The 55177-nt window shown below is 55.5% G+C and carries 61 protein-coding genes, 2 tRNA genes and 1 other RNA gene (2 of these 64 running past the window's edge); 13 read left to right on the top strand and 51 right to left on the bottom strand.

Features of this window, described 5'->3' with window-relative positions; genetic code table 11:
* The 4 genes from CE491_RS27180 to CE491_RS27165 all read left to right on the top strand — a co-directional run.
* Nucleotides 1-1721: the 3' portion of an FAD-binding and (Fe-S)-binding domain-containing protein gene (locus tag CE491_RS27180; RefSeq protein WP_110951484.1), read on the top strand. Its footprint begins 1090 nt before the window's first position; the window shows 1721 of its 2811 coding nt (coding positions 1091-2811); its start codon lies off the left edge, out of view; the stop codon is at nucleotides 1719-1721.
* Nucleotides 1722-1931: 210 nt separating this feature from the next.
* Complete coding sequence (locus CE491_RS27175) at nucleotides 1932-2222, top strand: hypothetical protein (RefSeq protein ID WP_110951399.1); 291 nt, start codon at nucleotides 1932-1934, stop codon at nucleotides 2220-2222.
* A 113-nt stretch (nucleotides 2223-2335) separates the two neighbouring features.
* Nucleotides 2336-2727: a transfer-messenger RNA gene (ssrA, locus tag CE491_RS27170) on the top strand.
* Nucleotides 2728-2839: 112 nt separating this feature from the next.
* Entirely contained in the window at nucleotides 2840-4666 is a 1827-nt protein-coding gene (locus CE491_RS27165; protein WP_110951398.1) for a site-specific integrase, read from the top strand.
* A 76-nt stretch (nucleotides 4667-4742) separates the two neighbouring features.
* On the opposite strand, the gene CE491_RS27160 is transcribed toward CE491_RS27165, so the two are convergent.
* Together CE491_RS27160 and CE491_RS27155 are read right to left on the bottom strand one after the other, a co-directional pair.
* The gene (locus CE491_RS27160) at nucleotides 4743-6221 is read right to left on the bottom strand and encodes a restriction endonuclease subunit S domain-containing protein (RefSeq protein ID WP_110951397.1); all 1479 of its coding nucleotides are present in this window, start codon (nucleotides 6219-6221) and stop codon (nucleotides 4743-4745) included.
* Nucleotides 6200-8161, bottom strand: a complete 1962-nt coding sequence (locus CE491_RS27155) for an N-6 DNA methylase (protein WP_110951396.1) — start codon at nucleotides 8159-8161, stop codon at nucleotides 6200-6202. Before CE491_RS27155 ends, CE491_RS27160 begins: the two co-directional genes overlap by 22 nt.
* A 450-nt stretch (nucleotides 8162-8611) precedes the next feature.
* Here CE491_RS27155 and CE491_RS27150 point away from each other — a divergent pair, with 450 nt between their 5' ends.
* The 4 genes from CE491_RS27150 (at nucleotide 8612) to CE491_RS30920 (ending at nucleotide 11612) form a co-directional block, all read left to right on the top strand.
* Nucleotides 8612-9235: a recombinase family protein gene (locus CE491_RS27150; RefSeq protein ID WP_110951395.1), complete on the top strand. Its 624-nt coding sequence runs from the start codon at nucleotides 8612-8614 to the stop codon at nucleotides 9233-9235.
* A gap of 331 nt (nucleotides 9236-9566) precedes the next feature.
* Nucleotides 9567-10001, top strand: coding sequence for a hypothetical protein (locus CE491_RS27145; RefSeq protein WP_110951394.1), 435 nt, complete (start codon nucleotides 9567-9569; stop codon nucleotides 9999-10001).
* 1 nt (nucleotide 10002) lies between these two features.
* Complete coding sequence (locus CE491_RS27140) at nucleotides 10003-10662, top strand: helix-turn-helix domain-containing protein (protein WP_110951393.1); 660 nt, start codon at nucleotides 10003-10005, stop codon at nucleotides 10660-10662.
* On the top strand, nucleotides 10659-11612 hold the full coding sequence (locus CE491_RS30920) for a hypothetical protein (RefSeq protein WP_234407691.1): 954 nt from the start codon (nucleotides 10659-10661) through the stop codon (nucleotides 11610-11612). Before CE491_RS27140 ends, CE491_RS30920 begins: the two co-directional genes overlap by 4 nt.
* Before the next feature lie 116 nt (nucleotides 11613-11728).
* Here the strand turns inward: CE491_RS30920 and CE491_RS27130 are convergent, their stop codons facing one another.
* The 3 genes from CE491_RS27130 to CE491_RS27120 form a co-directional block, all read right to left on the bottom strand.
* Nucleotides 11729-12466: a type II toxin-antitoxin system death-on-curing family toxin gene (locus tag CE491_RS27130; protein WP_110951392.1), complete on the bottom strand. Its 738-nt coding sequence runs from the start codon at nucleotides 12464-12466 to the stop codon at nucleotides 11729-11731.
* Nucleotides 12467-12666: 200 nt separating this feature from the next.
* Nucleotides 12667-13152 (bottom strand): hypothetical protein, encoded by a 486-nt coding sequence (locus CE491_RS27125; RefSeq protein WP_110951391.1) that lies wholly within the window; start codon nucleotides 13150-13152, stop codon nucleotides 12667-12669.
* On the bottom strand, nucleotides 13149-13517 hold the full coding sequence (locus CE491_RS27120) for a hypothetical protein (RefSeq protein ID WP_234407690.1): 369 nt from the start codon (nucleotides 13515-13517) through the stop codon (nucleotides 13149-13151). The genes CE491_RS27125 and CE491_RS27120 overlap by 4 nt, the downstream gene beginning before the upstream one ends.
* 240 nt (nucleotides 13518-13757) lie before the next feature.
* Between CE491_RS27120 and CE491_RS27115 the strand changes: the two genes are divergently transcribed.
* The gene (locus tag CE491_RS27115) at nucleotides 13758-13985 is read left to right on the top strand and encodes a helix-turn-helix domain-containing protein (RefSeq protein ID WP_110951389.1); all 228 of its coding nucleotides are present in this window, start codon (nucleotides 13758-13760) and stop codon (nucleotides 13983-13985) included.
* 471 nt (nucleotides 13986-14456) lie between these two features.
* Nucleotides 14457-15395, top strand: a complete 939-nt coding sequence (locus tag CE491_RS27110; protein ID WP_199885267.1) for a DNA-processing protein DprA — start codon at nucleotides 14457-14459, stop codon at nucleotides 15393-15395.
* 715 nt (nucleotides 15396-16110) lie between these two features.
* Here CE491_RS27110 and CE491_RS27100 read toward each other — a convergent pair.
* The 43 genes from CE491_RS27100 to frmR form a co-directional block, all read right to left on the bottom strand.
* On the bottom strand, nucleotides 16111-16557 hold the full coding sequence (locus tag CE491_RS27100; RefSeq protein WP_110951387.1) for a structural protein P5: 447 nt from the start codon (nucleotides 16555-16557) through the stop codon (nucleotides 16111-16113).
* Nucleotides 16558-16618: 61 nt separating this feature from the next.
* Nucleotides 16619-16843 carry a hypothetical protein gene (locus CE491_RS27095; protein WP_110951386.1) on the bottom strand — a complete coding sequence of 75 codons (225 nt, stop codon included), beginning with the start codon at nucleotides 16841-16843 and terminating at the stop codon, nucleotides 16619-16621.
* 92 nt (nucleotides 16844-16935) lie between these two features.
* Nucleotides 16936-17598 carry a hypothetical protein gene (locus CE491_RS27090; RefSeq protein ID WP_110951385.1) on the bottom strand — a complete coding sequence of 221 codons (663 nt, stop codon included), beginning with the start codon at nucleotides 17596-17598 and terminating at the stop codon, nucleotides 16936-16938.
* Nucleotides 17599-17890: 292 nt separating this feature from the next.
* Nucleotides 17891-23995 (bottom strand): phage tail protein, encoded by a 6105-nt coding sequence (locus tag CE491_RS27080; RefSeq protein ID WP_110951383.1) that lies wholly within the window; start codon nucleotides 23993-23995, stop codon nucleotides 17891-17893.
* 56 nt (nucleotides 23996-24051) lie between these two features.
* Nucleotides 24052-24405, bottom strand: a complete 354-nt coding sequence (locus CE491_RS27075) for a hypothetical protein (protein WP_110951382.1) — start codon at nucleotides 24403-24405, stop codon at nucleotides 24052-24054.
* 31 nt (nucleotides 24406-24436) lie between these two features.
* A complete protein-coding gene (locus CE491_RS27070) occupies nucleotides 24437-25078 on the bottom strand; it encodes a tail assembly protein (RefSeq protein WP_110951381.1) in 642 nt (213 codons plus the stop codon).
* The gene (locus CE491_RS27065; RefSeq protein ID WP_110951380.1) at nucleotides 25075-25851 is read right to left on the bottom strand and encodes a C40 family peptidase; all 777 of its coding nucleotides are present in this window, start codon (nucleotides 25849-25851) and stop codon (nucleotides 25075-25077) included. The genes CE491_RS27070 and CE491_RS27065 overlap by 4 nt, the downstream gene beginning before the upstream one ends.
* Nucleotides 25848-26546, bottom strand: coding sequence for a phage minor tail protein L (locus CE491_RS27060; protein WP_110951379.1), 699 nt, complete (start codon nucleotides 26544-26546; stop codon nucleotides 25848-25850). Before CE491_RS27060 ends, CE491_RS27065 begins: the two co-directional genes overlap by 4 nt.
* Nucleotides 26547-26554: 8 nt before the next feature.
* Nucleotides 26555-26890, bottom strand: a complete 336-nt coding sequence (locus tag CE491_RS27055) for a phage tail protein (protein ID WP_199885266.1) — start codon at nucleotides 26888-26890, stop codon at nucleotides 26555-26557.
* Nucleotides 26890-29949 (bottom strand): phage tail tape measure protein, encoded by a 3060-nt coding sequence (locus tag CE491_RS27050; protein WP_110951377.1) that lies wholly within the window; start codon nucleotides 29947-29949, stop codon nucleotides 26890-26892. The genes CE491_RS27055 and CE491_RS27050 overlap by 1 nt, the downstream gene beginning before the upstream one ends.
* Nucleotides 29950-29952: 3 nt before the next feature.
* Nucleotides 29953-30183, bottom strand: a complete 231-nt coding sequence (locus CE491_RS27045; protein WP_110951376.1) for a phage tail assembly protein T — start codon at nucleotides 30181-30183, stop codon at nucleotides 29953-29955.
* Nucleotides 30180-30614 (bottom strand): phage tail assembly chaperone family protein, TAC, encoded by a 435-nt coding sequence (locus CE491_RS27040; RefSeq protein WP_110951375.1) that lies wholly within the window; start codon nucleotides 30612-30614, stop codon nucleotides 30180-30182. The genes CE491_RS27045 and CE491_RS27040 overlap by 4 nt, the downstream gene beginning before the upstream one ends.
* A 9-nt stretch (nucleotides 30615-30623) precedes the next feature.
* Nucleotides 30624-31349, bottom strand: a complete 726-nt coding sequence (locus CE491_RS30485) for a phage tail tube protein (protein WP_234407689.1) — start codon at nucleotides 31347-31349, stop codon at nucleotides 30624-30626.
* 86 nt (nucleotides 31350-31435) lie between these two features.
* Nucleotides 31436-31801, bottom strand: a complete 366-nt coding sequence (locus tag CE491_RS27030) for a DUF3168 domain-containing protein (RefSeq protein ID WP_110951373.1) — start codon at nucleotides 31799-31801, stop codon at nucleotides 31436-31438.
* Nucleotides 31801-32244 (bottom strand): HK97-gp10 family putative phage morphogenesis protein, encoded by a 444-nt coding sequence (locus tag CE491_RS27025; protein ID WP_110951372.1) that lies wholly within the window; start codon nucleotides 32242-32244, stop codon nucleotides 31801-31803. The genes CE491_RS27030 and CE491_RS27025 overlap by 1 nt, the downstream gene beginning before the upstream one ends.
* On the bottom strand, nucleotides 32237-32569 hold the full coding sequence (locus tag CE491_RS27020) for a phage head closure protein (RefSeq protein ID WP_110951371.1): 333 nt from the start codon (nucleotides 32567-32569) through the stop codon (nucleotides 32237-32239). Before CE491_RS27020 ends, CE491_RS27025 begins: the two co-directional genes overlap by 8 nt.
* Nucleotides 32539-32898: a head-tail connector protein gene (locus tag CE491_RS27015; RefSeq protein WP_110951370.1), complete on the bottom strand. Its 360-nt coding sequence runs from the start codon at nucleotides 32896-32898 to the stop codon at nucleotides 32539-32541. The genes CE491_RS27020 and CE491_RS27015 overlap by 31 nt, the downstream gene beginning before the upstream one ends.
* The gene (locus tag CE491_RS27010) at nucleotides 32895-33086 is read right to left on the bottom strand and encodes a hypothetical protein (RefSeq protein WP_110951369.1); all 192 of its coding nucleotides are present in this window, start codon (nucleotides 33084-33086) and stop codon (nucleotides 32895-32897) included. The genes CE491_RS27015 and CE491_RS27010 overlap by 4 nt, the downstream gene beginning before the upstream one ends.
* A gap of 37 nt (nucleotides 33087-33123) precedes the next feature.
* Nucleotides 33124-34287 carry a phage major capsid protein gene (locus CE491_RS27005; protein ID WP_110951368.1) on the bottom strand — a complete coding sequence of 388 codons (1164 nt, stop codon included), beginning with the start codon at nucleotides 34285-34287 and terminating at the stop codon, nucleotides 33124-33126.
* 2 nt (nucleotides 34288-34289) lie between these two features.
* The gene (locus CE491_RS27000) at nucleotides 34290-34952 is read right to left on the bottom strand and encodes an HK97 family phage prohead protease (RefSeq protein ID WP_110951367.1); all 663 of its coding nucleotides are present in this window, start codon (nucleotides 34950-34952) and stop codon (nucleotides 34290-34292) included.
* Nucleotides 34953-34970: 18 nt separating this feature from the next.
* Nucleotides 34971-36239, bottom strand: coding sequence for a phage portal protein (locus CE491_RS26995; protein WP_110951366.1), 1269 nt, complete (start codon nucleotides 36237-36239; stop codon nucleotides 34971-34973).
* Nucleotides 36239-37993, bottom strand: coding sequence for a terminase large subunit (locus CE491_RS26990; RefSeq protein ID WP_110951365.1), 1755 nt, complete (start codon nucleotides 37991-37993; stop codon nucleotides 36239-36241). The genes CE491_RS26995 and CE491_RS26990 overlap by 1 nt, the downstream gene beginning before the upstream one ends.
* A gap of 27 nt (nucleotides 37994-38020) precedes the next feature.
* Nucleotides 38021-38443: a terminase gene (locus CE491_RS26985; RefSeq protein WP_110951364.1), complete on the bottom strand. Its 423-nt coding sequence runs from the start codon at nucleotides 38441-38443 to the stop codon at nucleotides 38021-38023.
* A gap of 203 nt (nucleotides 38444-38646) precedes the next feature.
* The gene (locus CE491_RS26980; RefSeq protein ID WP_110951363.1) at nucleotides 38647-38979 is read right to left on the bottom strand and encodes an HNH endonuclease; all 333 of its coding nucleotides are present in this window, start codon (nucleotides 38977-38979) and stop codon (nucleotides 38647-38649) included.
* Nucleotides 38915-39082 (bottom strand): hypothetical protein, encoded by a 168-nt coding sequence (locus CE491_RS30480; RefSeq protein WP_199885277.1) that lies wholly within the window; start codon nucleotides 39080-39082, stop codon nucleotides 38915-38917. The genes CE491_RS26980 and CE491_RS30480 overlap by 65 nt, the downstream gene beginning before the upstream one ends.
* Nucleotides 39082-39240 carry a hypothetical protein gene (locus CE491_RS30475; RefSeq protein ID WP_199885265.1) on the bottom strand — a complete coding sequence of 53 codons (159 nt, stop codon included), beginning with the start codon at nucleotides 39238-39240 and terminating at the stop codon, nucleotides 39082-39084. The genes CE491_RS30480 and CE491_RS30475 overlap by 1 nt, the downstream gene beginning before the upstream one ends.
* Nucleotides 39241-39444, bottom strand: a complete 204-nt coding sequence (locus CE491_RS26975) for a hypothetical protein (protein WP_110951362.1) — start codon at nucleotides 39442-39444, stop codon at nucleotides 39241-39243.
* Nucleotides 39445-39448: 4 nt separating this feature from the next.
* Nucleotides 39449-39661: a hypothetical protein gene (locus tag CE491_RS26970; RefSeq protein WP_110951361.1), complete on the bottom strand. Its 213-nt coding sequence runs from the start codon at nucleotides 39659-39661 to the stop codon at nucleotides 39449-39451.
* Nucleotides 39662-39693: 32 nt separating this feature from the next.
* The gene (locus CE491_RS26965; RefSeq protein ID WP_110951360.1) at nucleotides 39694-39972 is read right to left on the bottom strand and encodes a hypothetical protein; all 279 of its coding nucleotides are present in this window, start codon (nucleotides 39970-39972) and stop codon (nucleotides 39694-39696) included.
* Between the two features lie 54 nt (nucleotides 39973-40026).
* Entirely contained in the window at nucleotides 40027-40275 is a 249-nt protein-coding gene (locus CE491_RS26960; protein ID WP_110951359.1) for a hypothetical protein, read from the bottom strand.
* Nucleotides 40276-40329: 54 nt separating this feature from the next.
* A complete protein-coding gene (locus CE491_RS26955; protein WP_110951358.1) occupies nucleotides 40330-40539 on the bottom strand; it encodes a hypothetical protein in 210 nt (69 codons plus the stop codon).
* Nucleotides 40536-40751 (bottom strand): hypothetical protein, encoded by a 216-nt coding sequence (locus CE491_RS30915; RefSeq protein WP_234407695.1) that lies wholly within the window; start codon nucleotides 40749-40751, stop codon nucleotides 40536-40538. The genes CE491_RS26955 and CE491_RS30915 overlap by 4 nt, the downstream gene beginning before the upstream one ends.
* The gene (locus CE491_RS26950) at nucleotides 40684-41070 is read right to left on the bottom strand and encodes a hypothetical protein (protein WP_110951481.1); all 387 of its coding nucleotides are present in this window, start codon (nucleotides 41068-41070) and stop codon (nucleotides 40684-40686) included. The genes CE491_RS30915 and CE491_RS26950 overlap by 68 nt, the downstream gene beginning before the upstream one ends.
* A 5-nt stretch (nucleotides 41071-41075) precedes the next feature.
* Nucleotides 41076-41402: a phage holin, lambda family gene (locus tag CE491_RS26945; RefSeq protein WP_110951480.1), complete on the bottom strand. Its 327-nt coding sequence runs from the start codon at nucleotides 41400-41402 to the stop codon at nucleotides 41076-41078.
* 233 nt (nucleotides 41403-41635) lie between these two features.
* Nucleotides 41636-41711, bottom strand: a tRNA-Gly gene (locus tag CE491_RS26940).
* Between the two features lie 4 nt (nucleotides 41712-41715).
* Nucleotides 41716-41792 (bottom strand) — tRNA-Met (locus CE491_RS26935).
* A gap of 46 nt (nucleotides 41793-41838) precedes the next feature.
* The gene (locus CE491_RS26930; RefSeq protein ID WP_110951357.1) at nucleotides 41839-42078 is read right to left on the bottom strand and encodes a hypothetical protein; all 240 of its coding nucleotides are present in this window, start codon (nucleotides 42076-42078) and stop codon (nucleotides 41839-41841) included.
* Nucleotides 42079-42179: 101 nt separating this feature from the next.
* Entirely contained in the window at nucleotides 42180-42359 is a 180-nt protein-coding gene (locus CE491_RS31395) for a DUF3606 domain-containing protein (protein WP_199885264.1), read from the bottom strand.
* Between the two features lie 273 nt (nucleotides 42360-42632).
* Entirely contained in the window at nucleotides 42633-43436 is an 804-nt protein-coding gene (gene istB / locus CE491_RS26920) for an IS21-like element helper ATPase IstB (RefSeq protein ID WP_110951355.1), read from the bottom strand.
* Nucleotides 43429-44928: an IS21 family transposase gene (gene istA / locus CE491_RS26915; protein WP_199885263.1), complete on the bottom strand. Its 1500-nt coding sequence runs from the start codon at nucleotides 44926-44928 to the stop codon at nucleotides 43429-43431. The genes istB and istA overlap by 8 nt, the downstream gene beginning before the upstream one ends.
* 293 nt (nucleotides 44929-45221) lie before the next feature.
* Complete coding sequence (gene gfa, locus CE491_RS26910) at nucleotides 45222-45797, bottom strand: S-(hydroxymethyl)glutathione synthase (protein WP_110951354.1); 576 nt, start codon at nucleotides 45795-45797, stop codon at nucleotides 45222-45224.
* 64 nt (nucleotides 45798-45861) lie between these two features.
* A complete protein-coding gene (locus CE491_RS26905) occupies nucleotides 45862-46971 on the bottom strand; it encodes an S-(hydroxymethyl)glutathione dehydrogenase/class III alcohol dehydrogenase (RefSeq protein WP_110951353.1) in 1110 nt (369 codons plus the stop codon).
* 69 nt (nucleotides 46972-47040) lie between these two features.
* Nucleotides 47041-47316 carry a formaldehyde-responsive transcriptional repressor FrmR gene (gene frmR, locus CE491_RS26900; protein WP_110951352.1) on the bottom strand — a complete coding sequence of 92 codons (276 nt, stop codon included), beginning with the start codon at nucleotides 47314-47316 and terminating at the stop codon, nucleotides 47041-47043.
* A gap of 782 nt (nucleotides 47317-48098) precedes the next feature.
* Here frmR and CE491_RS26890 point away from each other — a divergent pair.
* A complete protein-coding gene (locus CE491_RS26890; protein ID WP_110951351.1) occupies nucleotides 48099-49022 on the top strand; it encodes a GGDEF domain-containing protein in 924 nt (307 codons plus the stop codon).
* Between the two features lie 200 nt (nucleotides 49023-49222).
* On the opposite strand, the gene CE491_RS26885 is transcribed toward CE491_RS26890, so the two are convergent.
* On the bottom strand, nucleotides 49223-49453 hold the full coding sequence (locus CE491_RS26885) for a hypothetical protein (protein WP_110951350.1): 231 nt from the start codon (nucleotides 49451-49453) through the stop codon (nucleotides 49223-49225).
* A gap of 113 nt (nucleotides 49454-49566) precedes the next feature.
* Between CE491_RS26885 and CE491_RS26880 the strand changes: the two genes are divergently transcribed.
* Nucleotides 49567-49695, top strand: coding sequence for a hypothetical protein (locus CE491_RS26880; RefSeq protein ID WP_407681376.1), 129 nt, complete (start codon nucleotides 49567-49569; stop codon nucleotides 49693-49695).
* A gap of 30 nt (nucleotides 49696-49725) precedes the next feature.
* Here CE491_RS26880 and CE491_RS26875 read toward each other — a convergent pair whose 3' ends face one another.
* Nucleotides 49726-51447, bottom strand: coding sequence for a GGDEF domain-containing protein (locus tag CE491_RS26875; RefSeq protein ID WP_199885262.1), 1722 nt, complete (start codon nucleotides 51445-51447; stop codon nucleotides 49726-49728).
* A gap of 1556 nt (nucleotides 51448-53003) precedes the next feature.
* Here CE491_RS26875 and CE491_RS26870 point away from each other — a divergent pair.
* Complete coding sequence (locus tag CE491_RS26870) at nucleotides 53004-54650, top strand: Na+/H+ antiporter (protein WP_110951348.1); 1647 nt, start codon at nucleotides 53004-53006, stop codon at nucleotides 54648-54650.
* Between the two features lie 324 nt (nucleotides 54651-54974).
* On the opposite strand, the gene dapC is transcribed toward CE491_RS26870, so the two are convergent.
* Nucleotides 54975-55177: the 3' portion of a succinyldiaminopimelate transaminase gene (gene dapC / locus CE491_RS26865; protein ID WP_110951347.1), read on the bottom strand. The gene runs 994 nt beyond the window's last position; the window shows 203 of its 1197 coding nt (coding positions 995-1197); its start codon lies off the right edge, out of view; its stop codon occupies nucleotides 54975-54977.

Raw genomic sequence — 55177 nt, 5'->3', positions numbered from 1 at the left:
AAGACCCCATTGAAAACGCACGCCTCTGGGCCATTCGCAAGGACACATTCCCTGCCGTTGGAGCCGTACGTGAGACCGGCACGACGGTGATCATCGAGGACGTGACCTTCCCCGTCGAACAACTGGCAATCGGCGTCCGCCGCCTGATCGAACTGTTCGACAAGCATCATTACGACGAAGCGATCCTGTTCGGCCACGCGCTGGAAGGCAATCTGCACTTCGTCTTCACCCAGGGCTTCAACGACCCGGAAGAAGTCGCCCGCTATTCGGCGTTCATGGATGACGTCACGCAACTGGTGGCGGTCGAGTTCAACGGATCGCTCAAGGCCGAGCACGGCACCGGCCGCAATATGGCACCCTTCGTCGAGCTCGAGTGGGGCAGCGACGCCTATCAATTGATGTGGCAACTCAAGCGCCTGCTCGATCCCAACGGCATCCTCAACCCCGACGTGGTGCTTAGCGAAGACCCGCAGATCCACCTCAAGCATCTCAAGCCGATGCCAGCTGCCGACGAGATCGTCGACAAGTGCATCGAGTGCGGGTTCTGTGAGCCGGTCTGTCCCTCGAAAGGCCTGACCCTGAGCCCCCGCCAGCGCATCGTCATGTGGCGCGATATTCAGGCGAAAAAACGTGCAGGCACCGACACCACCGAGCTAGAGCGCAATTACCAGTACCAGGGCATCGACACCTGCGCCGCCACCGGGCTTTGCGCGCAACGCTGCCCGGTAGGCATCAATACCGGCGAGCTGGTGAAGAAACTGCGCGCGCAGCGAGCCACTCATGGCAAGACCGCAGGTTGGCTGGCCGAGCATTTCTCCAGTGCGCTGAAAGGTGCCCGATTTACCCTGCATGCTGCCAACGGCGCGCGCATGTTATTGGGGGCGCCAAGACTGGCGAAGCTTTCTGCCGTGCTGACCAAGGCTTCATCCGGTCGCGTCCCGCAGTGGACACCGGCGATGCCGCAAGCGGAAAACGCCATTCGCTTCACCCCACCGATCGAAGATCAGCGGCCGCGTGTGGTGTACCTCGCTGCGTGTGTGTCGCGAGTGATGGGCCCTGCAGCGGCCGATCTCGAGCAGATGTCACTGATGGACAAGACCCGCGGGCTGCTGGAAAAAGCGGGCTATCAAGTGGTCTTTCCCGAAGATCAGGACAGCCTGTGCTGCGGCCAACCCTTCGCGTCAAAAGGCTACAACGGGCAGGCCGAGGAAAAGCGTCAGCAACTGCTCGCCGCATTGACCAAGGCCAGCCGCGGAGGCCTCGACCCGATCTACTGCGACACCAGCCCCTGCACCCTGCGCCTCGTTGAAGATCTCAAGGAAAGCCGCCTTGATCTCTACGATCCGGTGCGCTTCATTCGCACTCATCTGCTCGACAAACTGGTGTTCACCCCGCAACAAGAAGCCATCGCAGTCCACGTCACATGCAGCACTCAACATCTGGGCGAAAGCCAGGCGCTGATCGAATTGGCGCGGCTGTGCAGCGTCAACGTCGTCATTCCCGAAGGCATCCACTGTTGCGGTTTCGCCGGCGACAAGGGTTTCACCACACCGGAGCTGAACGCCCATTCGCTGCGCACATTGAACGATGCCGTGCAGCATTGCAGCGAGGGGATTTCAACCAGTCGCACCTGCGAGATCGGCCTCACCCAGCATGGCGGCATCGACTATCACGGGCTGGTCTATCTAGTGGATCGCGTCACCCGACCAAGATCCGCTTGATGCACACAAATGGGGCGACGTTCGCCCCATTTTTGCCGACACATGCTGCAACATGGCTTTTTCACACCATTTGCAAAATAAATAGAACCCCTGTGATAGCGCACAGTCCATCTCTTTAAGCGCCACGACCCAGTCGGCGCTTATACCTCTATCTCGGAAACCGGCCCCGTAGAGCGGCCATACCGAGTCCACAGGCTTAAGGAGATACACATGAAGCGCACCGCACTGACTGGCTTGTTTCTTACCGCTGCACTGTTGGGTTCCCCGGTATTCGCTGCCGACGACCTTTGCGGCGCCAACCTGCAGACCCTGAAAGATGCGCAGACTTCCTCTGCCTCCAACCTGAGCGCAGACACCAAGAGTGAGACCGACACCGCCCAGGAACAAGCGCTCGCGGCTCAGAAAGCGGGCGATGACAAAAAATGTATCGAGATCACCACCAAAGCTATCCAAAATCTGAAAAACATTGGTTCGGGTAGCGAAGGCGGCACCGCCAAGTAATGATTGGTCGGGGTCGGCCTTGAGCCGACCCATCAATCTGCAGCGACGCGTGAGGTGACGTATCCCATTGATTCGGGTACACTCCGCGGCCTGACTGCTAGAGCAGCAGAATTGGGGCCGATTAGGATTCGACGCCGGTGATGAAACTTTAGGGGCATGCCGACTTGGTAACAGAAGTCGTAAATCCACTGTTGCAACTTTCTATAGTTGCCAATGACGAAACCTACGGGGAACAAGCTCTCGCTGCGTAAGCGGCGCTAGCCTTCCTTCTGGTAGCTTCGGCTCCAGCAATCATCAGGGGATGCCTGTAAACCCGAAATGATTGTCATACAGAACAGGATCGCCGTGCAGTACGCTGTGGACGAATCGGCTAAAACTTACACAGCTCGCCCAAAGCACCCTGCCCGTCGGGTCGCTGAGGGTTAACTTAATAGACACGGCTAAGCATGTAGGCCCGAAAGCGGAGTACTGGCGGACGGGGGTTCAAATCCCCCCGGCTCCACCATATCCTTACACAGCGCCCCGTTTTCGGGGCGTTGTGCTGTCAGAAGCTAGTATTTTTAGCTTGTGCGCCACCAAGGCGTGACACTCTGGTGAGGCATCAGCCGGTGCCTCCCATGAAACAAGTCCCCTCGTACCTCTCACGAAACCGCCACGGCACATACTATTTTCGGATAGTCATCCCCGCATCAATACGATCAATTGTTAAGGGCAAACGCGAAATTCGGCGGTCACTAAAAACTGACAGCCAAAAGCTAGCTCTAAAGCGTGCAAGGCAGCATGCTGTCCGCTACGAATCAGTTTTCGACCGGGTATTGATGATGTCCTCACAAGACGACTATGAGCCCTCTGAAGAGGATTACGAGATTTTTGAGCAGCTAGCCAAGGCTACTTCCTCCTCGCCGCAGCACGGGGTTTGGGGGAGCTCAGAAAGCGACGCTACTGAGCCTCCTGAGATTCTCTCAGACGCGGAGCTTGAGGCTCGACAGCGCCGCAGCGAGGTCGGCCGACTTCTGACGGGCGCATATGGACGTGACATACCTGAAAGCCTAGAACCGTTGGCAAAACGATTGCTAGCTTCAACCGAAAGCTATTTACCTACGGAGCTGCGCAAGGCACTGCCGCGCGTACGTGATGAATTAGTCAGAGGCGACGTATTGCCGGCAACTCCAGCCCAAGCCGCGCAACGGAAAGCATACGATCCGATGACGTCAGAGTGGACGCTTTATCAGGTCTGGGAGCATCAACTAGATCGAGATCGGAAAAACCTATCGTCCAAGGGCGGCCAGGCAAGGCACAGCGGCACGCTCGAAGAGCGCGAGAGACTAGCCCGGGTGATGACCATCCTCACTAGGCACACTCCAGTACGCAAACTTACGAAGCGCGATTGGCAGGAAGCCTACGACGCCGCCCTGAACGTCCGTAGCGGAGCCAAAGCATCTATAGCTCCTGATCCAACAGACTTCGACGAACTCATGACTGACAAGCCGGAGGAAATGATCGGGCATGAACGTCTCAGTGCGCTACTGAGCTTTATGAAGCAAATCCAGGAACACGCTCGCCGTATCCTTGATCTAACCGATGTACGCCCAGACGATTTGGTCATCAACAATGTGGAAAAACGTGATTCCGCCAGAACTCGCGAGGGCGTTCCTTTTTCTCAGTCGGACGTGGAAAAGATTTTTTCCGGCTATATTTATGTCGGCGCCCTCCCAACCAACAGAAGCAAAGCGTATCCGTTTTGGTTTTGGGTTCCACTTATTGGGTATTTTACAGGCGCACGAACCAACGAGATCGCGCAGCTCGATACCGCTGATATCAGAGAAATCGATGGACTTCCATGCATAGACTTCTGCCCGGATGCGCCCAAAAGCCATGAAGCAAAAAGGATAAAAACGGGCGAAGCGAGACATGTACCTATTCACCCGAAACTATTGGAGCTAGGTTTTCTAGATTACGTCGCGAGCTTGCGCCAAGAGAACCAGAAAAAGCTGCTCGGAGACGGACTGTCTTACCTTCCAGGGCGAGATGATGAAGCAGATCACAATAAAGAGGGCTGGGCAAAGGCAGCCGGGAAATTCTTTAATGAAGCGCCGAAAGGATATCTCGTTGAGATTGGCGTGCATGTCCCGTACGACGGCAAAAGTATCTACTCCTTCAGACATACGCTGGAAACCAATCTGCGGAATGCTCGTCGAGATGGGAACCCCGTCGATCAAAGCATTATCGATGCTATCACCGGCCATGTTGCCGAAACTATTGCTGGCAAACATTATGATGCCGGAGCTACTAACGAGCAAAAGCTGAAGGCATTAATGCATTTACCTATTCCGGCAGCAATCGAACGACTGACCTCTTACAAAGTCGATTTCGAAAGTCGTTTTGGAGAAGTATTAGTCAACAGTATCGCGAACCATAGGAAAAAGCGCTCAAGGACCCTATGAAGGGGGAGTAGTAGAATTCTCTACCGACGAACTGGGAGAGGAAGGCCCTTTTCAACGAGTGAAAAGGGCATATAATTCACTGAAAGGCTATGTTGAACTCCGCTGTATCGCCAGCCAGGAACTTATCATTCAGATCGGATGCTCGTTTCGTAACATGGTTCTCAAGAACATCCGCACTTGCACGCAGAGCAACGGCCCGCTCCATTAAATCAGCAATTTTGTTTTCCACGCTTTCAGCTAAACGAACTACCGGAATGGCCGCGACGTCCTCAGGATCAAGATGAGGGATCGAAGTTCCGTAAGCATTGCGAATTACAAGCGGACGACCTAGCTGCGGATGACCAAGCACCGTAAAAAGGTATCCAGCCCGAATCTTGCTTTTATCTGCAATTATGCGAACCAAGTCGTGAGAGAAAAACGCATTCTCATGCGGCTCGGTCATCAATGCAACACTTCCGTTAAGACCATAGGTCTGACCTGAACATGCCATTATAATCCAGCCGGACTTAACTCGATACGAATCTGGATTTTCGGCCTGCTCAATCATTACCTTTTTAATATTCGATGGATTGATAGAAAACAGATTGTCGGCGCTCATGTATCTGACACCCGCCTCACCAAAAACTCGCTTGAAGCGAGTCATCCACCACACTTTCTCGGTGACATCCCGTAGAGGCTCAGTCTTAAGCCCTACTCTTTCAAACTGGCGAAGAATTTCGGTTGCTACCGGCGAATGATAAGATGCTTCAAAACGTCGGCGCTTACCAAACAATTCAGTGGTGCGAACTGAAAATCCAACAGAAGCCTTTTCAGAGCTGATCGCCTGTTGATCAATCGCCGCACTGAAAATACTCTCCGCTTGTACCTGTAAATCCCAAGCCTTATTCCTTGCGTCAAGAATTTCGCTAACTTGTGCTTGAAACTCAGATAAAACGTCATCACGCGGAACCGGGATAGGCAGCGCGTGAAGATGACTAGGCTCAAGGTGCTTGATCATGTGCCCGTACTGCGCGGATGTCATCATCGCAGCGCCCTGACTGGAGCGTAGGAAGGCGTACAGCCAACCCCAGGCAGCATTGTCTTTTGGCGTAATTCTCAAGAGGTCGTGAGAAATGAGCACCCCTGTATGGGCATTGTATATAAGGGTCACACGGCCTACGTTGCCGGAGCAGGTGACCACGATAGTTCCGTTATCAATGAATCGCTCACTACTACCAGCTGTTCGGTCCAAAGAAAGGAATTTACGCGGGCTGGGGCGTAGATCGTATACCTGCGTTGCCGCCAGAAACGGGGTGCCATGCTCTTTTGTTAACTGAATGCCTTTCAAACGAGAGGGCTGCCATACTGTAGCCAACTTCGAAAGGGTAGGTAATGGAACGTGCTGCGACTCGAATGCCAGACGCACGCCATAGCCACCTAGAAGATAGTTATCACCTTCCAGCCGACGATCACCACGCTTCAGAATCGAGGCAGAGATGGAGGTCCATTTGGCCTCGTGCCAACGCCAAGACTGCTGCTCATCGCGCGGCGCGCTTAGTTTTGCTCTGATAGCCATTTACGGAATGCCTGCGCGATCTGAAGGGTGTTGTCGTCGACCACTTTTTTCAGGGTCTTTTGCATTTTGTAAACTGGTCTTCCCTCAACATATTCTTTCACCGTCTCATCTACTTCCTCGACGATTTCATTACCTTTTTCATCTCGCACATACGTACGATTTCCGCGCTTGTCATGCCCGACGTGATCCGCGACAGCCATAAAGACGGAATATTCATTAGCACGACCTGCTGCTTCCTCCAGCGATATCTGCGCATCCGTTTTGCGCTCAACAATCAGCACACTTGTCTGAACACTGACATTGGGCTGAAAGGTATCAGGATGTAAATCAACAGAGGCAAGCACCCTTGTGTTTTTAAGTATCCATTCGCGCACATACCCCAAGCCTGGCGAGCCTAAGATGCCATCAGGTAGCACCATCGCTGCACGTCCCGTCCCAGGCTTCAGAAACTTCACACAACGCTCGATGAAGAGAATTTCTGGGGGTTGAGACTTCTGCACGGCAGAGTTCATCGTCCATGTGTCCTGCTCACGATTGTAGGTCCAAGAATGACCCAAATCGTATTTCTCCAAAATAGCAGGATCATCGATAGGGATCTTTGATCCAAACGGAGGATTCGTGAAAATGAGATCGACATTATTTATCAGATTACGCTCACGAAGTTTCTCTTCCCAAGTCGCCGGACTAGCCAAGGAATTTGCTTGATACAAGCCACCGGCACCGTCGTTGTTCATGACCATATTCATTTTGGTCGCCTTGACCAACTCAGGGTTGAAGTCAAGCCCAACGATAGACGAGCCGGCAAACTTAGCGATGCGCGCAGTGATTTTGGACTCAGCGCGTGCCAAATCCCCTTTCCACTTATCAATCTCAATAAATCGTATTTTTTCAATTACATGATTCATCGCAGAAATTAAAAATCCGCCCGTACCGCATGCTGGGTCTAATATTGTTAACCCTTCAACCGGGTCCAACATTTTGACCGCCATTTCACATATATTTCTGGGTGTAAAAAACTCTCCACGGTCGCCGCGAAGATTTGAACCTACGATTTCTTCGTAGGCATGGCCTTTCACATCGACATCACTTTCCAAAAGTGAGTACATCTGAAGCTGAGAAACGATGTACGCCAACACAGGAGGATTTAGAGCAATGACATCGTTCGCTTGAAAGATAGCGGTATAATCATCTTTAACGGCTGAAAACAGCTCTTCTATTCGTTTCTTAACTTTCAACTGACCATTCATGTTGGTCCGTTCATTGGCAGCAGCGAAGAACTCTACCTCTGCGCTGTTACGCTCGTCATGAATTTTGCAAAAAATAAGCTTCAGTAGCTCCCAAAATGCTTGGGGCTTTTGCAAACCTTGGTTCCCAGCGATGTAATTATGGCATCGACGAAATGCGAAAAGTAACGCATCAGAAGAAGCCGGTTTCAACTGATCGAAACGGGGACGTTCTGCTTCATCACCAGTCTTGCCAAATGTTGGAAGATCCGGGATTTCTTCAAACCTCACCGTGCCCGACATCTCAACCTTGCGGTAACAGAAACGCTCGACGCCATTGGTCCACATCCCATAGACGGCATTTGGGCTAGCTGCCATGTAGCTTTGTAGCTGACCAACCCCTTCCTTTCGATCCGCCGACTTCACGCGCTGCTCTTTGCATTCAACGATGACGTAGGCGTTCTCTTGCTGATGAGCTTCACCTCCTAGAAAGATCACTAGATCAGCTCTAGGCTTGCGACTGCCCAGCCTGAGAGTGAATTCGACCGCAATGTCGCTTTTTGGATAACCGTACTCACGGACAAGTGATTTTGCGATTTCTTGCCGAACGTATTCTTCAGGTGTTTCCACGCGCTGGGTGGCACCGTCGATAAAATCGAGGACCCGTCCTTGTTGGACTATGACCGCAGTTGGGAAGGTTTTGACAGTTTCAACCATGTTGGGAAAGGCTCTCACAATGCATATGCGCCACCGTTACCGGCAGGGTGGCAAATGTGTGACTGTGCCATGCGAACCGCTCTGAAGCCAGCGACATAACCCTTCAATCGACGATAGCGCTGTATCGCTGCCTAAATGCAGACCATTTCTGCACGAGCAATCAGATCAGAGTCACGCCACCGGCCTTTGCCTTGCAGCCGAGCAATAGTTTGTCACTGCGGCTTCCTCATCAGCGAACTGAGCCTCATTGCTCTCACTGCGAAAGGCCAGGGTCCTAGCCCTAATCTTGACAGCGGGTGTTCGGAATCACTACCGAAGCGATATCAGAGGAGTAGACAGGTTTGATAGTCAGCCGACCATCTGTCGCCATCTATCAAATAGCTCTCGTAAATAGCTATATGATCAGATTATCATAGACCTATCAAATTTTAGTCTAACGGATAAACGCTAATGCTCGCCCATCTCTACCTCCGCGCATCGACCAAAGATCAAGACGCCAACAGAGCGAAAGCTGCACTCGAAGCCTTTGCCACAGAGAAAGGGCTCGATATCGCGGGCTTCTACGCGGAGAACATCAGCGGGACTAAGCTTGATCGCCCTCAGTTGCTCGCCATGCTCGAAGCAGCAGCACCCGGTGACATCTGTCTATGTGAATCCGTAGACAGGCTTACTCGCCTCTCTCAGTCGGATTGGAGATCGCTAAAAGCTACGATTGAAGCTAAGGGCTTGCGGCTGGTCATCGCTGACCTACCAACCAGCCACTTACTTGTACAGGACAGCGGTATCACCGGCCAGATCATGGAAGTGGTCAACGGCATGCTGATCGATCTTATGGCAACAATGGCTCGTCTCGATCAAGAAAAACGCGTGGAGCGTATCCGCCAAGGTATCCAGAACAAGCAGGCCGCTAACCCTGACTGGAAGCCTACCGGCAAGAGCAAGGACGCGGCCAAGTGGAAGAAGGTTGAAAGCATCCTCGCAAAACATCCGCAGGCGTCTGCTGAAGAGGTCGCCAAGATGGCCGAGTGCGGCGTTGCGACTGTGTACCGCATCAAGCGGGCGCTGATCGCCTGAGCTAGCTGTAAGGTCCCCTAGCCCGCCTCGTGCGGGCTTTGTGCTTCCTGGCATTATGTCAGCGCCCACGGACGAATTTTGTCCGGAGTCGGTAGCGTGAATTTCAGGCGCATGGATCAAGAAACCAAGACTTTGAGCCAGCCAATCTTCCAGTGATAAATGTCGAAAAAACGCTTGCAAATCAAGAGACTACCTGAAATCAAACGCTAGACGCTAAGCATTCAACGCCTTATCATTAACCCACTGCTCAATAGAAGCAGATTAACCATTAAACAGACGAGAGACTCATTTATGAACCGCTACCAATACCCTAAACGAAGGATACGCCTCGATGAGTACAATAGAAGAAAACGCTCGTGATTTCCTCAGTAACTCACTCAGCTCATACCGCCGACTAGCGCAACATCTGAACAACAGCAATCCCAGAACCGACGGGGTTCGCTGGACGAAAGATTCCGCCTACCATCTCTGCCGTAAGAATGGCATCCGTTCGCCCAGACCATGCAGGAACCAACCCGCTGCGGCGATCACGCAACGCCGCCATACACGCCAGGCCATCACCGAAGCTCTCATAGAAGGGCTTAGAGCATCCGGCACCCTGCTCGCCTCGCTAGCGCCCTTTCAAACCAACGATGTCGCTCGCTTGTCCGGTTTTCCGCTCGCCACCGTTACAGGCAACTGGGGCCGACTTGAATGCGAGTTGTTAGCCCTAGCAAAGCTGCCTCCAAAGCCGACTGTCATCCCCTCCCTTGAAGACGAGGTGTGAGATGCCCGGCAAAAAGTCCACTCCAGATCAAAATACCCAGGTCGTCATTCTCCGGGAAGCTGGATACACGCTCCCGGTGATTGCGGATCGCCTGGACCTCAGCATCAGCACTGTGCAACGCATCATAAAGACCAACAAGGCTGTCGCGGGCGCAGGAACAAGGGCCCTCATCGACAAAGCGAGGGAAGAGCTGCTCAGCTCTGCTTTCTCACTCGAAGCAGTACAACAGACAGTAGCGACACTGGTAGCTGATGAGCTGGCACTGAGTTATCTGATCAGGACCAAGATCGGTAACGCCTTGGAGGCGCTTGACCCGACGGACCCGGTTGCATTCAGGGGGCTCGCAGCTGCATCAACGGCGCTAAAGCTAACCCAAGATGTGACCCGACGATCTCTGCCTATCGAGAAACTCAATCAGGCACAGGACATCGAAGAGCTTCCTACTCTTCAGATTCATATTCTGTCTGAACAAGATGTAGCTGAGATGCGCGCAAAACAGCGCCTTGAGGAAGCAGAGATGAATGGAGACGCTCAAGGAATCGAGGATGAAATCGCGAACCTTGAATGGATGGAGCGCCGCAGGCTCGCGCAGTCAGATCAAACGGATGAAGATGATGATGTGGTGTGTGAAGGCTTTGACCTACACATGACCGGGACGTGAACAGTCAAAGTGTCAAAACCCTAGAAATAGGTGTAAGGACCGAACACACTGGCGATTCTGCCGGGATGGCGATTTTGAAAATCCAATCTATCGGATCGGTGCAGAGTAAAACCATGACGTACCAGCACAGGGACCTCAGCGGGAGCAATTTTGTTGAGGGCGACGCAATCGAGGCGAGCGGCCCTTTTCCAAAAAAGGCTGCTATTACACCCTCAGCAAAAAAGCGCTGCACACCAGCTATCGCGGGTGTCTTGGCCGGTTTCTATACGTCCCATGTGAAGAACCTAGCAGTATTAGGGGAATTGGACCTTCAGGAAACAAAAGACCAAGCACGCATAGATAGACTGAAAGTCAATAACGAGCACCTAAACGCAATCGCGCAAAACTATGCTTCTCGTGTATCCCTTCACGACTGGAAAAGGAGATTGTCGGCTGACACAAAGCGAGCGTTTAGCTTTCTAGGATTCTCTCTGCAATCTGACGCTCAGGTAATAAATTTCCGTTTAAGCCACGAGGTAGCTGAAGCCGCCTTGTCAGCCAAGAAAGGACCGACCGATTACCTTTCGGCCCTCCTCAGAACACTTGGCATCGTAGACCTGGTTTTTGTCTTGGAGCTTGCCAGCAGTGACAGCGAAGAGAACCATCCCTTACACCTTCATGGCATCGCCCGCATCCCGGATAGGATCTCTACGCAAGCTATTCGAGGGCTACTTGCGCCGGAACCCGATCTGGGCGCATCACCTCCGACAAGAGGTTATCGCCAACGCTGGAGCAATAAGGCCATCGCAGTGACTAAGCTTCAAACCCCAGGCACGTGGCTATCCTACAGCGGTAAAGAGTTCGACTATACCGCCCACAGTTTGCAATCCAGTCCGGAATACGCCAGCCGATCCGCGACCTCTACAGGTCGAGAACTTTATGAAGCTATGAGAGCCTGGCTGCGCTCATAGAGGCATTTACAGGCTCTGTACGCCTTTCAACTGCGTGCCCCAGAGGCGACCGATAGATCAGAATGAGCACGGCAGGATGACTGATTGTCACGGGAAACTGTGAAATGGCTTCCAAATTAGGTCTTTGCCAGGCGTTTTAGCGCAGCCATGTACCGATAGATTTGTTCCCGGTCACCAGAGTATCCGTCCTGGAACTCGCTGAAAGAAATGCCGGCATTCGACTCACTCAGCCCAAGCGTTCTAAGATACGACATCACTGCCATACCATCTAACTGGCGGGTATCTTGGCTAACACGAATGCTTTTTGTGTTGTAGCGGATGACGTACGCTCCGCCGCTAGCCTCCTTGCAACTCCCGCCCGCTTGTTCGCACTTGGCGATGAACTCGGAAAGTTTCATCGCGCTTGGGCGAGCGTTCACGGTTACCCAATGCTGCCTGATCCAGGTGGCTAGCACATCGACAATACCATCCGCGTCCAAACCATGATCTAGATGAGGATATTCATCAGCGGTTACCGCCACGACAAAATCATAAATCTCATCATCCGAGACCTTTGCGTCGAGACGTTTTCCGTTCCGACTAAGCGTCGTAAGCATGCTAACCAACGCAGTGCGTTTGTTGCCGTTGTGAAAAGCGTGATTCTTGGTAAGCGAATGGAACAGGGCGGCTATTTTCTCCTCGGGCGATTCATACTTATCCACACCCCCCATTCCAGTAAGAGGGCGATTGCATGCTGACTCAAGAAGGGGGAGAGACTTGACCCCCGGAGGAGATATAGGGTCGTCTTCCGCTTCAAAAATCACCGTCAGCTCTTGGTGAATGCGTTGCAAATCTTCGTGATCGGGGAGCCACATCGGCATAAATTCCTTTTTATGAGTACAGGCAAGCGGTATGCGAAAGTCAATCCGCATTTTGTTAGCGCTTGAGGCTACCATGGGTTCGGCATATGCAAAATCTACATTCGCATCGTATTAGCTATCTAAGCTTTCAGCTAGGTTAAAGCTCCTGCGGCGACTCATCCCAGGAGCTTCCATTCACAAATAGCGAGTTGTGCCTATCGGCACGAACCAGTTCTCAAGAAGGATGCGATCTCGTCTACAAAATCAGTCTGGGACGTGTAGCTTTGATCCCGTATCGTCACCTTGACCGTATTCCCATCCAGCTTTCCGTAGGCACCGCTCCAGATGTAGCTATGGCCTATGAAGTTCTCGCCAAAATAAACGACGAAACCGTCTCCATTGCCGTAGAGCTTACTTGAATGAATCGGTGGACAACCTGGTCCCTGCATCTCCTGAGCGAGCGACTGGTAAACCTGACGGGCTGAGCCCTTGACTGTGACCGTGCTACTTTCGGGCGAGTTGTCGATGCCCTTCTGAGTGAGGCCGTAGCTGCATCCAGTGACCATAGCGGCAGTAGTGATCAGCAACGCAATACATCTCAGAGATGCGTCAAATGAGAATCCTCTCGCTCTGCGTGGGCTCATCGAGTCAAGCACTTCGCGACCGTCAGGTATTTTATGCCCATTTGAATCAGCGATCATGCGGCGGCCCCTTTACTAAAACCCCTAGTTAACCAAGCGATGCTCCATCCAAAGAGATAGAGCAGCCCACATAAAACGATCCAAGCTCCAGCGAGCTGAGCGACAGTAACCGGACGCTGCTTGCTCACCTTCGCCATGAACTCAGCGTGTTGAGCATTGCTCTCATCGATTTTGGCTAGGCGTTCAGAAACCGGGGTCTGCATCAGAGCATCACGAACAAGGCGGTTCGAACCCTGCACGGGTTCCTCAATGATCTTGATATCAGCTAGCTGCTCCTCAATGCGTTCCTGATGGTCCCGATTCAGCTTTTCATCACTTGGTATGTACGTGCGATACCCATACACCGGTGCAAGGAGTAGCGCCATGCAACCTACGACCCAAAGCCTCCTCCAGCCGTTCATACCTGAACGCCTCGCGCGTTTTCGTTTGATTCACGTGACGGATCAGGTGGTGGGATAAACGGGACCAAGAGTGACCGAAGGGTTAGCACATGCAGCTCCTTGCATTTCGATGATTGGATTCTGCGAGCAGATTAGGTACTGCGCGCTTGAAAGTGCTAATCATAGTATGTCGAATCATGGTATGCAAAAAGCGAAATTTGGTGAATGCCTATATCACCAGATCAATGCCCGCTCGTAGCAATTTTCGCCACCAATGTGCGTCGGAGAAGGCTGGCGCTTGGGCTATCGCAGGAAGAATTAGCGGAGCATGCCGGGGTTCATAGGACCTATATCGGGATGCTGGAAAGGAGTGAGAAAAATGTCACGATTTACAACATCTGGCGGCTTGCCTGTGCCTTGGACGTAAAGGCATCAGACCTGCTAATCGAATAGGCATCTCGTGGTCGGAGGATGCCGGTTCAGTTCCCCTTCAGGCATTTATCTCCAGCGAGCGGGTTGTCCAAGGAGAGCAACGGCGGTATTCTGGCCCCTCAACCATTAACCCGCTCACCAGGGTGTGACACTGACGGTAGCAGCGGAAGGCATGGGGGCAGGCAGATTGGGGGCGGAAACCTAGCGGCTGTGTAAGGTTATGTTCCCCCCGGCTCCACCATACAATTGTTATAAATCAAGCACTTAGCGATCATCGCAAGTGCTTTTTTTATGCCTTATGGGGCCGTTTTGGCTCCGAAATGCCAGCTTAATGACAGCTTTGGCCTGCCGGTCGCTTCACCGTCGACCTTCGGGTGGTTTTATCAGGCGGCGCCCTAGCTTGAGCTAATCTGCGGCGTATGATGTTATTAAAGATCGGTCGGCAGGGTTGTCCGACTGATTCTCACAAATCACTCACCGGATGAGCCGCTGATGCGAGTCGATACCGCATATCAGATGAATAAGACTAGTTTCAATTTCGCAGACCTATTTAAGGCCGCCCCCATCGTGACGCAGACAGAAATGTCCGCGTATGAATCCTTATGGAAGGGCAACGGTGCTTGGTTCGCTAACATCGCTGATCTCTTCAGGCAAAATCCAGAGGCGCTGCCGTCTGAGCTCGTTCCCGAGGCAGAGGTAGAGAGTACTTGGGCTGAATTGGTAGGTTTGGTGGGTGAAGATCGCTTACGGACCATTGGCGTCAGGATCAACGGCGCGGGTGAGTATCCCAAAAAACTCCGAGATGCTGATCACCCTGTCGAGGTCCTCTATTACCAGGGTAACTGGGAACTCGTTGAGACGCCTTCCGTTGCGATTGTTGGCACTCGCACCCCGAGCTCCGAGGGTGCCTTGAACGCGGGTAGGATCGCCCACGCGTTATCTAAGGCTGGGTACACGGTAGTGTCTGGCTTGGCTAAAGGGATCGATACAGCCGCGCATTCTGCCGCAATTGCAGCAGGCGGAAAGACCATCGCCGTGATAGGGACGTCTCTTATTGACTACTATCCGAAGGAAAACCGTCCCCTGCAGGATGAAATTGCAAAACGCTTTCTGGTTATCTCGCAAGTACCATTCTTGCGTTACAAAAATCAGAACTACAAAACCAACCGACTCTTCTTTCCGGCCCGAAATGTGACGATGTCCGCGCTCACGCAGGCCACGGTGATCGTAGAGGCCGGAAATACGTCCGGGACATTGGTGCAAGCTCGAGCTGCATTAGCTCAAGGTAGAAAGCTTTTCATCCTTGAAAGCTGCTTTCGGAAACCTGAGCTGACTTGGCCCGAACGCTTTGAAAAGCTCGGGGCTGTCCGAATCAGAAACGTCTCCCACCTCATGGATGAGTTGAAAAAAGATGCGGCTATCTGCTCTTGACTGCACCCATTTCCGTTTTCTAACGCCGGCCGACAGCTGTGCACACTACGGCGACTACACAGCGGGTGGAGGCTTCAGAGCCAGCGAAACCAACCAACAGATTCTGAATCTCAAGAAAGGTCCCACTGCATCACAAGCGGAGCTTCGATGGAAAACGCGAGCCGTGGCCTACTGGGGAGACGTCATTCTAAATTCTGCTGGGTTGGATTTAGACCGCTGCGCAAGAGACGTAACGTTCGTACCGATTCCCTGTTCGAAACCGCAGGGACATCCGGAATATGACGACCGTATGTTTAGGGTCATGACGCACGTCTCGCAGCGAAGAGCGGGAATTGACGTTCGACCTTTACTCAGGCAGACAGCTGCTCGTGATGCTCAACACCAGGGAAATCGCTCGGATCCTGCCGGCATTGCATCCACATTGAGCGTTGATCAGCGGTGTCTAGCATTACCTCTCAGGCCGATAATCATAGTCGTTGACGATGTGATTACGAGAGGAGCCAGTTTTGCCGCTGCGAAGGGAATCTTGAGCCAGTTGAACGGAGTTCAAGCGGTGCACGGGATGTTCCTTGCGAGAACAATCCGTCCACCTGTGGAATGGGATTTCGAAGACCTGACTGATGCCCTCTGAGTCGAAGCCTCACTAACAGAGTGCCCGGATGCAATACAGATATGCCTAGGGCCTGGCCAATGCAGTGGCCTATAGTTGCGATGCCTATGTCAGTGCCCTCCGCACGCCTTCAGCAATCACCGTGGCGGTATATGGAACGCCGCCGTTCTCGTGCTGGATGATCCCGGTCGTCAGCGCGATCAGCGTGCGGAAGTTGCGCAGGTCGATCGGCTGGTTGGGCTGGACGCCGACACCAGCGGCCACGGCCTTGATGTACGACTCAGTGTCGTTCTCCCCGCCTGGCGCCCACCGGCTTATCACCTCGCGTACGGTGTCGATGCCTGGGCCGCCGACGCCAGGCATCCCGTCCTTGCCTCGGTACGCCAAAAGCAGCTTGGCCAGCGCACGGATGCCGTTCTCGGCGGTGTCGAATCGCGCGAACCGTTTCTCGATCGCCGGATCCGGCGCGAGCTGGCCCTGCCATTGGTTGCGCGGGTTGTAGTCGATATTGCCGGGGTTGTTGTTCCGTACCCCTCGGGTCACTGATGGCATTCACTTTTCTCCAGACGAAAAAAAGCCCGCACTAGGCGGGCATGGTCAACAGCGGCGTTTGTTAAGCAGTGGCCGCATCCGTCTCAACTGGCGTCTCAGGAACAGCCTTCGAGGTGACCGTCACCTTCGCCGAGTAGCTGTTCAGCAGTTGCGCGGTTCGGATGCTGGACTGGGGATAGGCTTGCAGGATCTCCCGCGCTTTGGCGTCGGCCTCGTCGGCGGTGGCGTACTCGACCTGGTTGTTCGGGTCGAACGAATTGCTCGAATTGATCACGATATAAGGCATTTGAATCTCCATCTTTTGGTTAAAAATAGTGCGAGTGGTTTACGGATATTTGTTAAAGCGCGACAGTAGACAAGTTCGCGAGATGCACTCGCTTAAAGATTGTCAACGTCAATCGTCATGAAGGAAGCATAAGCGTTATCTGACGTGCCCCTATTGGAACCAAAGGTATAGATGGTATCCGACTTATACTCAATTCCCCCGGATACGCTTCTTCCCATCAGTGTTCTAAGTATCCCCTGTGACTGCACACCGCCAGGAACTGCAACGGTGACACCCTCAAGAAGGGCACAGAATGAAGCGGAAACCCAGGCCGGATTCTTGCCAGGCGTAGAGACGCTACCACTTGTACCGGCAGTGACGGCTACGGTGTCAAACCTCAGGAGCTTCAGGTATTTGCCGTTTGCCGAAAAGACTACCTGCCCCTGGGCGTTATAAACCTCGAAACCACTGTTGGTCGGGGCCGGGGGATCAGCGGCAAATACCCACCAATCAAAACTGCCTGCCCCACCAAATGTAAAAACGTAGTGAACTACATTTCCAGACGAATCGAGCTTGTTGAAAACATAGGCGAAAGTGGAAGACCTGATTGCGATGATGCTGTTTTTCTTTCCACTACCAATGGCTGCATAATTCCCCGTAAATTCCGAACCGGCTCCTGTGGTTGAGGTTCCTTTACCGGTCATTACATAGTTAGAATAATCGGCATCAATTTGTATATTTCCAGAATCATTAAATACTTGAAATCCGGCTCCCATCAGTAAACCCCATAAAGAATTGTGATAGCTCTATAGGTCGGTGGACCGCTCCCCCAGGACCACGACAACCCGCTGGTACTGACCTGGAAGATCGGCCTGTTGTAAGCCTCGAAGGGCTGGGAGTCTGCCGTGTCCGTGCTATAGGCAAACCCCCTTCCACCTGCGAACTCTGGAATGTTTATAGAACCCGCTGTAGTTCCAGTGTTTATAGAACCGATAAACCTCGGGAGGTTATCGGTTATGTCCATCACAAGGCTGCCATCGGCAGCAAAGACCTGCATCCCTTGCGGCATTACCAAGTCCCCATTCTTACGCGCAAAACGTTGTCAACGACGACGGCAAGTCCTGCAGCGCTTAGTTGAGAGTAAGTATTTGCGCGAGTGTTATGCCTGGTTACAGTTTGGCCAGATACAAGGTCTAACGTCATAACGTCTTCTCCGTTTGATGTTTTTGCCTGAGAGCGCAGATACTGCCCCACTACCGCATTCGTAATCGTCGCCTTCTTGATCACCGCATCAGCTATGAAAGCCTGTCCATTCTCGATGATGAACGGCGATGTGACGTTGCCTGCGACGTCTGTGATTACGGCGAACCGATCCGCTGCGACCACAAACTGTGACTGAAACACGCCGCTCTCATTGCTCAAGCCAACACCGAATCCAGCGACGTACTGAGTGCCGTTTTGAGCGGCCTGCAGCTTCACTGTGTAAGAGCTGGAGATTTTCCCCGCAGAGTCGGCAATCGTTGTCGCTTGCTGCTGTAGCTGGGCGGTGTGGTCGCCCACAGTTGACTGTAGCCCTGTTATCGACGTTCCTTGTGAGGTGAGCGTGTTGCCCTGCTGGGTCACAGTCGATTGAAGACTACTCAGGGCAGTGTTACTGGCTTTAGTGGCTAACCCAGTTGTGGTGCTATTCACGCTGTTTTCGAGCGATGTCACGCGGGACGATGCGCTCGTGATATCCGACCCTTGCTGCGTTACAGTGGAAGAAAGCGCGGAAAGCGCTTGTGCTGAGCCTGCCGCAGACCTGCGGCCAACCGCGATATAGCCGATATCGATAACAGCAGCGGTATCCGCCGAATTTGTCATGTCGAGTCGAATGGCATAAATACCGGTTTTGCCATTCCATGCCGTATTGGCAGACAAATCAAACTCGATGTCTTGCCAATCTTCTGTGGTTATGTCTATGGGCCAGTTAAAACGCCGTGCTTCTGCGAGCCCTCCGTCTTCGTTTGCCCAATACATTGCAGCGCTCGCCCGCGTCGTGTTCTTGCGGCGCAACCTGATACGCAGGAATGGGTTCTCAGATCCATTGATATTGCCGAACGAACTTGTGGCTTGGATTTGCGTGTATTTAGAAACGGTGGCGAACAACGCGCCCGCCGTAATGGTTGCCCCGGTAACGTTAGCTATCCATCCTCGTGTAGAGCCGGTCATTTCCCAGGAATAACCAGCAACAAAAGGCGCGGCGCTGCCGATTGAATTTTTCAGGCTGGTGATGTCCGAGCTCTGCGACGTAAGCGTCCCTTCCACCCCCGTCACGCGGTTTGTCAGCGCGCTGACAGCTGAAGCGCTTGCCTTGGTGGCAAGTCCATCAGTGGTGCTGTTGACACTGTTTTCAAGCGTGGTAGTTCGCGCCGCAACACTGGTCAGCGTGTTGCCTTGCTGGGTGACGGTAGACGATAGTGAATCAACGACGGCTGAAGTTGCGCTCTGCGCAGCGGCTACGGCCTGAACTGACGGGCTGTAGGCCGTCAACGTAGAGCCTTCTTGCAGCTGAACATTGTCCAACTCGATCCACATGTCAGCAGCAGCGCCGGAGCGGTTCAACAGACGCCCGGCGAACACATGGGCCTTTACTGCATCGGTAGGCGCCGTTGCAGTTAGGCTCAGCCGTGTAAAGGTGGTGCCCACAGCCGTTTCGGCAGTCTGAGATGTAGAAAGCACGGTTCCCGCTGCATTCATCCACTGGATATACATAGCGAAACGTGCGGTGGAGCTGGAGAGGCGCGCGTAGATGCTTAATGTATATGTCTGCCCGCCCGTCACCTTCGGCTGATCGCCATCACTGACGTTCCAGTTGAGGTCGATATAGCTTCCGTTAGCGAGTGCTGCACGGGTCAGGCGAACGGCCTTGATGCTGGAACTCAGAGTCGAATCAACGAACGTCAGGGTGGGCAGAGAGTTGGCACTGCTACCTACTCGCCAATACATAGGGCGGCCAGTATCCCCGGTAGCGGTCTGCTCGAATGAGCTATTAGCTAGCAAGTTGTCGCCGCCAGTCTGACCGATGTTGTTACTCAATTGCGTCAGCTGCCCGCTCACGCTCGTGAGGCTGGTTTCTGTCTGCGTGACGCGTGCGGTAAGCGCTGTTGTTGCAGCAGCATTTGCCGCGTCAGCGACAGTCAAAGCCAGCTGATTGTCCCTCCATCCGGTAACGATGTTGCCCAGCTCAACCTGCACACGGTCCCATTCCGTGAAGCCGGTGAGTACTCCGCTGCTGCCCCCAGAGCGCAGGATAAAGTTCAAGCCAACAGTCCCTGCTGGCAGACTCGGATAATCAAGCGTTATACGCTGCCAGTCTGCAGTCAATATAAAAGCCGCACTGTTGCGAGTTGCGATCACGACGCCAGACGAATTGACCGGCTGCATATACATCCTGGCGTACATACCCGCCGTCCCCCGGACATACACAGACAATTGAATGGTCTGGCCTTCTGCTATTGACGGACGACGAGCCCCCGAGGGGGTCAGGTCAGCATACGTCGTAGAAGTGGTCGTGACTTCCAAGTGCTGTGCTTTACCCTTGGGGTCAAGCGTCGAGGCAACAATGCTGGCTGTAGCACTCGCCCCCGAGGGAATACCGAGCGCAAAACCATCGGCAACCACACCACTGGCTATGTCGAAAGACGGGTTATAGACGAGATTTTCGCCGCCAACACTTGATAGGTTCGCATTGATGGTAGTGACCGCTGCGCCGTTAGCAGTGATTGCCGTGCCCTGCTGTGTCACGGTGTTGCTCAGCGCCTGCACCGTCGAAGCTTCGGCCTTGGTCGCTACCTGCGCCAGCGCGCTTGCAGCGGCCGCAGCAGCATCAGTCGCCGCCTTGTCGGTAACTGCCGCCCACGCGCTCCCCGTCCAGCGTTTGGGGGTGTTTGCGTTGTTGGTGGTGTCGATCCACAGGTTCTGCGCCAGTTGGTCAGCCGTCGCCGGCGCCGCCGACTGAACGATGACCTTGCCCTTCCCGCCCGCCAGCGTATTGGCCGCGTTGGCTGCGTTCTGCGCGGCGGTGACATTGGTGTTCGTCGTGGTCAGGCTGTTATTCAGGCCGGTGATCGCCGTGCCCTGACTGCTGAGGGTGTTTTCGGCAGTCGTGACGCGGCTCGACAGGCTACTGACCACGGAAGAATCGGCCTTGCCATCCAGCGAAGTTTGCAGACCGGTGATCTGATTGGCCTGCGCGGTGTTCACGCCCTCGATGCTGGTGATCTTGGTTTCGGCGGCGGTGACGCGCGCGGCCAGGCCATTTGCCGTCTGCACCGCTTGGCCAACGTTCAGCCAGTAGGTGGCGTTCGGTGGTGGCGTGTTGACCGGCACGTCCTGCGTGGCCTGGTAGATGATCCCGTCGGCCCCGAGCACGCCCTGCCCGGCCGTGTAAGTCTCATCCTCCTTGTACGGCATCGAGTCGGCCAGATCGGCGATGTGGTCGATCTGCGCCTGCAGCTCGCTCTGCACTTCGGACACGGTGTTGTTGACGCCGGTGATCTGCTCGCCGAGGTTGGTCTGTACGTCCGCGAGTTCGCCGCGCACCTCGTCCAGACGCTCATTTACCGAGCCTGGGCCTTCGCCGCCGATCTTGCCGATTTCACCCAGCAGTTCCTGACCGAGCTCGCTTTCGGTGATCTTGCCGGTGAGGTAATCGAGGATGTCATCGGCATCGGCACTGGCCTGGCCGACAATGACGGTCCCGTCTGCTGGAAACCATGGGCCGACGTTGCCGGTACGGTCGACCAGCCGCGCCCAGAAGAAAAACTGCTGCCCCGCGCGCAGGCCCATCATGGTGTAGTCGGATTGCGGGTAAGCCAGGTCCGCCAACTTTGTCGCGCTATCCAACTGCGGCGTCTCGCTGTACCAGATCTCCGTGCGCTGGGTGTCTTCCGCACCAGGTGGGAAAGTCCATTTCAGGCCGATGCCGAAGATCAGGCTTTCGGTGGTCAGGGAAGTAACGGCAGGCGGCAGGCCGACTTTGCCGGCGAGGTCGGTCGAGTCGCTGTATGCCCAAATCGACGCTGCGTTGAGCGAGTTCAACGCGGCCACGCGCACCAGGTACGTGCCCGCGTATATGCCGGACACCTCAATGCTCGCCGAATAGGTCCGGCCTGCATAAACCCAATCGTTGCTGTTACGGCGCCACCAGACGTCGTAGGAAACAGCATTGGCCGGGGCATCCCACTCAGCGCGCATGGTGGTCGCAGCGATGCCTTGATCGATAACGGTGAACGACGACAGCCGAATGTTCGTCGGCGGCGCCTGCACGCTGGCGGGAATCACAGTGACCGGCAGCTGGACGATCTGCGCGCCGTTGTCGATCGCAGCGTACTTGCCCGCGACGTGCTTCACGGCCGTGATGTCGTACTTCATCTCGGTGTCGCTGAAGTTCTCGGCGACCGAGAGCACGCGGAAGGTTTGCGCCGCAAGAGTGCTGCTCTCGATCGCGAAGACGGATTGAGCCACGGGGATGCTGTCCCAGGACGAGCCGACGGAAACCACACGGTTTGCATAGCCGGTGACGGTCTTGGTCTGTGCAACGCCAGTAGGCAGGATCACAGTCACCGAATCACCAGCGGCCACTGACGCATCGGCGTCCAGAGTAATGGTGCGTGCGGTCGCTGCCTTGATTCGTCCACCAATGCGCCGGCCAGCGCGGTCGCCATCCGCGACCCGAATGATCTGCCCAGGACGCGCGATGGTGCCGTCCAAGCCTGCAGAGAAGCTGACGGTCTCGTTTTCCAGCAAGTTGGTCAGCAGCGTGTAATGACCCAGGCGCTGCGCCTGGCCTTGCGACGTGCAGCCGAATGCCGACAACTCGGTTTGCTGGACGCCATAGCGCGCCAGTGCCTTCTGATCGCTGACGTACTCGACCTTCTTCTCGTAGAAGTTGGTCGGGTCGTTCCAGCTGACCAGAGCTACAGAGAAACGGGTGCTGCGTGCGCTGCCCACATAGGTGAACACGCCATCGATGACGTTCGCGTTCGTGTAGGTGTAGACCGGGTCGGTGGGCATGTCTGCCGAGGCCACGACCGAACCGGCCGCCCAGTACGCCATCCCACGGAAAATGCTCGCCAGGTCCTGAAGTACTTGCAACGCATCGGCGCGAGTTTGCAGGTACAGGTTGCAGGCGAAGCGTGGCTCGGTGCCGTCCTTTCCGTCGGACACCATCTCATCGCAATACCCGGCGATCTGGTACAGGCCCCACTTGTCGACCTGCGCGGCGGTGATCAGTTGGCCCAGGCCATACCGGTCGTTCAGGATCAGGTCGTAGTAGATCCACGCCGGGTTATCGGTCCACGCCAGCTTGAACGTGCCGTCCCATGTCCCGCCGTAGGTGCGGGTTTCCGGGGTGTAGTTCGAAGGCACGCGGACGATGCGTAGCTTGCAGTCGAACGCCCGCGACGGAATGCTCGAAAACTGGGAGGCGTCTACAGTCAGGCCGACCATCGCGGTGTAGGGATAGCGCAGCTTGGCGTCGATGATCTCGGTGTACGACGCAATGTTGGTGGTGCTCTGGATATTCGAAGTGGTCGAATCCTCGGTCAGCCGCCGAACACGTACACGCCATCCAGTAGACGATGCGGGCAGATCGATGCGATGGGTGCGCTCATAGGTGCTGGTGGTCTTGCCGTTGAACGACGAGTTGATCACCTCGACATAGGCGCCGGAGTCGGTGGCCAAATCGATGGCGTAGTCCACCTTGTAGCCGTTGATGTTGCCATTGCTGTCGGTGTAGGTCAGGTACGGAACCGCCAGGCGCACGCGTACAGCCGACAGCTCGGTGTTGGAGATGGTCTGCACCCAGGGGGTGGCAAACTTCAGCTCGACGCCCACAGCCGTTTCGCTTTCGACCGAGGGGAAGCCGGGAATGTAATCCTGATCGGCTTCGCCAGTACGAGTCCCCACAGTCACGCCGGTGAAGTTCAGGCTGCCGTCGGCATTGGCCAGCGGCGTGTTGTTCAAGAAGATCGACTGGTTGCCGTTGGCCAGGCCAGCGATCGGTCCTTCGCTGATCGCGTCGAGCACTTTTGCATAGGCGATGCTGATCAGGCTGTCCGGGGTTTCGGTTGGCGACTTGGTGCTTTCGCTGCTGCTTTTAGCGCCGCCGATCTCTTGAAACGAACCCATGCACTTTTCTCCGGGCGTAAAAAAACCCGCCGGGGCGGGTTTGATGTGATGTTCTTTTAAAGGCAGGTTCTTAGAGCGGTCAATCTTTTTTCGGACACCCAGCTTCTCCCACCGCCATTGGTGAAGAAATCAACTTTAGTCGTTTCGCCAGATTTATAGACATCCGCTACTTCTCTCAGGGAGTCATTTACAACTGACTGACCTCCGCCCTGCCGTGGCTGGATAACGACAGCATCATGCACTCCTGCAATGGCTTGGTTCTGCCAAGCGAAAAGGATGCACTCGCCTACCCCTTGGCTCGCTTTCGTCGTGGAGAAAGACTCCACCGGCCCTCGATCTTTCATTTCTTGCATGGAGGACGCGCAGGCTGCAAGCAAGACTGACGCGATCAAAACGGCCATTACCTTCATGTTGATCCCTCAAAAAGAAGCGGGAAGCGTATCACTGTGCATCCTCTGCATAAATTCCCGCGCTGATCACCGCGCTCCCCACAATCATACGGCCATAACCCAACGGAACTGGGTTTCCTTGAGATTGCGTGTTAACAGGGCCATTGAAGCCGTAGCTCGGCTTGTTATCCGCTTGATCCTGGGCGCCAAGCCCCTTGGGCGTACCAGCGACCATCTGCGCCACGCCCCCCAAAGCGAGCGAGATACCAATTGAGCCGGCAAGCGCACCTGAGGCCGTGCCAAAGAGGGCTGTTGACCCCGCGCCAGCAGCTACCCCACCAGAGAGGAAACTTGCTGCCGCGATGATCGCCACGCCTACAACTGTCTGCAGCATCCCAGCCCGCTTACTTCCCTGGATCACCGGCGCAATCCGGATTTCGGCGCGCCCAGGCGGATCGTTCAGCTCTTCCTTGCCGATGTTGCGCTTGCCGTGGAAGACAGCGAAGGCCATGCCCTTGTCCTTCGAGTTGATCATGAACTGCTCGAAGCCGGGGAACAGAACGCCCAACGCGCGGCAGGCTTCGGCGGCGCTGTTCACGGCCAGGGTGTGGACGCGGCCAAAGCGTGCGCCAAGCGTGCCGTACAGCTTGATGGTGCGCAGGCGTTCGTTGGGGGCGTAGTTAATCGCGCTCATTGCATCATGTCCTTGTGTCGGAGAATCAAACGGGTTGCTTCAGCCCAGAACGCGCCGTAGACATCGCGCCGACCGTCTCGACCGTACAGGTGGTGCAGGATCGAACCGGGCGCCGGGTAGTGCTCTGGCTCGGTCTTCAAGATGCCGTCGGCCAGGTAGATCCCGGCGTGATTGGGCACCGGCGACCGCACCTGCATGATGATCACGTCACCCTGCTGCAGGTCGTTCACCGGTGAGAACCCCGCGTCGGCGTAGTTCTCCATGTACAGATTGCCGCCGTTGCTCCACCAGTCATCCTCGCGGCCGTACTGCTTGAGCGTGATACCCAGCTCGCGCTGGTAGTAGTCGACGATCATCTGGTAGCAGTCGAGCGTGCCGTGATGGAACGGTCGGCCAATCAACGGGGCCTGGTAGCCCGTGGGAGCGAAGCTGACCAACTCACCGGCGGCAATCGTCCCGTCATCGCCCTTGCGCACCTCGATGATGTGCCACGGTAGGCCGCTGGCTTCGCATGCGACCCGGTCTGCCTCGCTGGGTTGCGGCGAATAGTCAGGGTGACTGTGCACGACCGCCAGCACCTCCCCGCGGTCCTCGGCTGCGGCGTAGTCTGTGGGAGCGAGCCGAAAATGCTCACTCGTCGATGCGGCGACGTTCTCGCAAGGCACGTACAACTGCGCTCGCCCCGCGCGAATAATCAGCCCGCACGCCTCGGCCGGGTAGCACTCGATCGCTTGCCGCTGGATCTGCTCGAGCGTTGCCTTGGTGATCTTCATCCCACCCTCCCCGCCGACGGGAACGAGCCGAAACGCAGTTGCCCGTTCTCACCGTATCGGAATTTGCAGCCTTTCACTGTGCCGCTGCACATGTCGTTCGCTGCATCCGTGGTGATGATGTCGTCGGACGTCGCCACCGGCCCACCGGTGTAGCCGCAGTACGAGCCACGGTAGCCGCCGATCGACAGCCACTGGCAGCAGTTCGCGACGATCTGCCGTGCTGGCAACTGCTTGTTGTTGAGGTTGATCGGCGATGCCAGGGAGAACTCGACCTTCGCCTTGTCCTCGCCGAGCTTCTGTTCGATGTACCAGATGTCAGGCGAAAACTCTTCGTCAGGGTCCGCCTCACCGTTACCGTCCGGGAAGTTCACTGCGTCCAGATAGCGGCCCAACGTGCGGCGGCGAGTAAGCTTGGCGCCGATCAAATCCTCGAAGCCCAGGCAGAGCGCGCTGATGAAGCCCGAGACGTTGCCCACCAGCAGTGATGGGTTGGGCTGCTGTGCATCCGCAGTGATCTCGAACCCGGTCGCCTGAATGGGCCAGGGGGAGTATTCCAGCCCCTGCCACCAGATCGATCCGAGCTGGTTGTAGCCGTGGAACCGGTAGAGTTCGGCGCCGACCGAAGTAGCGTCAAGCTCGAAAAGCTCCACGCGCGCGCCCGGCTCCAGCGTCTGGATATCGGAATTGATGCCCATGGGTCACCTCAAGGCTGAAAGGATTGTTCGAAGGTTGCGGTCAGGGTGTACATGCCCCCACCCAGTGGAGTGACACCGTAGGTTTCACACGTCCACAAGGCTTGGTCGCCGAGTGGCGGCGTCCAGTAAAAGGATTGCGCCCCGCCGCGAGCCACCAGGAAGTCTTTGATAGGCTTAATCGACGCAGCGGACCCGCGAAACGTCAGTGGCCAACTCTCCGATTGGTTGTTGATGCCATCGGCAGCGGTCTGTTTGTAACCGTCACCGAACTGCGCCGACTTGACTCGCAGCGTTCCTGTGCCAGTCGGTTCAATGATCGGGCACCAAGTGAATGTTTCAGGCATCACTGTCTCCCGTTGATGGCCCTACGGATGTTGCCCCCTGATCCCAGCGACCGCGTCTCTAGCTCGCGGTACTTCTGCGCAGCAATTTCGCCGATCTGCTGACCGAACTGCTCCAGCCCGCTGGTATCGGTAGTGACCTGGCTGTTTCCGCCGCTGTCGATGTGGATGGTCACTTGGGGCGCAGCGCTAGCAGACGTTCCGGTCGTAGAAGAACTACCCGGCGCCAGCCCAACATACCCCCCATCGGCATATCCACGCTTGTTCAGGGAGCCAAGGTATTCCTTCATCCCTGGCTGCTGAACGACCTCTTTGCGAAGAACGTACTCGCCCTTGTGGACGATACCGGCTGGATCGTATTTGCCACCGTCACCGGTGTAGCCGCCAGTATCAAAGCCATACGCCCCGGCGTAACTAGTGGTCGAATAGCCGCTTGCGGCGGCTGCAGAGCCGACATTTTGTGCGCCTGTAGAAAACAGATTGCCAAACAGCGAGGACAGCACCTGAGACTCGGCCTGTCGAACCGCGATGCGCGCCAGGTCGGCAAGGATTGATTTGGTGAGATCGCCGAACGAGGCCTTGCCGGTCGTAACGAAGTTGGTCAGCGAGTCTTCCATGCCGCTGAACGCACTGGAGAACAGACTTTTCGTCTGCCCGGCCACATCCTTGGCACTCTGCAGGTAATCCTCATATGCCGCTGACGCACCATTGCTCCAGTCACTTTGCGCCTTGTCGACGTCGATGTAGTACTGCCGCTGCATCGCCAGGCGCTGGTCGAGCGCGCTTTTCAGCGAGGCTGTTTCCTTGTCGTAGAGCTCGGTGGTGAACTGATCCTTGTTGCTCTTGTTATAGGCATCCGTAAGGCTGGATATCTTGGATTGATAGGACTGCTGGATGCCCAGCTGCTCCTGCAAGCGCTGTTTCTGGACGTCGCCCAGGCCGGTACCCGCGAGTCGGTTGCTCAAGCTCTGTTGATCGACCGCAAGCTGGTTTTGCAGGTTTTCATCGAATGCGGCGAGCTTGCGCCGGGTTTCGAGCGCCTTCTCGGAGAGCGTGTTCTGGGTTTCGAGCGCGGCGTTACGCTTGAGTTGGGCGGTGATCAGATCCTGGCTGGCCAGCAGCGATTTTTGATCGGCAGTGAGCGTTTTCTTGGTCTTGATATCGGCGAGCTGCTGCTCCCACTCGACCAACTTCTTGGCGTTGGCACCCAAGGTCTGACTGGCAGCCGACTGATCGCCGATCAGCGCGTTTTGTTGCTGAAGTACGGCATACTGCTGCCGGGCGTCGTCCAGCGCTTTGGTGCCAGCGTCTTCTTGGTACGCCTTGGCCTTCTTCGGCGTCGACTCCTTGTAGATAGGGTTATCCCGGATAGCCTGGTAAGCCGCGGTTTCATCCTCAGCCGAGATTTTGTACCCAGCCGCCCGCGCCTTGGTGATCCGGCGCTGCTCTTCCTCCAGCGCCTTGTTCATCTTTTGAGTTTTGGTGAAGTTTGATTCCTGCGCCCTTTGATACTCCTCGAACGCGATTCTCCCCTCGCGCTGGACTTTGGTATTTTCGCCTTCCGCGATGCTTGATGCGGCAATAGCATCGCGCTGCTTCACCAGCAGATCGAGACGGGTTTTCAGGAATCGCGTTGATTCACTGCCTTCGCCCAGGGTGCCGGGAAAGAGTTTCGCTGCGAAACTCGTTTTACGCTTATCCAGCAGATCTTGGGTATTTTTGATTTGCTCGTCGAGCGATTGGGTGCGGCCTACATCGAGAATCGAATCCCAAGCTTTTTTGGCAGCACTGCTTAACGAATCCCACGCGCCCTCGATGGTGCCCAGATTTTGCTTGATTTTTGCGGAACGGGCGTCAAGAGCTTTTGTATATGCCTCTTCGGCGAGCCCAGCAGCGTCCTGCTTGTCGCCCTGCTCTTGCAGCGATCTAATATTCGCGTAAACGGAGGCGGTAAGAAATCCGTATTGGTCGTCCAGCGCTGATATTGCTTTTACTGGATCATCCGCAATTTTTGCGAACTCGGCGATGGTCTCGCTTGTAGCCTTGCCGGTTGCGTCCTGCATGTTAAGCGCTGCAGTCGCGATCATTTCGAATGATGACGCAGGGATTTTTGCAAGTGAAGCAAGCTGAGCCAGCGCCGCAGCGGCGTCACCGACGGTCGTGGTGGCATTTCCAACCCGCCGCGCCAAAGAGCTCAACTGATCCGCTGACGTACCCGCATAATTTCCGGTAAGAATTATCGCCTTGTTATACTCGTCCGCCTCCTTGCTGCCTTTGTAGTATCCATAAGCCAAGGCAGCGGCCGCTGCCGCCGCCGCAGCAAACCCGCCAACAAGTGCTAGCTGGCTGGATGCCGCGCCAGCTGTAGCAGAATTGACGGCCTGAATAGCCTTTTTTGCGTTCTCGGTCGACTCAGCGACACTATTGGATTGTTCGGCAAGATCAGAAAGCCCACCACCTGCTTTCGATGCGCTCTCAGCCAGTTGGTCTGACTGCGACGCTGCGTCACCAATGGCAGCACCCAATCGTGAGCCTTGGAATGCACTAGTGAACAATGCCTTGGCCTTGGCACCTATCGCATCAAACGCAGCGCCAACGCCACCAAAGGAGTCTTTAATCTGTCCGCCCTGCTGCATAAGCACTAGAAGCGGGTTTTGGCCACCAGCCAGACTTGTAAAAACGTCGGTCAGTTGTGATGGAAGCTGACGGAAAGCATTTGCGGTTTGTGCCGCTGATATACCTGCAGCGGAAAACGCCTTGTCAACCTTCAAAACTCCTTGGCGCTGCTGATCCAACTTCTTCAGGTAATCCTGAAAATCAGGCTCCTCGAGTCGCCCAGCCGCGCGGTGCTTGCGCAACTGCTCTTCCATCTTGTCGAGGCGGCCGTACGCACCCACCACCGGATCGATCTGGCCGACGAGCTTGTCGAGTTGGCCAGCCTGATAGGCCGCTTCCTTCGTAGCTGATTTCAGCGCGCGCTGCGCCCGGTCCATCCCTTTTTCAAAGCCGCCGGTGTTGGCTACTAGGTCAACCGTCAACTGGCCGAGCGAATCAACCGCCATAAATTACCCCTTCACACGGTTCAACAGCGCCAACAGGTCTTGCGGCGTGGCTTCCTTCGGCGACGCGCTGAAGCCACGATCCGGCATAAAGTCCGAGAACTTGGCTTTACCGCCCATGACGTTGTTAAACGCGGTGGCCAACATCGCGAAACCGTCCTCAAGGCGAAGTCCCAGATTCAACGGCCCGGTTTGTCGCCGGTACCGCATCCAGTCCATCGCCTCGACGTAGGTCATCCTTTGCTTGGCTTCTGCGATTGTTGCCCCGAGGACGATGGCGATTTCGTGCCAGAGCTCTTCCTCGGGTTCGATTTTTTTTCGAGAACGGCCTGCGGCACCTGGTTGACCTCACCAATAGCCGCCAGCAGCACGATGGCCAGCTCCGCACACAGCGCGCCGTGACCACTTTCCGGTCCACCGACAATGTCATCCACAGTGAAGACTGGCACGCCGTCTTTGTCGGTGATGCATGACGCAATACGCTGCGCGGCAAGGTCGCCACCGCGGTCCTGCGCATCCCAGCGCTGGGTCAATGAGATGAAAGACTCCTGCAGCACGTAAACCGTCGCTGTCTGCGCTTTTCCGCCCGCATGCCAGGTGACTTCCTTCTTGACCGGAGGCGCGATGAACGCGCCCGCAGCCTTCAACGAAGCGATACTCAGATCCATGGACGTTCCTTAAACAGAGGTTTTGGCGAGCAGTACCGGTTCACCCGATACCTGAATGCCGACCGTGGATTTGACGACGTCGCCCAGGCCGAACGTGAACGGGAAACTGTTCATGTAGCCTTCGAAGGTGAGCCATGTGCGGGTGTTCGGCAGATCGAAGTCGATTTCGTCTTCCACCACCGCCCTAGCCGTTGCGCCGGTACCAGCGCCGCCTGTCAGGGCAACGGTTGGAGCGCTGGTATAACCAGTGCCTGGATTGGTGATCGTGAAGCCGGTGATCTTGCCATTTGCGATCTGGGCCGTTGCTGTGGCACCAGTACCGCCGCCAGTGATCGCGACCGTTGGTGCAGAGGTATAGCCCGTGCCTGCCGAATTCAGCACCAATGCCGCCAATGCGCCCGGCGTGCCGATCAGAGGCTGAATACCTTCCTCGGTTTCAAAGTTGTATCCGTCCGACCAGCCAACAACCCATTTGAGTTTGGTGCCGGCGGTCTTCAGTTGGTGAAGACGCAGATGGATCGGATTTTTCGGATCGATGTTCAGGCCGAAAGAAGCAGAGCCGGGTTCGGCAAGGCCCGCTTCGTACTCGCGGCCCTTCGAGGTGGTGCAGGTCACGTCAACCTGGGCGACGGAGGTGTCGATGCCGTCCAAAGTCGTGAAGCAGCCCACGTTGAGAACGCTGTTGTCGGCCGGGTCGATGGCGAAAAGCTCAGTGCCCTGGACATTAATGGTCAATTTGTACTCCCCGATTTCCTTAGAAATCACTGATTAGCGGGCATAAAAAAACCCGCCGAAGCGGGCAGTTCTTTCAGGTTTTCCGGCTAAGCGCTGACCAGCCAGGCAACATCGAAACCTTTTCGATAGTTCTTCGTGACGCTGTCCACGGCGTCGAGACCGAAACCGGTGATATAGGCGTACTTGCCGATGGCTTTACGCAGCGCAGTGAATACTGCGTCGGCAGAGACCGCTGTCGTCGCATAGACATCGATCTGCAGACCGTATCGGTCCGTTTGTGGTTGACCGTTGATGTAGTTGATCGGCGACCCGCTGACGACTTGCCAGACTGCGTATGGTTTGGCGACGTTTTGCGGAGCCTCACCATGCGGGTAGAGGCGTATCGGACTTTCCCCGAGCAGCGCTGTGACGGCAGGCGCCGCTTTGCAGGCAGCCAAGATTGGAGCAATCATCAATTCACCCCAAGTTTGATCAGCTGGTACTTCGCCGAGCTCAAGAACTCCTTGAACAAGGCCTCGCGGTTGTTCGCCAGCGCTGGACGAAGGAAGGGCTTAGCCCGATTCTTCTCAGTGCCGAGTTCAACCCACCACCAATAGAACGTGTTACCGCCGCCCTGCCCCCGACTGCGCTTGCGCACGCCGACAGACATCACGACCGCCCCAACCTCGACGCCAATGGCCTTCCGCTCAACGATCGCGAGGTTTTTAGGGATGAAGTTGGCTGTTTCCGGATCGTCGATGCGCGCGGCGCGGTCTTTCGCATCCGCTAGGACGATTTCCATCGCATCCCTGGCTGCCGGCGTCACGACCTTGCGGCGCATTTCCTCGGTCAGGCTGCGGAAACGGGCTGAAAGCTCATCTGCACCGGTCAGCTTGTAGTCGACCCAATCAGCCATCGTTCACGCCCTCGCTCGCTGGAAAGGTCAGATACTCCTTCCCGGAGACCGGATCGCGAAGAATGCCGTGCAGGTTGTACGTTTTGCCGTCGCAACGAGCTCGCATGGTCGCATCGAACCCGTCACGGTAGCGCGTCACGATCCTGCAGGTGACTTCCGACTGAGTCGACTGCGCTGCGATGAACTCACGCACGCTCAGGTCACTGATTGCCGCCCAAACCGTGGCGAACTCAGCCCACGCCACCAACGGCTCATTCGAAACCGGATCGTTGGTCGTGACTTTCTGCTCGAACGTCACACGGTGCCGCAGATCTCCGGCGCGCATGGGTATTCCTCCACCGGTTTAGAATCGGCCAAGCTGCGGGACGACCATAAGAGGGATACGACCCCCATCGGCAGCGCCTCCGCTGCGGTACCGACCAGCACAGCCTCACGGTTCGTGTAGGAATGGCCGATCAGCAGCAGAAGCGCAGCTTTGAAACTGGCTGGGATGTCCGCGGCGGTAGCCAACAGCGGGTTGTCGCAGTACCACAAGGCCCAAGCCAGCGCCGACTCCGCGTAAAGCTCGATCAGATCGTCCTCATCCGGCGAGTCGACGCGAAGGTGCTTCTTGATGAGCTCCATAGCCAGTAGATCGGCAAGGACTACGGTCATTTTTTAACCTTTTCCTTCGCCTTGGCCGGACCATCAACCGGGGCGGATTGCTCACCATCGACGAGCTCCGCAAGCTTCATGTCGACTAGAGCCTCAGCGATATCATCAGCAACCGGGCGGCTCTCGTGCTGGTCGAAGTGCCCCGCGTGATAGTGCGAGAACTGCCGCAATGCGCGAATAGTTTTCATGGTGAAACCGGGGCGGTTGCCCGCCCCGCTCCTGTCGTTATGCCGCTGGGGCGAATGCGCCTTTGATGATCGCGGTCGGACGGTAGTGGGTCACCGCCAGGCGCTCTTCACACAAGATGGTCAGCATGTTCTTCACGAAGTTATCGCGGTCCTGATTGCTGACCTCGATGGTTGCGTCCATGCGATCCCAGATCTGGGACGCCAGATCGAAGCCGCCGACGGTGAAGGTGCCTTGTGCCTGGGCCTTGGTCGCCACAACTGGCAAGCCCCACATGACTTTCGCCGCGAAAGCAGCTGGACCACCGAAGATGTACCGACCATCGCCATCCTTCAACAGCGCAATGGCATGCCAGTCGCGTGGGTTTAGGATGATCCCGGAAGCCTCGAACTCAGATTCGCTGGTCTGGAAGATCGCGTGCGCGATCTGATCTGCACGCGTGTCGCCGGTAGCGTTCAGCGCTGCGTCGTATGCACTGGCTACCTGGTTCAGGCCCAGCAGGTTGTCACCGGTGCCGTCGCCGTTGAGCAACTGCACTTCTTCGACCAGATCCAAGCCGAACAGCAGACGGTTGTTGACGTAGGACTCCAGCATCGGCGCGTCGTCCATAATCTGGCGGGCGGCCTGAATCCAGTGAGCGATGGTTTTGACGTTCGCCGTTTCCTTGGTGAAAGTGAGCTGAGTCTCAGGCTTCAGCGCGCCCTCCGCGACCGGTGCGGCGCCATTGGTGAACACGTTCTCACGCACGTACTCGATGGCGTTCGAGGTGGTTCGGCCTTGCGCCAGCAGGTCACGAATGGTCAGGCGACGCAGACCTGGCATCAGAATGCCCGGGTTACGTTGGGCCTGCACCAGCGCACCAGCTGAGCCAGCGCCGCTACCCAGCGCTTTGCTGAAGCTTTTGACGTCGACCTTGCCGGAAGTAGAGCCGTTCCAGCCTTTCTTGATGTCTTCCGCTGCACGCTCGGCGAAGCTTTTCTTGTGCTCTGGGTTGTCCAGTTCGCCACCGGCGAGCTTGGATTCCAGATCGAACAGACGCGCCCCCGAAGTTTTCAGCTCTTCTTGCAGCTTGATGAAGTCATCCTGAAGCTTTTTGCTGACCTCGCCAGTCGCTGAGATTTCCTTCTTTTGCTCGTCGAACAGGCCCTGAATGCGAGTCTGTTGGTCTTCAATGGCTTTTTCGATTTTGGCCAATTCGGTCATGATTAAATTCCTGCGGGGGTGAAAGAGTTGATGCGCTGGAGTAGCGCTGATAATTCGCCACCTTCGGAATCGCTCCGAACTGCGGACTTGATGCGGGCGATTAACGCCTGCGCTTCGGACTTGGAAAGGCCGACTGAATCTCTCAGCCAGTGCTCCGCATCGCGAATGGATTCGATGGCATCCATACTTTTCAGCGAGGAGATGGATGCATCCTCGTTCGCCGGCTCAGTGCAAATGCTGATTTCACGCAGCCGCTGCATGGACTTGAACGCCATGCCTGTGGAAATCCGGTCGAAGTCGGACGGACCAGCCAGAAAGCCCACCGAAAGGCCGTTGACCGTCCCGTGCTGCATGGCTGATTTCAATGCTTCGGATTGGGGGTTTCCGGGGGTGAGCTCGCCACGCGCCAACAATCCTTTGCTGTCTTCCTCCAGGTGCAGCCACTTGCCTACGGGAATGGCGTTGCGCTGGTGGTTGAAGAACATCGCGACTGCGCGGGACTGGCCGGTGAGAGCCTTCGCGAAGGCTCCAGGTAAGATGATGTCACCGTCCGCGTCTGTTTTATTGAAGACGCTGGCATAGCCTTCGAAGATGCCCTGCGTGCCACCGCCGGCGAATTTGATTTCGGCCTGCTCGAACGCAATGGTCTTTTGAATGTTGGACATTTGCTGACTCCAGAAAAACTAAACCCCGCGAGGGGCGGGGTTCGTTTTGCCAAGTTGATCAAGGGGCACGTTTTGGGATTGACGCGTAGCCACATCACCACCTGGAAGCGGAGGCTTGTTGTTCACTCGACGTCCTTCGTTGATGGTGAGCAAGCCGGTGTCGACCAGCGTCTTCATGTAGTTCGCCCGTGCCGTAGAGTCACCGCTGAGCAGCCCGTCGCGATTGTGTTCCGCGTGGACCTTGCCCAGATCGGTGGGTTTTACTAGCCAGCGCACGATGCAGGTCTCCCAAATTTCCAGGTATGCGTCGAGTGTGTACTGGAGAAAGCCGAGATTCTGCTGCTCGATGCCAGATCCCCAACTCGTCGATTTCTCGACGTCGCCCACCAGGTGCGGCGGTACGCCGAAGAACCGCGCCAGCTCGCTAACCTGAAATTTTCGAGCCGCCATCGTCTCTGCGTCTTGAGGACTGACCCCGATCGGCTGCGTAGTGAATCCTGCCTCGAGGATCCAGAGGCGCTTCTTCACCGGCCCGCCTGATATCTCCTTGAAGTTCTCATCCAGTTGGTTGCGCTGCTTATCGCTCAGGGTTTTGTCGCCGGTCGAGAGGATCTGCGGCGACTTCGCGCCATTGGCGTAAAAGTCTCGCTGCTGGTCTTCCATCGCGACCGCGACACCGGCGGTTTTGGCCCCGAATGCAATCGGCGAAAGCCCGACCAAGCCGTTGAAGCCAAATCCCTTGAGATGAAAAATCTCGCTTTGCCTGAATTCGGCGTACTCCGTGTCGCGCTTGTAGCGGTAAACCACTCGCTTACCTTCCAACCTGACGTCCATGTTCACCGACAGCAGCGGAATAAGGCTGATCACATCCCCCGCCGCGTTGCGCTCAATAAGGGCATAGGCGTTTCCGTAGAAGCAGAGCTGCATGGTCATGGCGACACGGAAGTCGAAAGCCGTCATATATTGATTTGGCATGTACCGCAGGAGTCGCGCCAGCGGGTTTGTCAGGGGCGCCTTGGTCCGGTCGTCTCCCTTGGTCTCGAATACGTCCAGAGGCATGCAGGCGGTGACACTGGAAATCAGCCGCACGCAAGCGAAAACAGTGGATATCTGCAGCGAGCGCTCGTCGTTGACGACCGAATCGCCCACGACGCCGGAAGCCGATACCGGGCCCGTCTGCGACCCCTTATCCGGGGAGGTTAGGCGGCCGCCGACGAAGAAGCTCGCCATACGCGCCCAGAAGGGACTGCGCGTACGCAAGTCGATGCTGTAGTCGGTATCGGCCATTACATACTCATTGGTCTAGAGAGGAAGTCATCGACATTGACGTCGTCCGGACTGGCGCCAGAGACACCAATTGCCATCAGCAAAGCGGTCATATCGTCAATCTTGTCTGCGGATCGTTTCTTATCCGGCGCCATATTCATGTTGTCGTCCCGACGTGCGATCAGGTTCGAGGCGCACCAGTTCAAAAGCGGGTCAGCGCCGTGCGCAAACTGGCCGGAGATGTAGGCACGCTCCAAAACCTGCATTGCGGGGTGGTAGGACTTAGGCCCCTGGATGAACTCGACCATCGGAACGTCGCCGGCGACCAGCCGGTTCACCAGGTCTGAAGCGTTCCATTTGTCGTAGCCGATTGCCTGACTGTTGAAGCGCTCGTTCGCCGCCTTTACGTCCGCTTCGATCACGGCATAGTCGGTGACGTCGCCCTCGGTCTGTTTGAGCAGTCCAGATTCAACCCACGATGCGTAAGGAACGGTGCCGCGCTCTGTACGGAACGCGACCGCGCTTTCCGGCGCCCAGCGCCAGGCATACGTATAGATGACACCGTCAACGTTCCAGATCAGGCGGAAGCTGGTGAGGTCGGTTGTCGACGCAAGATCGAGCCCGCCCCAGCAAGGGAAATCAGCCAGCCAGTCGAGGTCAACCTCTCCGCCGCATTGCTGCCACTTATTGAGGTCGATCCAGCCGTCAGCAGTTGATGCCGGCCGATTCAGCCTCTTGATTCGAAACTCTGCCATCTTCGACGGCATCTGCTTCGCCTCAACCGCCTCTTTTCGAATCGCCGCGAGTAGGTGCGGGTTCACATCCATCAGCGGGTTGGCTTTGATCCAGCAGCGTTCGTCGAACTCCTCATCGGCCTTGATCCCGAGGGTCTTGTCCTCGTCATCGACCGCGTAAAAGACGACCAGGTAATGGTCAGCCGTGTGGCCGAACAGCCCAGCGAGCAGCTTTTTGGCGAACATCCTGATCTCAGCCCACGGCCCAGGGTTCGTGTAACCCTCAGTGGTCGTGAACAGCCACAGCGGGTTGCCCCGGGCGCCGGCAGCCGACTGCAATACGTTGAGCAGGTCCGCTGTTTTGTGCGCGTGGATCTCGTCGAGCCCCACATGCGAGGGGTTCAGGCCGTCCTGGGTGGAGGCCTTTGCATGGATCGGCTTGAAACTGGCACCGGTTTCGGCCCGGCTGATCGATTTTGCCCATACCTCAAGACCGAAATACTCGCGCAGGTCCGCATTCTTTTCTGTCATCCGCTTGGCAGCGTTGAAGATGATCGCGGCCTGGCCGAACGTGGTTGCAGCACTGACTATCTGCGCGCCTTCTTCCGGTTCGCAGCACTCGCAATACAGCAGGATGGCCGACGACAGCGTGCTCTTCGCGTTTTTCCGCGCAACAGCGAACAGGGCCGAGGTGAATCGACGCGGGTGGAACATCCCGTCGCCGCCCCAGCCTTCGGTGAAGACGGCTTCGCGCTTTCGAAACCCGAAGAGCTGGACGACGAAGAAAACGTGGGACGCGTGCATCACGATCGTGGGTTTCTCCCACTTGCCTTCAACGTGGTGCAGTTTTTCGATGAAGTCGCAAGGATCGTTCGCGTGCCACGGGTCAAACATGAACGGGCAGTCTTTCTTTTTCGCCCGTTTGAGGTCATCAAGAAAGCGCTGTGCCGCCTGGCGTATCAGCTTTCCGTGCTTTTTTCGCTTCTTATCAGCTACTGCGGCCTTGGCGTAGTCAGTCGCGATCTTTACGAAGTCACGCATTCCTACTCCAACGACCGGGTGAATCGATTATTTGGCACCTTGCTTACGGCCGTTACCGGCGAAAGCATTGCCCTTGTTCTCTGTTCCGCCCGAAGAAACCTTGCGACGACTTGCTGGGGTCATGCCGAATTCCGAAAACAGCGCTTTCAGAGCGGTCGTTTCAGCCGCGGTAGATTCCATGTCGGCCTTGGCTTTTTTTCGGAAGCACTGCCAGGCGTGGCAAAGTTGTTCGAGCGAATACAGGTCGACGACCTGCAGTACCTTGGCGCTGACCAGCTGTCGCCCGAGGTTGCGCCACATTTCGGCGCCATCCGAGTTCAGGTGCTGGGGCGGCTCTGGAAAATCTTCAATCAGGTCGAACTCTGGCGCGTCCTTCTCCTCGCGATCTGGGCGCGTGGTACCGGCCAGAACCTTGAGGTGCGGCGCCGTCGGCTTCCGTCCTCGGGTCATATTTCAACCTTCTATTTTCAAATCCCAATTTTGACTGTGCGAAAAAAAGCCTCGGGCGCGGTCTGGAAGCCAAAAGGCCCAGACTTTCACCCCTCCCCCCATCGATAGAGACAGCCTAACGCACCATTTCGGTGCGAACTGAATGAGATCTCTTCTCACTGCCGACGAGCGGTCTTTTCCATATGGGGATTTGACGTGCTACATCAGCCACGTCTGGCATTGCCGAAGCCGCCATCATCTGCCGCCGTCTTCACTGAATGGCATGGGTGGCACAGGCCCTGCCAGTTCGAGCGGTCCCAGAACAGGTCCTTGTCGCCTCGATGCGGGATGATGTGATCAACATCGGTGGCCGCTGTCACTCGGCCCTGCCGCTGGCATTCAGTACAGAGCGGGTGCTTGGCAAGGTAGCCCTTGCGTGACTGTTGCCATCGGTAGTTGTACCCACGCTGGCTGCTGGTACCACGCTGCTGTTCAGGCGTCTTGTGTTGGGGTGTCACTGGTGCTGATGGCTGGTGTCTCTTCGGGCGGGTTGGCATATGTCTTCTCGTGACGCTTGAACAGTGTCGATGCTCGCTCCTTGGCAATGGCCAGCCACTTCACCGCGCGTGCTCGACGTGCTGCGCAACCAGTGCAGGACATCACTCGATGCTCCAGGTGAAGCCGCGCAGCACTGTCCCTGCGACCTTGTCGATGTCAGGCTGAAGGCCAGTCAGATCGCTGAACCAGATAACGGCCTGCAGGTACGGCATCACCCACCAAGCGCGCCTGATGGTGATCTTCATCTCGACCTTCGCCATTCAGGCCTCCACTTGATAGGAGAAGCCGTCATCACGGTTTAGGTTGGTCACGGCGCGGTGTGAATCGAACGCGACAGACGCGCGTATCGATCTGGTGTAAGGCGAAGTGGTCTTCCCCTCGAACCGCTCGCGGTGAACAACACGGCGACCAGACAGCAGCTCAATGACGACAGCGCCCAACACGTTGTTGACGGTGATCTTCATGGCGCTACTGTCCGAGCAACCGCTGAGTTTCCTTCAGCGCGAGAGCGTGGAGCACTGCGACGATGAAGCCTTGAGGCAGGCCGCCAGCCTTTGCTGTATCCAGTGCAGCGGTAATGGCGACATACAGCTTGCCGACCTCATTGGCTTCGGGAGACAGAGCAACTGGTTCGATTGGTGGATCAATGACCGATTGTTTTGCAGCGGGCTTTCTGGCCATGGGCGACCTCGATAGTGAACGTGATTGATGAGTCAGCAGACCGCCGAGGTGATGAGCGAGTCCTGATCCGACACTCTGCTTGTCAAGGGCGTAATTTGTTGGCCAACCAGCCCACCGCTATAGAGAAGCGACGGCGTCACTTTCACGAACACTGCTTGCAGGTGTTCAGTGATGGACTTCCATTGCTCAGGGGTTGGGCGTTCACCGCCGCTGAGTTCTGCGAACCCTTGGAGCCAGTATGCGAACTGCTCGGGCGTCATACGGCTCAGTTGGGCCGAAACGGTCGATTGAAGAGTGGTGGCCAGGGTCATGACGGATCTCCGGGTTTCGCGCCACGAAACGGACGCATTTGATTTCGTGGTGCGTTACTCAGCGTCATCACCTTCCACGCGAAGCGATTCGCCATCGACGGTGAACACCACGGTCAGCCTGACCAGATCACCGGCCTCGCTGGCCATGTTTGTGCTCACTTGGCAGGGAAGTACTTCACCCGCCTCCGTATGCAGCGCGAACGGCGAATGCTTGCTCGCCTTGCCCGCTACGAATTTCCTTGATTCATCGCCTAGCGCGGTCACTTCGATCTCGCGGGCGACACGCTTCAGGATCAGCTTCATTGGAACCTCACACAGACTGATTCAAGTGATTCTTCCGTGACTCAGCGCAGTCAGCTACAGCGCTTTCTTCGCCAGCGCTACCAGATGCTCCCATTCGGCCTCGATGTCGTGGCCCAGGGCAACGAGCAAAGCTTTGAGCTTGTTCGTGTCGACCGTCGCGGTAGTAGGGGTGTCAACGGTTGGTTCTGTTGTAGTCGTGGCCATGGTCGGCTCCTTGGTGTAGATACTCGCCAGATAGGCGAACAGTCGATTCAGTAGGTTCATTTGCTCTTGCTCCGCTGGATCTGCGCGTCGACCTGATCAGCGCATGTGTCGAGCAGGTTGATGGCCCGATCCTTCAGCGCCCAGAGGTCGCCATTCAGCGCCAGGTCATCGTCACTGGTACTGATCCGCTCACACGGGACCAGCTCAGGGGCTTCGAGCCTTACCGTTGTTGTCTTTACCGGTGCTGGCTGGCTTCCCGCGCAGGCCGTCAGGCAAAGGCTGATCAGCCCACTTACGAACAGCCGGGCTCTTGCGCTTGAGGTCTTCAAAGTCTTTCCTCGCCTTCAGGGCTTTCTGTTCGCTGGCTTTCAGCCTTTTGTCCAGGTCGAGCTGATACGCCTTGTTGCGTTCAAGCTCGGACCGCAACGTAGTAATCGTGGCCTGGCTTTCCTTGTTGGCGTCGAGGGCGTCTGTCTTGGCCTTGGTCTCGACGGCCACTTCGCCGCGAAGGGCGATCACGCGGTATTGCTGTATACCAATCAGAAGGGCTGCTACCAGGGCAATGACAACGGCGAGGGCGAACGCTTTCAGTCCGCTCATGCTGAATCCGCCTTGCGCCCGAGGAACCTGATGATCAGTTCCCGAATCGCGGTCACGCCGATGAACCCGATGGTGCCGCCGGCTGCAACAGACAAACTCGAGGGCCAGGCCATCCATTCAATGACGCTGCTCGCGGAAAGACTCAGCGCGCCGCACATGAGCGCTTCAAGGATAATCCTGCGCTTACTGGTTTCTTTCGCCTCGTACAGCACACGAAGACCTGAAATAACAGCTGCCATGATTGAGCCCTGCCATAGCGGGTTACTCAAGGCCAGCCAGATCGCGGCCCAGAAGTCGGGATTCTTTTCGGGCATGACGTGCATCCGACTGTCCACCCTTTCGGGATCGGAAAATGAAAAAGGCCCACCGGATGGCGAGCCTTGGAATAGGTTGAGGATCTTTCTCCCCTGTCCGCCCAAGCCGCCTCCAGCACACACGAGGATTGAGGCGCTTCAACTGCCGGTGTTCTTTCCGTACGCGTGACTTCCGGCTATACCGCGTCCAGGCCATCCCTCGCGGGCCACCCTGGCTATGGCAATGCACACCGTCAGGTGATTGGAGCGGCTCACGGGATTCGAACCCGCAACCTCTGACTTGGAAGGACAGAGCTCTGCCAGTTGAGCTAAAGCCGCATTCTGGTTGCGAGGGCTCGATTCGAACGAGCGATCTCCGGGATATGAGCCCGGCGAGATAGACCACTTCTCCACCTCGCAGAAACAAAAAACCCCGCACTTGGCGGGGCTTAGAGCTTGGACAGAATCACTGGTCTGAAAGCGTTTCGAGCAAATTATGTCCCGACCAGGTCATTTGGAGTTGTCCATCATCGGAAATCAGAAACCCGCTGTCCGTCAGCAACCTGACGGCGTAATGCCAGTCGTCGCCGGAAAATCCGTGTCTCGATGAAAGCTCCTGCAGAGCGTGGAAATCAATTCCGTTGACGCCAGCGTATTGTTGGACCGCTTCCAAGACTCGCCTGGCCGCTTCGTAATTTCTGTGCATCTGACCTTCCTTGAGACTAGTGATGAAGATCAGATCATATAACGATCGCTCATAAAAAAGCCCGACGCAAAGGCCAGGCTTGTGCGCTATGAACAGCGTTGCTAGCGCCTCACCTCAAGGTGCTGCTTGACCGCAGTGAGCGAGTCGCCCACTGCCTCCACCGCAGATCGGACCTCCTTGGGGGAAATTCCAAAGTACTTGGCCCAGTATTTCAGCTCGCTACTGTCACCAACATTTATTCTAATGGCGTCACTTCCGCCAACGTTTTTGCGCTTCTCCATACAAATATCGATGTCCTGCAAACATGAATGCGTTAACAGGATAGTCCACATGAAGGAAGAAATGCCGAGTTTTGTGAAAAATATGTGAAAACAAAACCCCAGCGTGTTGGCGCTGATTGAAAACTGACCCACCCTGCCGATTGAAAATTGACCCAGGGCAGATTGCCGATTTGTCATCAGCAATTGTGAATTAGCGTAGCAGCCCTGTCCGATCTCAAAAGACCGAAAGCCCCACCACATGGGCGTATGTGGCAGGGCACTTTCCGATCAGGATCAAAATGGCTCGTCGTCCTCAACTGCATCTTCTTCCTTACGCTTTCGTTCACGTGTCTTGATCTTTGTCTGGTCAGCCAGGGTGCTGTGTTGCAGACGGTAGGATTGATTACCCGTTTCGACGATGTGGCAATGGTGCGTCAGTCGATCCAGCAGCGCAGTGGTCATTTTGGCGTCGCCGAAAACACTCGACCATTCCGAGAAACTGAGGTTGGTCGTGATGATCACGCTGGTGTGCTCGTAGAGCTTGGACAGGAGATGAAACAGCAGCGCGCCACCGCTTTGGCTGAAGGGCAGATAGCCCAGTTCATCCAGGATAACCAGGTCTGTGCGGAGCAGTCCTTGTGTCATCCGGCCTGTTTTTCCGTCGTACTTTTCACGCTCCAACAGATTGACGAGGTCTACCGTGGAGAAAAAACGGACTCGTTTGTTGTGAACGGTGATCCCGGACACAGCCAGTGCGCTGGCCAAGTGTGTTTTGCCTGTTCCAGGCCCACCGATGAACACCACATTTTGGGCCGTCGCCGTGAACTCCAGGCTGGATAGTTCCTTGACCAGACGGGCATCGGCGCTGGAAGCGCTGAAGTCAAAGCCCGCCAAATCACGATGCATGGGAAGTTTGGCCATGTTCATCTGATGATTCACGGATCGCACGACGCGATCTGCCCGCTCCTGCTGGAGCAGATGTTCCAGCAGCCATTTTGAGGATGCTGTCGACGCTTCGCCCTGAGCAGCCAATTCCTCCCAGGCGTGCGCCATGCCATGCAGACGCAGCTCTTTGAGTTCTGTCATCAAGTCACGCATTTCGACTCTCCTCATCGGTCGTACGCAGTTGGTCATACCGGGCCGTATTGGCCGCCGGCGCAACCTTGAGCTGAAGACTTGTTTCCACAGAAGGTGGCGGTGCGCTGGAAGTCAGTCGGGCCAGAACATTCAGGATGTGATCGGCACTCAAACTGCCAGACTCAAGCACCAGTTCCACGGCCACCAGAACGGCGTCGAGACCAGTAATGGGCACCGCAGCCAACACCTGTGTCATGACTCGATCACCGTTGACGTGACGCCGGAGGCCACGCTTGAGCAGGCGTAATGGTTTCGGTAAATCGGCAAACGGCGCGCCATTGCGAAGTGCGCCAGGCTTGCGCTCGATCAGTGGGATGTAGTGCTGCCAGTCGTAGCTGACCTGGTCTCGATCAAAGAGCCGATCGTGACTGGCGATAGTTGTCTCATCAGCAACGACCACAACCCGTGTGGGATATAAGCGGCTGCTGACCCACTGACCAACGCGCTCGCAAGGCACCGAGTAACGATTGCGTGCCACGCTGATCAGGCAGGTACTGGAGACCCGCACAGTGCGCTCGACATAGCCGTCGAAAGCGCTAGGCATCGGCATCATTTCCACCCGCTCCAGCGCCAGAACATCTGCCACCGTAAGCCCCTTGTATTGCGGGTGCGGCAGCTCACTCCAGAGAGTTCGGCAGCGTTGGCCGAGCCAGACATTCAGCTCGTCGAAGTTATGAAACAGGCAGTCTTGAGCATCCAGCCAGATGCGCCGCCGACTGTCTTGGACGTTCTTCTCGACGATCCCCTTTTCCCAACCCGAGGCGACGTTGCAGAAGTCTGGATCGAACAAATAATGCGAACACATCACTGCAAAACGAGCGTTGACCGTTCGACCTTTGCCTTTGCTTACCTTGTCGACAGCCGTTTTCATGTTGTCGTAGATACCGCGACGCGGCACGCCACCCAATGCTCCAAACGAACGCGTATGGGCATCAAACAACATCTCGTGCCCCTGGCTGGGATAGGCCACCAACCAAAATGCGCGGCTGGCACAGAGCTTCATGTGGGAGACCTGGATCCGCCTGTACAGCCCGCCAATCAGCAGACCTTCTTCACTCCAGTCGAACTGAAAAGCCTCGCCCAGCGCGAACGTCAACGGCACAAAGGCTCGCAAGGATTTTCCTTGCTCACCGCGCCACGCGCGGATGAAGGCGGTCAGTTGGCTGTAGCCGCCGTCGTAGCCCACGGCCTTGATCTGCTCGAAAAGAGCCTTGGCGGTTCTGCGGTTGTGTTTTGCCCGAAGCGAATCGGCTTTGAGTGCCTGTTCCAGCGTTTCGTGGAAAGGACTGAGCTTGTTGAAAGCGGCTTGCCGCTGGTACATCGGCAGTTTGGTTTCGGGGGCTCTGATCCACTTTCGGATGGTGTTCCTGGACAGCCCGGTACGCTTGGCTATCTGGTGCAGCGACAGCTTGTCGCGCAAGTACATCCGCCGAATTTTTCCCATCATTTCCATGCTGATCACCTTGTGTTCTCCTGCTCGGAAAGTGAGCAGAAGCAGTTGAACACCTGGGTCAGTTTTCAGTCGGCAGAACAGCCGTTAATGGGTCAGTTTTCGGTCAGCGGCAACAGGCCGGGGTTAAGCGCTAGGTCAGAATAGTTTCTCGAATATTTTGGAGTGGGTTTTGTAGTCGGCAGAACGCCCGAGGAGTGTCGGTCGGAGTTGATCGGAGATTTGCGCGGCCTCGGGGCGACCCAGTTGGCGTAAATCCCCGAAAACGACCGGGCCTAATAAACAGATGTTGAATGCTAGTTGGGATGCACGCCGTTGAGCTTGGCAACCTGGGTGGCTAACGCGTCCATCAAATCAGGTGAGAGGCAGTCGTAAGGTTCAAGGCCGATGGTGCGGAGGCGACCACGGATCTCCGTCATGAGCTCCGGTGCCGTGCCTGTCTCGATAATGGATGATACAAAAGCGGCGAACCCTGGCGCGGCCCAACCGGACTGTGGGGACAACTCGGTGTGGACGAAATCCAAGCCGAAGAAGGCATGATCCCTGTTCTCAATACGACCGAAAAGATGAGCATGGCACTCTTTGCATGCATGACGCTGGATAGGTGCATTCTCATCGACGATGGCCAGCTTCGAAGCGTTTGCAGTCACGGTTAACTTCTCGCGGGGGACGACTGCAATGACAGCGAATTTTGCGCCTTTAGGCTTCCAGCATCTGCTGCAGCCGCACGCGTGATTATGCAGTGTCTGAGCGCCGATTGTGATCTCAACCTTGTCCGTTGAGCACAGGCATTCAAGCGTTCCACCAGCAAAGCCTGACTCAGGCGGTTTGATACCGTTATCCAGTGATGGATGAAGTTTTACTTCGCTCATTTTGTATCTCCAGCTCGGGGGGAAGGGTGAATCGATACCTAGGGCTTACGCCCCAGCATCTACTTCAGTATCTGATTACCGTCCGGATCGATTTGCCTTCATGCATGAGGTCGAAGGCTTCATTGATACGCTCCAGCGGCATGGTGTGCGTGACGAATGGCGCTAGTTCAATCTCGCCCTTCATGGCGTCTTCCACCATTCTTGGCAACTGAGAGCGGCCTTTGACTCCGCCAAATGCTGAGCCTTTCCAGGTGCGGCCGGTTACTAGCTGAAATGGACGGGTCGAAATTTCCTGACCGGCGCCAGCAACACCTATCACGATCGATTGACCCCAGCCACGATGCGCACATTCGAGTGCTGCGCGCATGACGTTTACGTTCCCGATACACTCGAAGGAGTGATCAACCCCCCAGCCGGTCATCTCGATGATCACCTGCTGAATAGGTTGCTCATGATCTTTTGGATTGACGCAGTCGGTAGCACCGAATGAGCGGGCCAGTTCGAATTTGTCAGGATTCGTATCGATAGCAATGATTTGCCCGGCCTTTGCCTGGCGTGCACCCTGGATCGCCGCAAGACCAATACCACCTAGGCCGAATACGGCTACCGTGTCGCCCGGCTGAACCTTTGCAGTGTTGTGAACTGCGCCGATGCCAGTGGTCACACCACATCCTAGCAGGCACACGTGCTCAGGATTGGCCTGCGGATTGATTTTTGCCACGGATACTTCGGCGACAACAGTGTATTCGCTGAAAGTAGAGCAGCCCATGTAGTGATAGAGCGGCTGACCATTGTAGGAGAAGCGGCTGGTGCCATCCGGCATCACACCTTTGCCTTGCGTGGCACGTACAGCTATGCACAGGTTAGTTTTCCCTGATTTACAGAAGAGGCATTTGCCGCATTCTGCGGTGTAAAGCGGGATGACATGATCGCCTGGCTTGAGGCTGCTTACGCCGTCGCCAACCTCAACCACCACACCTGCACCTTCATGACCAAGCACGACCGGGAAGAGGCCTTCCGGGTCATCCCCGGACAGTGTGAACGCGTCGGTATGACATACCCCAGTATTGGTTATCTTGATCAGCACTTCACCTGCGCGAGGCGGCTCGACATCGATTTCCACGATTTGTAGCGGTTTACCTGACTCGAATGCGACTGCAGCACGAGATTTCATGCGATTTTCTCCAGTGGATAGTTTCATTTGAGCCGCGCTGCCGTCGATCGGGTGTCGTGATAATGGATGCTATTTCAGGTACGTACGCACGAGAGAAATAACCTCATTAATCGATGACCGCTGCGCCTCAGTTGTTTCAGCCGAGCTCGTAAATTCTTCTCTGAGATGGCTCTCGAGTACCCCTGCCATCAGGCCGTTAGCGGCGCCACGGATTGCAGCAATCTGTTGCAAAACCGGACCGCATTCCGCTCCTTCTTCAAGCGCGGCCTCTAGCGCGGCCAGTTGTCCTTTGACTCGTCGAACTCTTGCCAGAACGCGTTTTTTCTCTTCAGGGCTGTGTGGCATCGCAATACTCCTCCAGTGCTTTAGGTGGGGAGTCTACCGAGGTACTGGAGGTGAGTATAGCGAGATACCCCATGGGAGTATAGTTGAATACTGGAGGGGAGTACATTGTTTGCTGGGCTATCGATCTCTCCAAAGCGCTGCGCGGAATGCTGCTGAACGACATCGCCCGGATTTGAACCTGACACTTAGCGTCTGGTGACGCTTGCACTGAGCCAGAGCAGTGGGCCCCCCCGATGCCGGATCGGTAGGTCTGGCTTGGTCTACACTGCTCAAACTGCTGAACGCTGGCGACTACGCTAGTGATGCTGACCAGTTCCTCCGCTGAACCAAGGCGGGCGGCAAGGAATTGGCTGGACTGACGAAGCGCCGGAGTGATGAGCGCGATGTTCTTGAGTGCAGCATGGTCGTGGCCCTGAAGCTTGCCCGATTTGGGTGTGAGCAGTTGTAGTCTGACCATCGCCCTATGCGCCGTATCGGTCGCCATAGCTTGGCGGTGGCAGGCCAATAGTTACAGTAAGGTCATTGCCCCAATGAAGCTAATTACCACGCCGATCGGACGCTGATTGCCCATGCGACATCGGCCCCGGTCTGCCTGGTATTGGCCAAGGAGCAGGCCGGGCGAACAGTGAGTACCCGTGCGCACAGTCTTGAGCCGCCAGCTGTCGTCCGCCAGTTAAGATTTGGCACCCACAGCCGATGTCCTTTAAGACGCCACAGGTCTGGCGTGGCAGCGTCAACAGACGGGGTCTTAAATTATCCTTCGATGTAGGGAGATTCGGGATATGGAAAGCGACGCTTTGCCAAAGTGGGCCGGAAAACTCATAGAACTTCTTGAAATCAGCCCCGTCCCTGTTGCCGTGTATGACCAGGATGACGTCTTATGTTTCGCTAACTTGGCGTTTCGACGGGTGTTCGGCTTGACGAGCGACGAGCTTGTTAGTTGGACGGAGCTAGTGCGCATAGCCCGATCTAAAGGTGCAGGTACTCATGTCCAAACGGAAAATTTTGAACAATGGCTGATGTCCACTAAGAGTCGTCGAGGAAAACAGCCATTCCGAGCGTTTGAAACAAACCTCAACGATGGTCGCTGGTTATGGATGACGGAGACATTCGAGGCAGAGGGCTGGAGCATTAGCATGGCCCCGGATATCTCCCAGCTACAAGCAGATGACGAACGTACTATGCGTCTAGCCCGGGATATAGCCATCCGATCCTCGACCACTGATGAATTAACTGGTTGCATGAATCGGCGCGGAGTTTTGGCAGCATTGTCCAGTCTAATGGATACTCGGCAGAATGAGGCCGGATTTGCGCTCGCATTGCTTGATATTGACTATTTTAAACAAGTTAATGACACCTATGGCCATCCCGCTGGTGATGCGGTTCTTCGTCACCTCGTCGAACACTTGCAGGCGCGTATTAGGAGTAAAGACCTATTAGGTCGATATGGGGGCGAGGAGTTCTTAGTTATCTTCCCTGGCTGCTCCAGTGTCGACGCACAAGCCATCTTGGAAAACATCAGGCAGACAATTACGCCCGTTTTTCTTGAAGGGGTTGAAATTAGTTATGATTTTTCTGCTGGCATTACAGGGTTCATAATCAATACAACTCTTGACCAGCTGCTTAAACAGGCTGATCGAGCATTATATGTTGCCAAGCAGGAAGGCCGAGGACGGAGCTGTATCGCCAAGCCGGCGCCCGGCTAAACCAGAAGCCGAGTGTTCTATCCGGGATCCGGCCCCTGCTTGAAAGACCGACTCTGCTGTACCACTTTTTGTACAAATGATGTTTTTCGAGGGGATTTTAGGGGTGTTTATGGCCCCGCAAAGCCCCTAAAAGCCCTTTTCCCAATACACCAGCTAATTCGCATATAGCGTCCTGAGCGTTCCACTAGCTGCTGGCTGTATCAGGGAGCAGGTGGGATTGGGTAGTTCAGCGCCTCCTCAGATTTCAGCAATTCGAGGCAAGCCGCGACAAACACTTGAGTGCGTCCGATTGCTGCCAGGTTAGTTCCAGCTACATCCGGGGGCGTTTCGCTTTTGAACTGGTGCGCGATCTGGCCGAGTTCTAACGCCGCGGCTGCTTGGTATTCGACCAAAAGGCGAAGGACTGCAAGGGTTTCTTCGACGCTGTCCATGTGATTTCTCCATAGCAGAAACGTGTTCTGGATTAAATTAGCACGGGTTAACTGCTTCATTTCCGAGAGCTCGCCCAGTGCCGGCTGCTGCTGACTAGGTAATCGATGGGAAGATGCTGGACCCTACCAACGGCGCAACTCACTACTACGCGACCATGATGCCGTCGGCGCCAGAGTGGGCGGCCGGGGCGAAACAGACCCTAACGCTGGGCCATCGTATCTTCCTCAATTACGTCTTGTGAAGACCGCTTGCTTCTGAACCGTTTCAAGGGCTATTGGATGCTGCGGACACAATTTCTCCCCGCGTGCTTGGCTAAGTAGAGAGCCTTGTCCGCCTGATTGATAACTTCCAGCCATTTCGCTCCGAGTCTTTCACCAATTGAAACTCCGAAACTCGCCGTTATTGATATCTCATTTCCGTCGCTTATAGAAATTTTACTCGTTTCGACTGCTGCACGAAGTTTGTCAGCGCTCGCTTTCAATTGTTCTAGAGATACCTCGCTCATTACTATAGCGAACTCTTCACCCCCATGACGTATTATTAAATCACTCGAACGTACATGCGCGCGTAAGGTGTCAGCGAGAGATCTCAGTACAATGTCTCCAGTCGGGTGGCCTAACGAGTCATTTATCGATTTGAAATTATCGATGTCAATCACAATTAGGCCTACATTTAACCCAACGTGACTAAAAAAAACGTGGCCGTTGCCTAGCTCATCGAACGCTCTCCGATTCAGTAACCCGGTTAGACCATCGGTGAGTGCATGCATTTTTAGCTCTTGTGTGAGGTTTCTTCTCTCAATGAGTCTGCCCTGAAGAATAGAGATCGCTCGAAAAACATCATTGATTTCTCTGCCTGTATGATCATTTCTCTTGTCATCTATTTCCCGATCTTCGGATAGCGCAATTATCGCTTCCTTCGCTAAGAGTAGTGGCACAAATATTACTCTTTGCGTCCAGATCATTAAAATTATATTAATAGAGATGACAATGCAGACCAAAAATACTATAGCGAAAAGGTAGGCTGAAGCGCTAGCAAGGTTGTTGCTTGATTGCGTTGCCATTAAGTTAAGATAAGAAACGCGAATGACTTCTAGTGGCAGAAAGGTGGGGACAATAGCATCAGTCATGGTCTGGGTCGAAAACAGAAACCTTCCTGTAATCCCTTGGGATTGTAAAGTATTTATCAGATTGATCCCTTCTCCAAAAAACTTAAGTTCGACATCATTTACTTTGTCCAGCAGGCTCGGATATCTTAACAGGTACGGTTTTGTCAATTCCCAAAGTTGGGTAATGCGTCCGCGTATCTGCTCTATTTTGGCTTGGTCAGAGTTGGATATAGATTTTTGCATCGCAATATAGGGTGTCAGTATCGAGCCAATTCGGCCTGCATACTCTCGAATTTCAAACAGCTTCTGACCTATCAATGCCTCATCAACAAAGTCACCTTGCGGGCCATTGGAGTTTAATGCGGTGGCGTTGATAAGAGGCATGATTGCATCGACTGCACGAAACATCCGATCTATCGGTTCTTGGATCGAGGGTAAGGTACGAGAATTAAAATCTATTGCTAGCTCTTTGTCGACGGCATTTCTCGCTTTTTGAAGTTCGGATTTCGAGTTTAAAATTGGAGTGCTAGTGATCTGAGTAATTGGTTTGGAGATTTGGATAACTGTTTCTAACTTTTCGTCACTTGCGTTTCGGAATGTTTGTAAGCGTGCCCATGCGTCTGAAGATGATAAGAAATTTCCCCCGAGTAATGTATTTGTCGGTCCTCTTTCTGCTGATACCGCGTTAGCTGCGGCTATTACTGATTGATAAAACTTCAGGTTTTCATAGCTTAGTTTTGCGCGTCTATAATCGGCACCAATGGTTGATAATAAAATGCACGCGAGGAAAAGGGATAGCCCTAAAAGAATCAAACATCCAGTTACGAGCTTGCCATGTAGACTGGCCTTGGGGATTGAAATGTCCGATATTTTAAAAGTTCTCATTGGGCCCGACACCTCCAGCACACGATGCATCATAGAAAGCTATGCTCTTTCGACGTTACAGAATCTGTTTGCTGAACCCAGCGTTTCCACTGGAGACATAATGAAGAGCCGTATGGGCGGATGATAGATGGACATCATGTCTCCGGGAGCTATCAATCCCTTTTTCTCTTTCATTTCTGAAAAAGGGATGTGTTCAAATATTGCATAGAATGTGCAATCTATTGTTATTTATGTCAAGTGGCCATCACGTACCGTCCGACGCCTTGCAGTGCTTATTATTAAACCTATCCACCATGACTGGAGACCCGGTTTCATCAACGCATCGGATTCTTGCCAGCAATCTCCACCTCTAGCGGGGACGGGGCCCGACAAAAGCTTGCTATGACGATTTTCTGACTTAGAGGCAGCTGATGTGAGTAGCTTAGATAAGTTGCTGAAGTGGCTAACGCTGTGGGGGTTCAGGGTGATTACGTCTATTGTCGAATTTGCCTCGCGGAGCAGGAGGAGGCAAGCGCAGCGCTGGCTTTCGAACATTCTCAATGCTGTCCCTTGGCACGGTATGTTGCGTTTCCTTGGAGAAATTTAGGGGAGATCAGTAAGAATCTGATGATTGCTGGTAAAGCCTGAGTAGGTCCGATTCCCCGAATAGCAGCAGAGTATCGCGCGCTAGGTCGGGGGCGTCCGATCGGTAGTCTCTTCCTCTATATTGGTACGGCAGAAATGCCGCCAATCGTTTCCGCAACGAAAATGTCACCCCGCGTAGCGCTTGGGATGTAGCTCCGTATAATAGGCGCTATTGCTGAAACGATATTGGTCTAATCCATTGAATATTAATGATATATCGGCAGACTAAATGACTGCCGCTGAGAAGGCCGCCTACTGGAAGCACCGCATCGCAGATCGCCGGTACCAGGCCGAAACCAGCGGCACCACCATTGAAGGCATATGGAAATCTGGTTGACACGACCTTTGTCAACCAACATGGCGATTCAGCGATTTGTCAACCGGACTTCCTTGCTGATTCTCCGATTTGTCAACTTGCGCACAATCGCAAGCTGGTGTCATTCGCGGGGCGGGTCAGGATTAGTTTCTGGAATATTTTGCGGTGGGATTTGCAGCCAGAACTGGTCGACAGAGGCGCAAAATCTCCCCCAAAATACAACCATAACTATTTGATTTGGTTGACGTAGCAAGGGGCGTTTCGATACAGTTTTTTATAGAGGGTTTTGTGCGTATCACCTTGATACATAACGAAATTCATATAATTGCTGTGGTATCCCAGGCTTTGATCCCGTACAGGTGCAACTTATTGGTACTGCTCATGAGCTTGCCCCCTCTGGGATTGCGGAAAAAACGGTGACGGATTATGCCACGGACGAGTCGCGTGGGCGCACGCCTGCGAATGCTTTGTGTCCGTTTGCGGGCATTTTTGCGCGGCTTAAGACCCATGTAGCGACACAGAGTGACCGATTAAGCCGTTAATATGGCACTTAGACGCTTCGCCCGGGTCCGTTACGGGTGTCAGTCAAAAGTCTCTCGTTTTGGGGAAATACACAATGCAGACAGCCTATACCGTCCTTATCTTGTTGACGCTGGTAGGTGTCTCACGATTGCTGGCCCGGGTGATCCCGCTGCCGTTGCCGCTGGTCCAGATCGCTGCGGGTGCGTTGCTTGCCTGGCCGACCCTGGGGCTGCATGTGGCGCTCGACCCCGAGTTGTTTCTCTTCCTCTTTTTGCCACCGCTGTTGTTCTCGGACGGTTGGCGCATGCCCAAGCGTGATTTCTGGCGGTATCGCGGGCCGATCCTGACGATGGCTGTGGGATTGGTGATCTTCACGGTCATCGGCGCAGGATATTTCATTCACTGGTTGTTGCCGAGCGTTCCTCTGCCGGTTGCTTTCGCCTTGGCTGCGGTGCTTTCTCCTACAGACGCCGTGGCGGTATCGGCGATCGCGCAGGATCGGCTGCCGGCGCCAATCATGCGCCTGCTGCAAGGCGAGGCATTGATGAACGATGCTTCGGGTCTGGTGACGTTCAAGTTCGCTCTGGCGGCTGCCATTACCGGCGTGTTCTCGCTCACCGACGCCAGCTTGACGTTCCTTCTTGTTGCTGTGGGCGGCCTGGCAGTGGGGGTGGTGTTGAGCTGGCTGGTGGGGCGTTTTCGCAGCTGGATGATTACCCGCGGCTGGGACGATCCGGCCACGCACGTGGTGTTCATGCTGTTGCTGCCGTTCGCCGCTTATGTGCTGGCGGAACGGCTTGGAGCGTCGGGGATTCTCTCGGCGGTGGCGGCAGGGATGATGCAGAGTTGGGTCGATCTTTTGCCGCGTCAGACCAGCACCCGATTGCTCAATCGCAGCGTCTGGACGCTGCTGGAGTTCGCGTTCAACGGTCTGATCTTCCTGCTGCTGGGCCTGCAACTGCCGGATATCGTCAGTGCTGTAACCCATCATGAAGTCACGCTGTGGCCGACGCTGGTTTGGCGCTGCCTGGATGTGCTGGCGATTTTCGTGGTGCTTGTGGTGCTGCGGTATGTCTGGGTGCGCAGTGTCTGGCGCCTGATGACTCGGATACGACGCTGGCGCGGGCGTGGCGATGGCTCACTGGAGTTGTCGACGCGCTCTTCGCTGCTGCTGACGGTCGGCGGCGTGCGCGGAGCGGTGACGCTGGCCGGTATCTTGTCGGTGCCGATGTTGATCGCCGCCGGGGTCGATTTCCCCGAACGCGATTTGCTGATCTTCATCGCCGCGGGAGTGATTCTGCTGTCGTTGGTGGTGGCCAGTGTGTGCTTGCCGCTTCTGCTGCGGGGAACGGTCAGCGAGCCGGATCTGATTTTGAAACGCGAAGTGCGCGAGGCCTGGAAGCTCACGGCGCAGGCGGCGATCCAGGCATTGGAGAACGAGGACATTCCGGGTGCCAGCCAATCGACGGACGCCGCGCAGGCGGTACTGGCCACCGAAGTGAAGTCGCGGATCATGACCGAGTACCGACATCGGCTGGATATATTCAACGACACCGCCGAGGCCCAGGCGCTGGCGTTCCAGATGGACCAGCTGGAAAAGCGCATGCGCATCAACGCTCTGAGGGCCCAGCGGCTGGAGCTTTACAGCATGCATCGTCATCGCAGGATCGGTGATGACGTACTGCGTTTGATACTGGCCGAACTGGACCTGAGTGAGGCCAACCTGGGCGTGGTGAAATGAACGTCAATCAGCTCAATGACCCTCATGAACTCTGGCGATCACCATACATCTGCGCATGAAAGCCTGGTCCCGAGCGCTCGGCGTCATGCCTGTATTATCGATCTCGAAGTCGCCCTGGGTATGCTCTTGAGGCACGTTGCGGCTTGCAAGCCAGGGTGGTGCCGCGCATGACAGAAGTGCAGTGGCGTTTTCAACATCGATTCCGTTCGTGAGAGGGCCGGGTCTGTTGCCCAGACCAACACTCACGAAAGGATATGCAGTTTGGTGAGCGGCAAGGCGTTACATGGATATGCCCGCCTGATGCTGATTCGCTTTCTGCACCGATCAGCGGCTGGTGACGAACTCGCGAATCCGTTGCGCCGCTTCGACGCACTCTGCCAGCGGAGCGACCAACGCCATGCGCACCCGGCCAGCGCCCGGATTGAAGCCATCGACATCCCGAGACAGGTATGAACCGGGCACTACCGTCACGTGTTCGGCTTCGAACAGATCGCGGCAGAACTGCGTATCATCGCCGCCGACGTTCG

Origin of the sequence: Pseudomonas bohemica (assembly GCF_002934685.1) — a bacterium.
In the GTDB taxonomy this organism is placed as follows: Bacteria; Pseudomonadota; Gammaproteobacteria; order Pseudomonadales; family Pseudomonadaceae; genus Aquipseudomonas; species Aquipseudomonas bohemica.
This window is presented reverse-complemented; position numbering and strand designations above follow the sequence as displayed.

What these genes read in the sequence shown, in the direction of transcription:
- CE491_RS27175 (WP_110951399.1), top strand. Translation starts at nt 1,932, where the DNA reads ATGAAGCGCACCGCACTGACTGGCTTGTTTCTTACCGCTGCACTGTTG.
- CE491_RS27165 (WP_110951398.1), top strand. Translation starts at nt 2,840, where the DNA reads ATGAAACAAGTCCCCTCGTACCTCTCACGAAACCGCCACGGCACATAC.
- CE491_RS27160 (WP_110951397.1), bottom strand. Translation starts at nt 6,221, where the DNA reads ATGGCTATCAGAGCAAAACTAAGCGCGCCGCGCGATGAGCAGCAGTCT.
- CE491_RS27155 (WP_110951396.1), bottom strand. Translation starts at nt 8,161, where the DNA reads ATGGTTGAAACTGTCAAAACCTTCCCAACTGCGGTCATAGTCCAACAA.
- CE491_RS27150 (WP_110951395.1), top strand. Translation starts at nt 8,612, where the DNA reads ATGCTCGCCCATCTCTACCTCCGCGCATCGACCAAAGATCAAGACGCC.
- CE491_RS27145 (WP_110951394.1), top strand. Translation starts at nt 9,567, where the DNA reads ATGAGTACAATAGAAGAAAACGCTCGTGATTTCCTCAGTAACTCACTC.
- CE491_RS27140 (WP_110951393.1), top strand. Translation starts at nt 10,003, where the DNA reads ATGCCCGGCAAAAAGTCCACTCCAGATCAAAATACCCAGGTCGTCATT.
- CE491_RS27130 (WP_110951392.1), bottom strand. Translation starts at nt 12,466, where the DNA reads ATGTGGCTCCCCGATCACGAAGATTTGCAACGCATTCACCAAGAGCTG.
- CE491_RS27125 (WP_110951391.1), bottom strand. Translation starts at nt 13,152, where the DNA reads ATGATCGCTGATTCAAATGGGCATAAAATACCTGACGGTCGCGAAGTG.
- CE491_RS27120 (WP_234407690.1), bottom strand. Translation starts at nt 13,517, where the DNA reads ATGGCGCTACTCCTTGCACCGGTGTATGGGTATCGCACGTACATACCA.
- CE491_RS27115 (WP_110951389.1), top strand. Translation starts at nt 13,758, where the DNA reads ATGCCTATATCACCAGATCAATGCCCGCTCGTAGCAATTTTCGCCACC.
- CE491_RS27110 (WP_199885267.1), top strand. Translation starts at nt 14,457, where the DNA reads ATGCGAGTCGATACCGCATATCAGATGAATAAGACTAGTTTCAATTTC.
- CE491_RS27100 (WP_110951387.1), bottom strand. Translation starts at nt 16,557, where the DNA reads ATGCCATCAGTGACCCGAGGGGTACGGAACAACAACCCCGGCAATATC.
- CE491_RS27095 (WP_110951386.1), bottom strand. Translation starts at nt 16,843, where the DNA reads ATGCCTTATATCGTGATCAATTCGAGCAATTCGTTCGACCCGAACAAC.
- CE491_RS27090 (WP_110951385.1), bottom strand. Translation starts at nt 17,598, where the DNA reads ATGGGAGCCGGATTTCAAGTATTTAATGATTCTGGAAATATACAAATT.
- CE491_RS27080 (WP_110951383.1), bottom strand. Translation starts at nt 23,995, where the DNA reads ATGGGTTCGTTTCAAGAGATCGGCGGCGCTAAAAGCAGCAGCGAAAGC.
- CE491_RS27075 (WP_110951382.1), bottom strand. Translation starts at nt 24,405, where the DNA reads ATGAAGGTAATGGCCGTTTTGATCGCGTCAGTCTTGCTTGCAGCCTGC.
- CE491_RS27070 (WP_110951381.1), bottom strand. Translation starts at nt 25,078, where the DNA reads ATGAGCGCGATTAACTACGCCCCCAACGAACGCCTGCGCACCATCAAG.
- CE491_RS27065 (WP_110951380.1), bottom strand. Translation starts at nt 25,851, where the DNA reads ATGAAGATCACCAAGGCAACGCTCGAGCAGATCCAGCGGCAAGCGATC.
- CE491_RS27060 (WP_110951379.1), bottom strand. Translation starts at nt 26,546, where the DNA reads ATGGGCATCAATTCCGATATCCAGACGCTGGAGCCGGGCGCGCGCGTG.
- CE491_RS27055 (WP_199885266.1), bottom strand. Translation starts at nt 26,890, where the DNA reads ATGCCTGAAACATTCACTTGGTGCCCGATCATTGAACCGACTGGCACA.
- CE491_RS27050 (WP_110951377.1), bottom strand. Translation starts at nt 29,949, where the DNA reads ATGGCGGTTGATTCGCTCGGCCAGTTGACGGTTGACCTAGTAGCCAAC.
- CE491_RS27045 (WP_110951376.1), bottom strand. Translation starts at nt 30,183, where the DNA reads ATGACCTACGTCGAGGCGATGGACTGGATGCGGTACCGGCGACAAACC.
- CE491_RS27040 (WP_110951375.1), bottom strand. Translation starts at nt 30,614, where the DNA reads ATGGATCTGAGTATCGCTTCGTTGAAGGCTGCGGGCGCGTTCATCGCG.
- CE491_RS27030 (WP_110951373.1), bottom strand. Translation starts at nt 31,801, where the DNA reads ATGATTGCTCCAATCTTGGCTGCCTGCAAAGCGGCGCCTGCCGTCACA.
- CE491_RS27025 (WP_110951372.1), bottom strand. Translation starts at nt 32,244, where the DNA reads ATGGCTGATTGGGTCGACTACAAGCTGACCGGTGCAGATGAGCTTTCA.
- CE491_RS27020 (WP_110951371.1), bottom strand. Translation starts at nt 32,569, where the DNA reads ATGCGCGCCGGAGATCTGCGGCACCGTGTGACGTTCGAGCAGAAAGTC.
- CE491_RS27015 (WP_110951370.1), bottom strand. Translation starts at nt 32,898, where the DNA reads ATGACCGTAGTCCTTGCCGATCTACTGGCTATGGAGCTCATCAAGAAG.
- CE491_RS27010 (WP_110951369.1), bottom strand. Translation starts at nt 33,086, where the DNA reads ATGAAAACTATTCGCGCATTGCGGCAGTTCTCGCACTATCACGCGGGG.
- CE491_RS27005 (WP_110951368.1), bottom strand. Translation starts at nt 34,287, where the DNA reads ATGACCGAATTGGCCAAAATCGAAAAAGCCATTGAAGACCAACAGACT.
- CE491_RS27000 (WP_110951367.1), bottom strand. Translation starts at nt 34,952, where the DNA reads ATGTCCAACATTCAAAAGACCATTGCGTTCGAGCAGGCCGAAATCAAA.
- CE491_RS26995 (WP_110951366.1), bottom strand. Translation starts at nt 36,239, where the DNA reads ATGGCCGATACCGACTACAGCATCGACTTGCGTACGCGCAGTCCCTTC.
- CE491_RS26990 (WP_110951365.1), bottom strand. Translation starts at nt 37,993, where the DNA reads ATGCGTGACTTCGTAAAGATCGCGACTGACTACGCCAAGGCCGCAGTA.
- CE491_RS26985 (WP_110951364.1), bottom strand. Translation starts at nt 38,443, where the DNA reads ATGACCCGAGGACGGAAGCCGACGGCGCCGCACCTCAAGGTTCTGGCC.
- CE491_RS26980 (WP_110951363.1), bottom strand. Translation starts at nt 38,979, where the DNA reads ATGCCAACCCGCCCGAAGAGACACCAGCCATCAGCACCAGTGACACCC.
- CE491_RS30480 (WP_199885277.1), bottom strand. Translation starts at nt 39,082, where the DNA reads ATGTCCTGCACTGGTTGCGCAGCACGTCGAGCACGCGCGGTGAAGTGG.
- CE491_RS30475 (WP_199885265.1), bottom strand. Translation starts at nt 39,240, where the DNA reads ATGGCGAAGGTCGAGATGAAGATCACCATCAGGCGCGCTTGGTGGGTG.
- CE491_RS26975 (WP_110951362.1), bottom strand. Translation starts at nt 39,444, where the DNA reads ATGAAGATCACCGTCAACAACGTGTTGGGCGCTGTCGTCATTGAGCTG.
- CE491_RS26970 (WP_110951361.1), bottom strand. Translation starts at nt 39,661, where the DNA reads ATGGCCAGAAAGCCCGCTGCAAAACAATCGGTCATTGATCCACCAATC.
- CE491_RS26965 (WP_110951360.1), bottom strand. Translation starts at nt 39,972, where the DNA reads ATGACCCTGGCCACCACTCTTCAATCGACCGTTTCGGCCCAACTGAGC.
- CE491_RS26960 (WP_110951359.1), bottom strand. Translation starts at nt 40,275, where the DNA reads ATGAAGCTGATCCTGAAGCGTGTCGCCCGCGAGATCGAAGTGACCGCG.
- CE491_RS26955 (WP_110951358.1), bottom strand. Translation starts at nt 40,539, where the DNA reads ATGAACCTACTGAATCGACTGTTCGCCTATCTGGCGAGTATCTACACC.
- CE491_RS26945 (WP_110951480.1), bottom strand. Translation starts at nt 41,402, where the DNA reads ATGCACGTCATGCCCGAAAAGAATCCCGACTTCTGGGCCGCGATCTGG.
- CE491_RS26930 (WP_110951357.1), bottom strand. Translation starts at nt 42,078, where the DNA reads ATGCACAGAAATTACGAAGCGGCCAGGCGAGTCTTGGAAGCGGTCCAA.
- CE491_RS31395 (WP_199885264.1), bottom strand. Translation starts at nt 42,359, where the DNA reads ATGGAGAAGCGCAAAAACGTTGGCGGAAGTGACGCCATTAGAATAAAT.
- istB (WP_110951355.1), bottom strand. Translation starts at nt 43,436, where the DNA reads ATGCGTGACTTGATGACAGAACTCAAAGAGCTGCGTCTGCATGGCATG.
- istA (WP_199885263.1), bottom strand. Translation starts at nt 44,928, where the DNA reads ATGGAAATGATGGGAAAAATTCGGCGGATGTACTTGCGCGACAAGCTG.
- gfa (WP_110951354.1), bottom strand. Translation starts at nt 45,797, where the DNA reads ATGAGCGAAGTAAAACTTCATCCATCACTGGATAACGGTATCAAACCG.
- CE491_RS26905 (WP_110951353.1), bottom strand. Translation starts at nt 46,971, where the DNA reads ATGAAATCTCGTGCTGCAGTCGCATTCGAGTCAGGTAAACCGCTACAA.
- frmR (WP_110951352.1), bottom strand. Translation starts at nt 47,316, where the DNA reads ATGCCACACAGCCCTGAAGAGAAAAAACGCGTTCTGGCAAGAGTTCGA.
- CE491_RS26890 (WP_110951351.1), top strand. Translation starts at nt 48,099, where the DNA reads ATGGAAAGCGACGCTTTGCCAAAGTGGGCCGGAAAACTCATAGAACTT.
- CE491_RS26885 (WP_110951350.1), bottom strand. Translation starts at nt 49,453, where the DNA reads ATGGACAGCGTCGAAGAAACCCTTGCAGTCCTTCGCCTTTTGGTCGAA.
- CE491_RS26880 (WP_407681376.1), top strand. Translation starts at nt 49,567, where the DNA reads ATGCTGGACCCTACCAACGGCGCAACTCACTACTACGCGACCATGATG.
- CE491_RS26875 (WP_199885262.1), bottom strand. Translation starts at nt 51,447, where the DNA reads ATGAGAACTTTTAAAATATCGGACATTTCAATCCCCAAGGCCAGTCTA.
- CE491_RS26870 (WP_110951348.1), top strand. Translation starts at nt 53,004, where the DNA reads ATGCAGACAGCCTATACCGTCCTTATCTTGTTGACGCTGGTAGGTGTC.